At 75.7% G+C, this 56841-nt stretch carries 45 protein-coding genes and 2 pseudogenes (1 of these 47 running past the window's edge); 22 read left to right on the forward strand and 25 right to left on the reverse strand.

The window, feature by feature from the left end; translation table 11 throughout:
- A pseudogene (locus ACFSJS_RS07265) lies at nt 1-1104 on the reverse strand (hypothetical protein); the annotation flags it as partial.
- A 184-nt stretch (nt 1105-1288) separates the two neighbouring features.
- On the reverse strand, nt 1289-2278 hold the full coding sequence (locus tag ACFSJS_RS07270; RefSeq protein WP_380898020.1) for a LysR family transcriptional regulator: 990 nt from the start codon (nt 2276-2278) through the stop codon (nt 1289-1291).
- 274 nt (nt 2279-2552) lie between these two features.
- Here ACFSJS_RS07270 and ACFSJS_RS07275 point away from each other — a divergent pair, with 274 nt between their 5' ends.
- From ACFSJS_RS07275 to ACFSJS_RS07285, 3 genes are all read left to right on the forward strand, one after another.
- Nucleotides 2553-3158 carry a TetR/AcrR family transcriptional regulator gene (locus tag ACFSJS_RS07275; protein ID WP_380898022.1) on the forward strand — a complete coding sequence of 202 codons (606 nt, stop codon included), beginning with the start codon at nt 2553-2555 and terminating at the stop codon, nt 3156-3158.
- A 12-nt stretch (nt 3159-3170) separates the two neighbouring features.
- Entirely contained in the window at nt 3171-4052 is an 882-nt protein-coding gene (locus ACFSJS_RS07280; RefSeq protein WP_380898025.1) for an alpha/beta fold hydrolase, read from the forward strand.
- 230 nt (nt 4053-4282) lie between these two features.
- Complete coding sequence (locus ACFSJS_RS07285) at nt 4283-4657, forward strand: cupin domain-containing protein (protein ID WP_380898027.1); 375 nt, start codon at nt 4283-4285, stop codon at nt 4655-4657.
- Between the two features lie 78 nt (nt 4658-4735).
- Here ACFSJS_RS07285 and ACFSJS_RS07290 read toward each other — a convergent pair whose 3' ends face one another.
- Nucleotides 4736-5197 carry a cyclic nucleotide-binding domain-containing protein gene (locus tag ACFSJS_RS07290; protein ID WP_380898029.1) on the reverse strand — a complete coding sequence of 154 codons (462 nt, stop codon included), beginning with the start codon at nt 5195-5197 and terminating at the stop codon, nt 4736-4738.
- A gap of 248 nt (nt 5198-5445) precedes the next feature.
- Here ACFSJS_RS07290 and ACFSJS_RS07295 point away from each other — a divergent pair, with 248 nt between their 5' ends.
- Nucleotides 5446-6354, forward strand: a complete 909-nt coding sequence (locus ACFSJS_RS07295; RefSeq protein WP_380898031.1) for a universal stress protein — start codon at nt 5446-5448, stop codon at nt 6352-6354.
- A 64-nt stretch (nt 6355-6418) separates the two neighbouring features.
- Here the strand turns inward: ACFSJS_RS07295 and ACFSJS_RS07300 are convergent, their stop codons facing one another.
- The gene (locus ACFSJS_RS07300; RefSeq protein ID WP_380898033.1) at nt 6419-7486 is read right to left on the reverse strand and encodes an MBL fold metallo-hydrolase; all 1068 of its coding nucleotides are present in this window, start codon (nt 7484-7486) and stop codon (nt 6419-6421) included.
- Nucleotides 7487-7572: 86 nt separating this feature from the next.
- Between ACFSJS_RS07300 and ACFSJS_RS07305 the strand changes: the two genes are divergently transcribed.
- Nucleotides 7573-8559 (forward strand): LysR family transcriptional regulator, encoded by a 987-nt coding sequence (locus ACFSJS_RS07305; RefSeq protein WP_380898035.1) that lies wholly within the window; start codon nt 7573-7575, stop codon nt 8557-8559.
- On the opposite strand, the gene ACFSJS_RS07310 is transcribed toward ACFSJS_RS07305, so the two are convergent.
- The 5 genes and pseudogenes from ACFSJS_RS07310 to ACFSJS_RS07330 form a co-directional block, all read right to left on the reverse strand.
- Nucleotides 8520-9443, reverse strand: coding sequence for a serine hydrolase (locus ACFSJS_RS07310; protein WP_380898037.1), 924 nt, complete (start codon nt 9441-9443; stop codon nt 8520-8522). The two genes, ACFSJS_RS07305 and ACFSJS_RS07310, sit on opposite strands and share 40 nt — an antisense overlap.
- Nucleotides 9444-9524: 81 nt before the next feature.
- Nucleotides 9525-10214, reverse strand: a complete 690-nt coding sequence (locus tag ACFSJS_RS07315) for a DUF5825 family protein (protein WP_380898039.1) — start codon at nt 10212-10214, stop codon at nt 9525-9527.
- Between the two features lie 102 nt (nt 10215-10316).
- Nucleotides 10317-12241: pseudogene (locus ACFSJS_RS07320) on the reverse strand (RiPP maturation radical SAM C-methyltransferase).
- Nucleotides 12242-12490: 249 nt separating this feature from the next.
- The gene (locus ACFSJS_RS07325) at nt 12491-14338 is read right to left on the reverse strand and encodes a S9 family peptidase (protein WP_380898041.1); all 1848 of its coding nucleotides are present in this window, start codon (nt 14336-14338) and stop codon (nt 12491-12493) included.
- Nucleotides 14335-15624: an MFS transporter gene (locus ACFSJS_RS07330; RefSeq protein WP_380898043.1), complete on the reverse strand. Its 1290-nt coding sequence runs from the start codon at nt 15622-15624 to the stop codon at nt 14335-14337. Before ACFSJS_RS07330 ends, ACFSJS_RS07325 begins: the two co-directional genes overlap by 4 nt.
- An 803-nt stretch (nt 15625-16427) precedes the next feature.
- On the opposite strand from ACFSJS_RS07330, the gene ACFSJS_RS07335 reads away from it, so the two are divergent.
- A complete protein-coding gene (locus tag ACFSJS_RS07335; RefSeq protein WP_380898044.1) occupies nt 16428-17528 on the forward strand; it encodes a polysaccharide deacetylase family protein in 1101 nt (366 codons plus the stop codon).
- Nucleotides 17529-17661: 133 nt separating this feature from the next.
- Here ACFSJS_RS07335 and ACFSJS_RS07340 read toward each other — a convergent pair whose 3' ends face one another.
- The 3 genes from ACFSJS_RS07340 to ACFSJS_RS07350 form a co-directional block, all read right to left on the reverse strand.
- Nucleotides 17662-19425, reverse strand: coding sequence for an ATP-binding SpoIIE family protein phosphatase (locus tag ACFSJS_RS07340; RefSeq protein WP_380898045.1), 1764 nt, complete (start codon nt 19423-19425; stop codon nt 17662-17664).
- Nucleotides 19426-19613: 188 nt separating this feature from the next.
- Nucleotides 19614-21041 carry a sugar porter family MFS transporter gene (locus tag ACFSJS_RS07345; protein ID WP_380898047.1) on the reverse strand — a complete coding sequence of 476 codons (1428 nt, stop codon included), beginning with the start codon at nt 21039-21041 and terminating at the stop codon, nt 19614-19616.
- On the reverse strand, nt 21034-21894 hold the full coding sequence (locus ACFSJS_RS07350) for a phytanoyl-CoA dioxygenase family protein (protein ID WP_380898049.1): 861 nt from the start codon (nt 21892-21894) through the stop codon (nt 21034-21036). Before ACFSJS_RS07350 ends, ACFSJS_RS07345 begins: the two co-directional genes overlap by 8 nt.
- Nucleotides 21895-22028: 134 nt before the next feature.
- On the opposite strand from ACFSJS_RS07350, the gene ACFSJS_RS07355 reads away from it, so the two are divergent.
- Together ACFSJS_RS07355 and ACFSJS_RS07360 are read left to right on the forward strand one after the other, a co-directional pair.
- On the forward strand, nt 22029-23099 hold the full coding sequence (locus ACFSJS_RS07355; RefSeq protein ID WP_380898051.1) for a LacI family DNA-binding transcriptional regulator: 1071 nt from the start codon (nt 22029-22031) through the stop codon (nt 23097-23099).
- A gap of 69 nt (nt 23100-23168) precedes the next feature.
- Nucleotides 23169-24299 carry a GDSL-type esterase/lipase family protein gene (locus ACFSJS_RS07360; protein WP_380898054.1) on the forward strand — a complete coding sequence of 377 codons (1131 nt, stop codon included), beginning with the start codon at nt 23169-23171 and terminating at the stop codon, nt 24297-24299.
- Between the two features lie 50 nt (nt 24300-24349).
- Here the strand turns inward: ACFSJS_RS07360 and ACFSJS_RS07365 are convergent, their stop codons facing one another.
- Entirely contained in the window at nt 24350-24868 is a 519-nt protein-coding gene (locus ACFSJS_RS07365; RefSeq protein ID WP_380898056.1) for an ATP-binding protein, read from the reverse strand.
- Between the two features lie 236 nt (nt 24869-25104).
- Between ACFSJS_RS07365 and ACFSJS_RS07370 the strand changes: the two genes are divergently transcribed.
- Together ACFSJS_RS07370 and ACFSJS_RS07375 are read left to right on the forward strand one after the other, a co-directional pair.
- Nucleotides 25105-25341 (forward strand): DUF397 domain-containing protein, encoded by a 237-nt coding sequence (locus tag ACFSJS_RS07370; RefSeq protein ID WP_380898058.1) that lies wholly within the window; start codon nt 25105-25107, stop codon nt 25339-25341.
- 194 nt (nt 25342-25535) lie between these two features.
- Nucleotides 25536-26441 (forward strand): helix-turn-helix domain-containing protein, encoded by a 906-nt coding sequence (locus ACFSJS_RS07375; protein WP_380898060.1) that lies wholly within the window; start codon nt 25536-25538, stop codon nt 26439-26441.
- 82 nt (nt 26442-26523) lie between these two features.
- On the opposite strand, the gene ACFSJS_RS07380 is transcribed toward ACFSJS_RS07375, so the two are convergent.
- On the reverse strand, nt 26524-27339 hold the full coding sequence (locus ACFSJS_RS07380; protein ID WP_380898062.1) for an SAM-dependent methyltransferase: 816 nt from the start codon (nt 27337-27339) through the stop codon (nt 26524-26526).
- 274 nt (nt 27340-27613) lie between these two features.
- Nucleotides 27614-28630: a LacI family DNA-binding transcriptional regulator gene (locus ACFSJS_RS07385; protein ID WP_380898064.1), complete on the reverse strand. Its 1017-nt coding sequence runs from the start codon at nt 28628-28630 to the stop codon at nt 27614-27616.
- A 288-nt stretch (nt 28631-28918) separates the two neighbouring features.
- Here ACFSJS_RS07385 and ACFSJS_RS07390 point away from each other — a divergent pair, with 288 nt between their 5' ends.
- The 5 genes from ACFSJS_RS07390 to ACFSJS_RS07410 all read left to right on the forward strand — a co-directional run bounded on the left by ACFSJS_RS07390 (nt 28919) and on the right by ACFSJS_RS07410 (nt 35084).
- Nucleotides 28919-30220 (forward strand): ABC transporter substrate-binding protein, encoded by a 1302-nt coding sequence (locus tag ACFSJS_RS07390; protein WP_380898066.1) that lies wholly within the window; start codon nt 28919-28921, stop codon nt 30218-30220.
- 152 nt (nt 30221-30372) lie between these two features.
- Nucleotides 30373-31413 carry a carbohydrate ABC transporter permease gene (locus ACFSJS_RS07395; protein ID WP_380898068.1) on the forward strand — a complete coding sequence of 347 codons (1041 nt, stop codon included), beginning with the start codon at nt 30373-30375 and terminating at the stop codon, nt 31411-31413.
- Between the two features lie 17 nt (nt 31414-31430).
- A complete protein-coding gene (locus tag ACFSJS_RS07400) occupies nt 31431-32357 on the forward strand; it encodes a carbohydrate ABC transporter permease (RefSeq protein ID WP_380898070.1) in 927 nt (308 codons plus the stop codon).
- 104 nt (nt 32358-32461) lie between these two features.
- Complete coding sequence (locus ACFSJS_RS07405) at nt 32462-33916, forward strand: GH1 family beta-glucosidase (protein ID WP_380898072.1); 1455 nt, start codon at nt 32462-32464, stop codon at nt 33914-33916.
- Nucleotides 33917-34073: 157 nt separating this feature from the next.
- The gene (locus ACFSJS_RS07410; RefSeq protein WP_380898074.1) at nt 34074-35084 is read left to right on the forward strand and encodes a hypothetical protein; all 1011 of its coding nucleotides are present in this window, start codon (nt 34074-34076) and stop codon (nt 35082-35084) included.
- Between the two features lie 18 nt (nt 35085-35102).
- On the opposite strand, the gene ACFSJS_RS07415 is transcribed toward ACFSJS_RS07410, so the two are convergent.
- Both ACFSJS_RS07415 and ACFSJS_RS07420 read right to left on the reverse strand, forming a co-directional pair.
- Nucleotides 35103-35522, reverse strand: a complete 420-nt coding sequence (locus ACFSJS_RS07415; RefSeq protein ID WP_380898076.1) for a DnaJ family domain-containing protein — start codon at nt 35520-35522, stop codon at nt 35103-35105.
- An 83-nt stretch (nt 35523-35605) separates the two neighbouring features.
- Nucleotides 35606-37141 carry an ATP-dependent DNA ligase gene (locus tag ACFSJS_RS07420; RefSeq protein ID WP_380898078.1) on the reverse strand — a complete coding sequence of 512 codons (1536 nt, stop codon included), beginning with the start codon at nt 37139-37141 and terminating at the stop codon, nt 35606-35608.
- Nucleotides 37142-37308: 167 nt separating this feature from the next.
- Here ACFSJS_RS07420 and ACFSJS_RS07425 point away from each other — a divergent pair, with 167 nt between their 5' ends.
- From ACFSJS_RS07425 to ACFSJS_RS07435, 3 genes are all read left to right on the forward strand, one after another.
- Nucleotides 37309-37929 (forward strand): dihydrofolate reductase family protein, encoded by a 621-nt coding sequence (locus tag ACFSJS_RS07425; protein WP_380898080.1) that lies wholly within the window; start codon nt 37309-37311, stop codon nt 37927-37929.
- A gap of 395 nt (nt 37930-38324) precedes the next feature.
- On the forward strand, nt 38325-42380 hold the full coding sequence (locus ACFSJS_RS07430; protein ID WP_380898326.1) for a HAMP domain-containing protein: 4056 nt from the start codon (nt 38325-38327) through the stop codon (nt 42378-42380).
- 80 nt (nt 42381-42460) lie between these two features.
- On the forward strand, nt 42461-45031 hold the full coding sequence (locus ACFSJS_RS07435) for a SpoIIE family protein phosphatase (protein ID WP_380898083.1): 2571 nt from the start codon (nt 42461-42463) through the stop codon (nt 45029-45031).
- A gap of 115 nt (nt 45032-45146) precedes the next feature.
- Here ACFSJS_RS07435 and ACFSJS_RS07440 read toward each other — a convergent pair whose 3' ends face one another.
- Entirely contained in the window at nt 45147-45578 is a 432-nt protein-coding gene (locus tag ACFSJS_RS07440) for a DUF2000 family protein (protein WP_380898085.1), read from the reverse strand.
- A gap of 49 nt (nt 45579-45627) precedes the next feature.
- Between ACFSJS_RS07440 and ACFSJS_RS07445 the strand changes: the two genes are divergently transcribed.
- Entirely contained in the window at nt 45628-46578 is a 951-nt protein-coding gene (locus ACFSJS_RS07445) for an AraC family transcriptional regulator (RefSeq protein ID WP_380898087.1), read from the forward strand.
- A gap of 100 nt (nt 46579-46678) precedes the next feature.
- On the forward strand, nt 46679-46975 hold the full coding sequence (locus tag ACFSJS_RS07450) for a hypothetical protein (RefSeq protein ID WP_380898089.1): 297 nt from the start codon (nt 46679-46681) through the stop codon (nt 46973-46975).
- 32 nt (nt 46976-47007) lie between these two features.
- Here the strand turns inward: ACFSJS_RS07450 and ACFSJS_RS07455 are convergent, their stop codons facing one another.
- The 6 genes from ACFSJS_RS07455 to ACFSJS_RS07480 all read right to left on the reverse strand — a co-directional run bounded on the left by ACFSJS_RS07455 (nt 47008) and on the right by ACFSJS_RS07480 (nt 51422).
- Nucleotides 47008-47895, reverse strand: coding sequence for a 5-oxoprolinase subunit C family protein (locus ACFSJS_RS07455; RefSeq protein ID WP_380898091.1), 888 nt, complete (start codon nt 47893-47895; stop codon nt 47008-47010).
- Nucleotides 47892-48506 (reverse strand): 5-oxoprolinase subunit B family protein, encoded by a 615-nt coding sequence (locus ACFSJS_RS07460; RefSeq protein ID WP_380898093.1) that lies wholly within the window; start codon nt 48504-48506, stop codon nt 47892-47894. The genes ACFSJS_RS07455 and ACFSJS_RS07460 overlap by 4 nt, the downstream gene beginning before the upstream one ends.
- Nucleotides 48503-49255, reverse strand: a complete 753-nt coding sequence (locus ACFSJS_RS07465) for a LamB/YcsF family protein (RefSeq protein WP_380898328.1) — start codon at nt 49253-49255, stop codon at nt 48503-48505. Before ACFSJS_RS07465 ends, ACFSJS_RS07460 begins: the two co-directional genes overlap by 4 nt.
- Nucleotides 49256-49351: 96 nt before the next feature.
- Nucleotides 49352-49729 carry a YkvA family protein gene (locus tag ACFSJS_RS07470; RefSeq protein WP_380898094.1) on the reverse strand — a complete coding sequence of 126 codons (378 nt, stop codon included), beginning with the start codon at nt 49727-49729 and terminating at the stop codon, nt 49352-49354.
- A 109-nt stretch (nt 49730-49838) separates the two neighbouring features.
- Entirely contained in the window at nt 49839-50354 is a 516-nt protein-coding gene (locus ACFSJS_RS07475) for a metallophosphoesterase family protein (RefSeq protein ID WP_380898096.1), read from the reverse strand.
- A gap of 48 nt (nt 50355-50402) precedes the next feature.
- Nucleotides 50403-51422 carry a fibronectin type III domain-containing protein gene (locus ACFSJS_RS07480; RefSeq protein WP_380898098.1) on the reverse strand — a complete coding sequence of 340 codons (1020 nt, stop codon included), beginning with the start codon at nt 51420-51422 and terminating at the stop codon, nt 50403-50405.
- A 145-nt stretch (nt 51423-51567) separates the two neighbouring features.
- Between ACFSJS_RS07480 and ACFSJS_RS07485 the strand changes: the two genes are divergently transcribed.
- Both ACFSJS_RS07485 and ACFSJS_RS07490 read left to right on the forward strand, forming a co-directional pair.
- Entirely contained in the window at nt 51568-52566 is a 999-nt protein-coding gene (locus ACFSJS_RS07485) for a Gfo/Idh/MocA family protein (protein ID WP_380898100.1), read from the forward strand.
- A 291-nt stretch (nt 52567-52857) separates the two neighbouring features.
- Entirely contained in the window at nt 52858-56031 is a 3174-nt protein-coding gene (locus ACFSJS_RS07490; protein WP_380898102.1) for a glycoside hydrolase family 3 N-terminal domain-containing protein, read from the forward strand.
- Nucleotides 56032-56187: 156 nt separating this feature from the next.
- On the opposite strand, the gene ACFSJS_RS07495 is transcribed toward ACFSJS_RS07490, so the two are convergent.
- Nucleotides 56188-56841, reverse strand: the 3' portion of a protein-coding gene (locus ACFSJS_RS07495; RefSeq protein ID WP_380898104.1) for a hypothetical protein. Its footprint extends 213 nt past the window's final position; only the last 654 of its 867 coding nucleotides appear in the window; its start codon lies beyond the right edge, outside the window; the stop codon is at nt 56188-56190.

Consider the following 56841-nt stretch of genomic DNA (forward strand, 5'->3'; position numbering starts at 1 on the left):
TGCCGTGTCCGCCTCCCCGGTGGCCGTCTCGGGTTCGGGCTCGGGTGCGTCGGTGGCCGGGGTGGGTTCGGTGGCGGGTGTCTTGGGCGCGGGTGCGTCGTCGGCGGGTGCGGGCTCGGGCTCGGTGGCCGCAGCGGGGTCGGTGGCGGGCTCGGGCTCGGGCTTGGTGGCCGCAGCGGGGTCGGTGGCGGGCTCGGGCTCGGGTTCGGCGGCGGGTGCGTCGGTGGCCGGGGTGAGCGTGTCGGTGGAGGTTCCGGTTTCCGCGGCGGGTGCCGTGTCCGTCACCTCGGCGGGTGCGGGCTCGGGTTCGGCGGCGGGTGCCTCGGTGGCCGGGGTGAGCGCGTCGGTGGTGGGGGCTTCGGTTTCCGCGGCGGACGTCGTGTCCGCCTCCCCGGTGGCCGTCTCGGGTTCCGCGGCGAGTGTTCTGGCCGGCTCGGCCGGTGCGTCGTCCTCGGCCGCGGACACGGCGGACTCCGACGCTCCGGAGGCGTCGTCGCCGGTCCTCTCCCGGTTCGCCCCGGCGATGCCCGGGGCGGGGGTGCCGGGGGAGGGGATGAACAGCCCCCCGGCCGGCTGCCGTTCCCGGACGGGCTCCTCCACGGCGAGGTCCCCGGTGCCGGAACCCTCCGCGGGGGCGGGGGCCGGGTCGTCCTGCGCCCCGGGCCCGCGGCGCTCCGCCTCCGCCGCGGCCTGCGGCTCCGGCTCGGAGCGGGTGCCGGGCACCGTCTCGGCATCGGCCCCAGCCGGTGCCCCAGCCGGCGCACCGCCCTGTTCACCGGCCCGTTCCCGAGCGCCCCCGCGACGGGACGCCGGGGAGCGGCGGTACGCCAGGATCCCGGCCCCCGCGGCGACGGTGAGGACGGCGCCGCCCACCAGGAGCGGCAGGGAGCCGAGGACGGCTCCGAGCACGAGCAGGAGCAGGCCCACCGCCACCAGGGCCGCGGCCGGGCGCGGGACCGTCCTCGGCCGGGCGGCTCCCGGGACGTCCGCCCCGTCGGCCCGCGGGGTGCCTCCCCGCAGGGGATGCCACTCCACGGCCTTCCGGCCCGCTCCCCCGCAGCTCCGGCCGCCGGTCTCGTGGTGGTCGATGATCTCGTTGGTCACCGGCGCCCTGTGCTCGCAGACCGGGCATGTATCGCGACGCATTTCCGCCCCCTCGTGGCACTTCCCAGGTGGACGGACTGTAGCGGACGGGGGGACGGGCCGGTGGAGGCGGTCCACCGCCGGCCGGCTCCGCTCCCGACGGGGCCGGGCCGGCGGAAGCCGCAGGCCCGGCGGCTCCGCCGCGTCAGGCGCGGTCGCGGCACGGTGCGGCGGCCGGGGGCGTCACACCGAACCCGGGGTGCTCCGCCAGCCACCGGGTGTAGCTGACGCTCCGCGCGGCGGCCTCGGTGTGCGCGGCGCGGGTGTGCGCCACGACCGACGCGGCGACGCCGGCGGCGGACGATCCCGGGTGCCAGCCGACCAGGTGCCGCCAGCTCAGGGGTGCTCCGGCCAGGGGCCGGGTCACCAGGCCGGGGGTCGGCGGGAACGTCGCCCGGCACAGCCCGACCGCCCGGCCCACCTGCACCAGGTGGACGCACGAGGCGGTGTCCGTCTCGTAGACGCGGGAGGGGGTGAAGCCGGCGCGGGCGCAGGCGGCGGCGAAGCAGTCGGCGAAGCAGCCGTCCCCGGGCACGTCGGTCCATGCCTCCTCCGCCAACTGCGCCAGTTCCACCTCGCGTTGCCCGGCCAGCGGGTGGTCCCGGCCCAGCAGCACGAACACCGGGTCGACCGCGATCTCCCGCCACGCCAGCCGGTCCGCGGCGGGCGGCGGGCTCTCCCCGCAGGCACCGACCAGGGCGAAGTCCACCCGCCCCTCGACCACCTGCGCGGCGATCTCCCGCTCGGACCAGGAGGTCCGGGTGGTCACCGACGTCCCGGGGTGGGCCGTCGCCAACCGGTCCACCAGGGCTCCCAGCAGCGGTCCGTGCGTACCGCCGAGCCGGAAGCGGGGCATGCCGTCCCAGGCGCGTGCGAACCGCACGGCCTCCTCCTGGAGTTCGCGCACCGCGGGCAGCAGGACACCGGCCCGGTCCAGCACCAGCTCGCCGAGCGCGGTGGGCCGCACCCCGTACCGTCCCCGGGTGAACAGCGCGCCGCCCAGGGAGCGTTCGATCCTCTTCAACTGGGCGCTCAGCGCGGGCTGGGCCAGTCCCAGCGCCGTGGCAGCCCGGGTGAGGCTGCCCGCGTCGGCGATCGCCCGGATCGTCCTCAGGTGCCGCAGTTCCAGGTCCATGCCGGACAGCTTGGGACGGCCGGGCCCGCCCGGCAATACATCGGGAGCTGATTGGTACGGACCACGTACCGGATGCCCGGCGGCGAGGGGTGCGGGCTCCGGCCCCGGCGGTGCGGGACCGGACGGCCGGTTCGGGGCAGGGCGGGGACGCGCGGGCCGTCCTCCGTGATCGCGACGGTGTGCTCGGGGCGGGCCGCCCGGCCGCCGGCTGTGCCACAGGGCACCACCACAAGCGAGACGAGACGTATCGTCTCGCTCGTGGTACGGTCCTCCCATGTCCAAGGAACCGATGGCCGCCCGGCGCAGCGCGGCCTCCCGCGCGGCGATCCTGGAAGCGGCCTTCCACCTGGTCGGCGAGGTCGGGTACGGCAAGCTCAGCATCGAGGCGATCGCCGCACGCGCCGGCGTCGGCAAGCAGACGATCTACCGGTGGTGGCCCTCGAAGGGCGCGGTGCTGTTCGAGGCGGTCTTCGTGCGGAGCTTCGGGGACACCGAGAACCCGGCCCCGCTGCCCGACACCGGCGACCTGGAGGCCGATCTGCGCACCGTCCTGCGGGCCACCGCGCTGGAGCTCGCCGACCCGGAGGTGGACCGGCCGCTGCGGGCGCTGACGGTGGCGATGCTCGAGGACGAGGCCCTGGCCCGGGAGTACCGGACCCGGGTGGAGGAACCGACCCGGGAGGCCAAGCGGGCCCGGCTCCGCTCCGCGCAGCGCGCCGGCCAGCTCCCGGCCTCCCTGGACCTGGACGCCGCCGTCGACGCGATCTTCGCGCCGATGGCGCAGCGGTGGCTGCACCGGGCCGGACCGCTGACCGAGGAGTACGCCGACGCGCTGCTGGAGATCACGCTCGGTGGTCTGCGGCGCAGCGGCCCGAACTGAGGAGGGGGACGCATGGAGACCTTCGTCGACGCCGGAGACGGCTACCGGCTGTGGGTGGAGACCACGGGAGGGGAGGGGCTGCCGCCGCTGCTGCTCGTCATGGGCGCCGGTGCCAGCGGCATCGCCTGGCCCGGCGAACTCGTGGCCCGCCTGGCGCGGCACCACCGCGTCATCCGCTACGACCACCGCGACACCGGCCGCTCCACCCGCGCCTTCCACGAGCGGCCCTACGCGATCCGCGACCTCGCCGGCGACGCCGTGGCGGTGCTGGACGCGCTGTCGATCGAGCGGGCGCACGTGGCGGGGATGTCGCTGGGGGGCTACCTGGTGCAACTGCTGCTCCTGGACCACCCGGGGCGGCTGCTCAGCGCCGCGCTGTGGGGCACGTCCGTGCTGGGCGGCGCGCGCCCCGACCCGGAGATCCGCGACGAGGACCTGCCCGGCCCCGATCCGCGCGTACTGGCGATGTGGGAGCAGATGGGGCAGGAGCGCGACCAGGAGGCCGAACTGCGGTGGCGCGTGGAGCACTGGCGGATCCTCAACGGCGGTGTGCTGCCGTTCGACACCGGGGAGTTCGAGGACCTGGAGCGCCGTGTCGCCGCCCACAGCGGCGGCTGGACCGCATCGCTCGCCCACGCGCTCGCCGACCGGTCCGGCATGGAGCGGGGAGGGGAACTGGCGCGGGTGACCGTCCCGACCCTGGTGATCGACGCCCCCGAGGACCCGATCACCCCCCCGCCGCACGCGGCCCGGCTCGCCCGTGCCGTCCCCTCCGCGCGGCTCGTCACCATCCCCGGGCTCGGACACGCGCTCAGCCGCGCCACCGTCTCCCCGCTCGCCGACGCGCTCATCGCGCACACCCGGTCCGCAGGCGCCCCCGGCCGTACGCCCTGACCGGTCGCCCTGACCGGTCGCCGGGCCCGCGGCGCGCACCGGTTCGGTCGGCCGCGTTCCGCCGCCGCGCCCCGCCCGTGCGGTGTGGCGGCGGGCGGGAGGCCCTTCACTCCGGCGGCGCACATGCCGGCCCCGCCTCCGGGGTACCCCGTCCGTTCCTACGTCGTCTACCGCGGCCGGGACGAACGGCTGGGCGCGCGGGCGCCCCGGCGCGGAGGGAAGTGTGTCCGATGATCACTCCGCAGGGCGGTCCCGAGTCGCACCGCGAGGAACACCCGGCCGGTGAGGTCGTGGGCCTGCCGGCCCAGGGGGAGTGGCTGCTGGCCGAGGCGGGGGCGGCCGGGTCCGGGTGGGCGTCCCAGACCGTCGTGGAGGTCCCCGGCCTCCTCGTGACCCTGGTGGCGCTGAAGGAGGGCCGGGGGCGGGCCGAGCACCGCACCCCCGGCGCCGCGACCCTCCTGTGCCTGACCGGCCGGGTGGTGCTGAGCACCGTCGACCGGTCCTGGACGCTGGAGCCGCGGGAGCTGATGGCCCTCCCCGGGGAGCGGCACCGCCTGACGGCGGAGGCCGACGCGCTGGCCCTGCTCACCGTCCGGCTGGACTGACGCCGCCGGATCCGGGGCCGCCGGGGCGGCCCCGGATCCGGCGCCCCCGACTCGCGCGCCGAGCCGCGCGGCGTCCCGTCACAGCGACGGGCCGCTGCCGTAGGGCGCGTACAGGTCCAGCAGCCGGGTGCGGGCGTTCTGCAGCCGGTGCGCCACGATCTCGGCCACCCGCAGGGCGACCGCGCGGCCCAGGACCGCGTCGTCGTCACACAGCTCCCGCACCCTGGCGGCGTCGAACTCCAGCGCCCGCACCGGGCTGAGCGCCTCGGCGCCCAGATGCCAGGTGTAGGGCGGGAACAGCCAGGACCACCCCAGCAGGTCGCCGTGGGAGAGGGTCTCCACGACGACGGGCCGCCGGCCGGGGACCTTCATGTCGAGGGTGACCGACCCGGTGCGGATCACCCAGAACCGGTCGGTGCGGCGGCCCTCCTCGGAGATGCGCGCGCCGGCCGGGAAGGACGTCTCGCGGGCGAACTCCATCAGCCGCTCGCGTCCGCCGGGCGGCAGGGCGCTGAACAGGTCGGTGGGGGCGGCGATCATGGCGGTCCTCCCTGGGGACGGGTGCTGTGCGCGGAGGCGTCCGCGCCCGGCGGTGCCGTGGCGCCCGCCACCGCTCCTCTCTCCGTTGTACTCCTGCGCCCCGCAAGCGGGCGGCCCGGCGACGGCGGGCCGCCCGGCCCTCCGGGCCGGACCGGGACCGGGACCGGTGCCCGCACTGATCGCGGGTACCCGGTGGAGGCGTGGACACGTGCGGCGGCGAAGTGCCGCCCGAGCAGCGGAGGTGTGGGATGGTTCGTGCGGTCACCGTGGGCGTGGACGGCTCCGCCGAGAGCCTGGCCGCGGCCGGCTGGGCGGCCCGCGAGGCGCTGAGCCGGAAGGCGCCGCTGCGCCTGGTACACGTACGGGAGCCCGATCCGTTCGGCCGGCCGTACCCCTCCGCCGACTCCGACGCCCGACGGCACCGCGACCGGTGGACCCCTCGGGAGACCGCCGCCGAGCTGGGCCGCAGGCACCCGGAGCTGGAGATCACCGCCGACCGGCTCACCGGCCGCCCCGCCGAGGTGCTGGTCTCGGCCGCGGAAGACGCCGAGGCGCTGGCCGTCGGCTCCCGGGGACTGGGGCCCGTGGCCGGCTTCCTGATCGGCTCCGTCGGCCTGTCCACCGTCGCCCGCGTGGCCTGCCCGGTGGTGCTGGTCCGGGCCGGGACCGCGGAACGGGACACCGCGGTCCCCGGCGGGGACGGGGACGCCGGCGCCGGGCGGGTGGCGCGGCGCGAGGTCGTCCTGGGCCTGGAGCTGTACCGCGAGAGCGACGGGCTGCTGGAGTTCGCCTTCGACGCGGCGGCCCGCCACGGCGCCCCGCTGCGGGTCGTGCACGGCTGGAACCCGCCGCTGGTCTACGGCATCGACCCCGTGGCCGTCGATCCCCGGATGGCCGGCGAGCTGGCCGAGGAGAGCGCCCGGGTGCTGGGCGACACCCTGCGGCGGTGGCGGGAGAAGTACCCGGCCGTGGAGGTCAGGACGCGGATCGAGGCCGGCAGGCCCGCCCGGCTGCTGCTGGCGGCGGCCGAGGAGGCCGCCCTGGTGGTCGTCGGCCGCCGCAACCGCCGCTCCCCGCTGGGCTTCCACATCGGTCCGGTGGCGCACGCCGTCATGCACCACGCCACGGCGCCGGTCGCCGTCGTCCCCTTCGGCTGACAGGCCGCGCCGGCGGCCCGCCGCACGGCGGACCCCCGGCGCGGGGGGAGACGGGCGCCGGCCGTCAGGGGGTGAACGACTCCAGGTGGTCGACGACCACGAAGCGCGTCTCCGGGGCGGCGTCCCGCACCGCCCGGCGCAGCTCCTCCAGGCCGCCCCAGTCCACGGCCGGCTCGTCCAGCGGCTCGTCGAAGTCGTCCCAGTGGGTGGGGACGACGTAGGGCGGGTGGTCCAGGCAGGACAGCAGCCGCGGCACGTACCCGGGGACGCTCGCACCGCCCGGCTGGATCATCGCCAGGTCCGGGGCGAGGCCGTCGAGGTCGGCGGCGCTGAAGTTGGAGCCGCCGAAGTTCACCAGGGTGAACCCGGTGGCGTCGCTGGTGATCGCGTAGGCCAGGGTGCCGCCCTCGACGAGGTCGGCGATGGTCTGCGGACGCGGCGGGGGTCCGCCGGGCCGGGTGCCGGGGAAGGGCACCCGGGACCGCGGGCCGGTCATCGAGTGCAGCGAGCGCAGCACCCGGATCGAGTAGCCGTCCAGCTGCACGTGCTCACCGCCGGCCACCACCGACAGCTGGTCCCTCAGCGTGCCCTGCCGGTGCGGCGCGGCCAGCGCCAGCAGCATGTTGGCGTGGCTCTCGGTGCCCCAGACGGTCGCGCCGGTGGTCGACGCCAGGTGCGGCACGTCGGGCAGGTGGTCGTAGTGGCCGTGGGTGACCAGGATCTGGTCGGCGCGCAGCCGGTAGCGGTCGATGACGTGCTCGTGGACGACCAGCGGCGTCTGGGGGTCCGCGCCCTCCTCCGTGTAGGTGCCGGTGGGGAAACGGGTCAGCCAGGGGTCGATGAGCACGGTGGCGGGCTTGGCGCCGGGCCGGTCGATGCGGATCTCCCAGCCGTTGTTGCCCAGCCAGCGCAGCCGCATCCCGGACCGGCCCGGCTCGGTGCGCGCCGCGCGGGTCCGCCGGCGGGCGGCCGGGGAAGCCGCCTGTGCCGCACCGGCCCCGGCCAGTCCGGCGGTGGTCAGCCCGGCCGCGGAGGCGCCCAGCAGCCCGCGCCGGGACAGCGCGGGGGAGGACGAGGAGGTCCGGGAGGAGGGGGCGGAGGGGACAGAGGTGAACCGAAGAGGTGGTCGCATGCGGGGCATCAGAGCACGCCGGCCCGCGGCCCGTCCAAGATCGGAAAGTGCTCCCGGCGATACCGGAACCGATATCGTCCCTGCCCATGGACCTGCTGCGGCACCTTCGGTACTTCCGGGCCGTCGCCGAGGAACTCCACTTCGGCCGGGCGGCCGAGCGGCTCGGCATGGCGCAGCCGCCGCTGAGCCAGCGGATCCGCGGGCTGGAGGAGGAGCTCGGCGCCCGCCTGTTCGACCGCTCCTCGCGCGGGGTGCGGCTGACAGCCGCCGGCGAGGTGCTGCTGGCCGAGTCGGAGGAGCTGCTGGCCCGCGCCGAGCGCACCCGGACACTGGTCGCGCGCGCCCACCGCGGCGAGTACGGCGTGCTGCGCGTCGGCGTGCCGCCGGAGCTGTCCGGCCGTCTGCTCGCCCGCATCCTCACGGACTTCGCCCGCGAGGCCCCCGACGTGCAGGTGGAGCCCCGGGAGTCCGGAACCGCCGAGCAGGTGCGGCTGCTGGCCGACCGGGAGCTGGACGCCGGCTTCCTCCAGCACCCGGTGGAGGCGGCCGGACTGGTGGGCGGGCCGGTCACCGGGCTGCCGGTCGGAGTGGTCGTGCCCCGCGCCTCCCCGCTGGCCGGGGCCGGCCCGCTGTCCCTGGCCGCGCTCGGCGGGCAGCCCCTGGTCCTCTTCCCCCGGTCGGCCGCGCCGGGCCTGTACGACGCCACGCTCGCGGCCTGCCGCGCCCGGGGCTACCACCCGCCGCGGATGGTGCACGCGGGAAGTCCCGAGGTGGTGATGGGCCTGGTGATCGCAGGGCGCGGCGTCGCCCTGGCGCACGCGGCCGTGGCCCGCAAGGAGCCCCGCGTCCTGTGGCGGCCGCTGGAGGCGGACGAGCTCGTCTGGCCCGTCTCCTACGTCCACCCCGCCGACTCCCCGCACCCGGCCGCCCGCCGGCTGGCGGCCACCGCCACCGCGGCGCTGCGCGCCGAGGCCGGGGAGCGGCCCCCGGGGGCGCGGGACCCGGGCGGCGCGCCGCGCCCCTGGGACGTGGTCTACGCGGTGCCGCCGGAGGCGGACGGGGACGCCTGCTGAGAGCAGCAGCCGCGCAGCGCCTCCACCGCCTCCCGCCCCGCCGCGCCGATCGCGGCGTCCAGGTCCGGGCGGCGCTGGGCGAGGGAGCGCGTCTCGGTGAGGACGGCGACCGCGTACCGGCCTCCGCCGGGGAAGGAGGCCACCCCGATCTCGTTGCGCACGCCGGGCAAGGTGCCCGACTTGGCGGCGACGGCGACCTCCTCGGGGAACGCCGCCGCCAGCCGGTGCCAGCTCACCTGCCGGGACATCAACTCCCGGACCAGGCGGCACGCCTGCTCCGGACCGGCGCGGTCGGTCCAGAGCAGGACGAGCAGGCGGGTCATGTCCCGGGCCGTGCCGCTGTTGGTCCTGAGCGGGTCCAAGGTGGGCAGGGCGCGGATCCGCCGGGGGGAGAGCGTCGGGTAGAGGGCGGCGAACGACTCCGGCCCGTCGGCCCCGACCTCCGCCAGCACGCCCTCCAGCAGCGCGCGGGGCGAGCCGACGATCCGGGTGGCCGCCAGGCCCAGCTCCCGCACCAGCAGCCGCACGGTGTCCGTGCCCACCCGGCGGAACAGCACGTCGGCGGCGGTGTTGTCACTGACCGCCAGGGCGAACAGCGCCAGGTCCCGCAGGCTCATCTCCACGTCGTCCGCGCACCCGGCCGTTCCCGTCCCGCCCAGCCGGTCCGCCTGCCGCACCAGCACCCGCTCGGCCGGGTCGAGCTGGCCGAGCACCGCCTGCCGGGCGAACTCCAGCACCAGCGGCACCTTGACGACCGAGGCGAGCACCGCCGGCTCGTCCGGTCCGACACCCGTCTGCTCCCCGCAGTCCACGCAGCGCGCGTGCAGCCGCAGCCGCGCGCCCAGCGCCTCGAACTCCCGTTCCACGCCCCCCAGATCGGTCACCCGGCCATCCTGCCGCACCGCGGTGCGGCGGCGGCGCGGCAGGGGGACGGCGCCGGGCCGGAGGGGCGCCCGGAAGCACCGTCAGATGGCCATGGCCTCCTGGATCCACCGCCGCACCCGGTAGGGCAGCCACCACACCAGGGGACCCACCTCGGCCACGAGCCGCTCCTCGCGGAACTCGGCCAGGACGGCCGCGGGCACGGCGTCGGCCCGGGCGCCGTAGGCCAGCGCGGCGATCGCCCCGCCGTACTCGGACTCCTCGGCGGTGAAGCGGCGCAGGTCGCCCCAGCGGCGGTCGCGGATCTGCACGAAGCCCGGCCCCCGCCGCCACAGGAGCTTGCACAGGTAGTGCCCCTCGCGCCACCGGGCCAGCGCGCCGGCCGCGTCCGCCGGGCCGTCGAGCTCGGACGGCGGCTGGAGGTGGCTGAGGTCCCGCCAGCCGTCGGCGGGCTCCGGGGGCAGCCTCAGCCGCCACTCGACGAACACCGCGCGGGCGGTGAGGTCGCGCACCAGGCACAGGTCGCGGACGGCGCGGACCGCGCCGTCCGCGCCGTCCGCGGCTGCCGCGGCGAGGTCCACCGGCCGCGGCAGCCGCACCCGGCGGGCACCCAGCTCCCACAGCCGGTCCGCCCCGGCGGCGACCGGGCCGTCGATCCGCACGTCGCCCAGGCGCATGCCGGGCAGCGCGCACGCCCGGGGGTCGTAGTCGCGCCAGGCGGTGACGGTCAGCGGCTCCGGGCCGCCCGGGCGGTCCGTGGTGGTCGTGCTCATCGGCATCTCTCCCTCGCGTCGCCTGTGCTCTTCGAAGCGCCGCGGCACCCGCGGGCCCGCGGCTCCCGGGCCGGGGCGTCCACCGGCCCGGGGCGCCGGCCGTCAGACCGCGGCCGCCGCCCGCGCGGGCGCGGAGCCGTGCCGGGGCGGCGCGGCGTGGAGGTGGCGCATGAAGTCCAGCCGCAGCAGGTCCTCGTTGACCGCCGCGGGGGCCACGTGCACGCACTGGCCGCCCTCGGCGAAGACCAGGCCCAGCTCCCGCCACCGCCCCAGCAGCTCCGCCACGGCCTCCCCCGGCACGGCCTGCGGCAGCCGGGCGGTGAGCTTGCGGGCGAGGGCGGCGGGCGCGTGGGGCTGGTCCAGCAGCCGGAAGGCGGCGACCTCCAGCGGGTCGGTCAGCTCCAGGACCCCCCAGTCGAACAGCCGCCGGCGGCTGACCAGCACGATCCGGTCGCCCAGGTCGGCGTGGGTGAGCCTGCTGTCGGCGTGGGCCTTCTTCCAGGCGGCCAGCGCGTCGTTGAGCGATGCCACGGTCTCCTCGCCGATGCCGCGCTCGGGCGCCTCGAAGACGTAGGCCAGGTCGTACAGCTCCGCCTCGGGAAGGTCGTAGGTGAAGCGGTAGTGCTCCTCCGCCCGCAGCCCGGAGAAGCCCAGTTCGGGCCGGGTGAAGTACGGGCTGAACCGCTCGATGGCGATGCGCGCGGACAGGTCGACCGGCGGGTTGAGGTGCTCCAGCGCCGGAATCTGGGCGATGACCTCCTCGTAGTCGGCGGCCGTCTCGCCGGGGAAGCCGTGCAGGTAGTTCCAGGCGACCGACAGGCCGGTCTCGGCGCCGTCCCGCAGCATCCGGACGTTCTGGCAGCCGCTGACGCCCTTGTCCATCAGCCCCAGCACCCGGCTGTTGAGGCTCTCGATGCCCGGCTGGACGTAGATCAGGCCCGCGTCGGCGAGGGTGCGCAGTTGGGAGCGGCGCATGTTCGCCTTGATCTCGATGTGCAGCCGCAGGTCGTAGCCGCGTCGACGATGCGGGGCAGCACCGTGGTGAGGTAGCCCATGTCGAGGATGTTGTCGACGACGTACATGTCCAGCACCCGGTGGCGGCGGGCCAGCTCCATGATCTCCTCGTAGAAGGTCTCCGGGCTCTTGCTGCGGAACTGCATGAACGATCCGTTGAGCCCGCAGAAGGTGCAGTGGTGCTTCTCGCCCCACCAGCAGCCGCGGGCCCCCTCGACGACGAGCTTGGGCTCGACCCAGTTGCGGGCCACGGAGGCGGCCAGCCGCTCGAAGTAGCCGCTGTAGTCGGGCGGCAGGATGGCGGCCGGGGGCATCGGCGAGGTGCTCATCGGGTTGGCGGTGGCGGAGCCGTCCGCGCCGCGGTGGCACAGCCCCGGAACCTCCGACAGGTCCGAGCCCTCGGCCAGCGCCGTCAGCAGCCGGGGGAAGGCCACCTCGCCCTCGCCGCGCACCACGTGGTCCACGAAGGGGAAGTTGCGGTGGAGGGCGGCGCCCTGCTCGGCGTCGCAGTTGGCGCCGCCCAGGACGGTCACGATGTGCGGGGCCAGCGCCTTGACCTGCCGGGCGGCGGCCAGCGCGGCGGTGTTCTGCTGGAAGGTGGAGGTGAAGCCGACCACGTCCGGCCCGTACGCCGCGATGCGCTCGGCGGTCTCCCGCACGAACTCCGGGACGATGCGGTGCAGCGCGTGCGACATCCGCAGCCGGGAGGGGCGCAGCTTCCGGCTCATCGCCTCGGTGAACTCCTCGACCCGCCACTCGGGGTCGTCGTAGAGGGCGGAGGAGAAGACCCAGTCGCCGCAGCCCAGGAAGTAGGAGGAGAGCGCGTAGTACTCGTAGTCGTCGCCGGTGAACTCCGTGCGGCGGGTGATCCAGTCGGTGAACTCCAGGTTGGCGTGGAGGACTTCGGCCCGGCCGCCGGGGGTGCGCTCGTCCACGCTGCGCTTGAGGATGCCGAGCGCCAGGGACGGGAGGTCGATCGGTGACCAGGGCATGTTGACGAGCAGGACGCGCATGGCGACTCCTCGGGGCGGAAATGAGGACGGGCGGCGGGAGGACGGGGGCCGGTGGCCGCCCGGCCCGGCGGTGAGGGCCGGACCGGGCGGTGAGGAGTCACTCCTCCTCGGTGTCCTCCGCGTTGCGGAACGGGACGGTGACGGTGATGCCGACGCTCGGCTTGCGGTTCTCCTCGTCGCCCGCCAGCGGGTCGTTGTTGATGACGTCCTTCTGCACGGCTGCCTCCCTTCTCGGTCTCGTGGATCGCCTCATCGGTCCCCGGCCGCCGACTGCGGCGGCCGGTCCTTCCCCCGCCCCTGCCGGTGCGGGGAGTCGTGGTCGGCCGCCCGGCCGGGGCCGCGCAGCTCCCGGTCCAGGAAGCCCAGCGCCCGGCGCAGCACGGCCACGTGGTCGCTGCCGAGGTAGCCGTCGTGCCCGGAGTCCAGCCACATCTCCTCGTGGCGCACACCCGAGGCGCGCAGCGCGGCCAGGTACGTGCGCACCTGCTCGGGCGGGCACTTGACGTCGCGGGTCGCGGCGGCCATCAGCAGCGGAGCCCGCACCCGGTGCGCGTAGCGGACGGGCGAACTGCGCGCGTAGCGGTCGGGCACCTGCTCGGGCGTGCCGCCGAACAGCGCCTCGTCCAGCGCGCGCAGGGCCGGCGTGCCGGTGCGGTGGGCGGTGGCGCAGTCGGCCAGCGGCTTGACGGCGACGCCCGCCCGCCACAGGCCGGGCCGGGTGCCCAGGGCCAGCAGGACGAGGTAGCCGCCCCAGGAGGTGCCCCACAGGCCGACCGCGCCGGGGTCGGCCAGCCCGCGCGCCAGCACGTCGGCCCGCACCGCGGCGAGGTCGGCGACCTGGGTCAGGCCCACGCCCTCGCCGTACGCCGCGCGCCAGCGGGGCCCGTAGCCGGTGGAGCCGCGGTAGTTGACGCGCGCGACGGCGAAGCCCGAGGCGACCAGCGAGTGCACCACGGGGTCGTAGGCGTCCCGGTCGTGGTCGGCCGGACCGCCGTGGACCAGGAGGACCAGCGGCGGGCGCGCGGGGTGCTCGGGGAGGCTGAGCAGGGTGTGGACCTCGCCGTCCGGCCCGGGCGTCCACAGCTCGGTGTGCCGCCCCGGCACCCGCACCGGGGGCACGTCCACGGCGGGCAGGGCGGCGCCGGAGGCGGAGTACGCCCGGGGAGGGGTGGCGGTGTCGGTCCACAGGTAGTGCACCTCGCCGTCCGGCCGGGGTGCCGCGTCCAGGACGCTGCCCGGCGGCACGGGCACGGGGGCCAGGGTCCGCCGGTCCAGGTCCGCGGTGAACAGCCGGCTGCGGCCGTGGCGGTCCTGGCGCACCAGGATCCGGCGCCCCCGCGGGTACCAGCGGGCGGTGATCTCGGTGTCGAACGAGCACCACCGGTGGAGGCGCACGCCGCCGTCCGCCCGCCAGGTGGCCGGTACGTAGCGGTCGCCGTCCTGCCGGACCAGCAGCAGCTCCGCCTCCCCGGCGCCGGGGGCGAAGCCCAGCGCCCACAGCCCCCCGTCCCGCCCGGACAGCACCGCCGCCGCCTCCCCGCCGGCGGTGTGGACGGCGACGGCCCGTTCGGAGGCGGCCGTCCCGGTGACGGCCAGCAGCCGCGCGTCCGGCGAGACCCCGGCCAGCACCGCGTGCCCCTCGACCCGCAGGACCGGCCGCCCCTCCCCGCCGCGCCGGCCGAGGTGGACCGTCAGGCCGCGCCGGTCGCCGAGACCGACGGCGACCGTGCCGTCGCCGACCACGGCCAGCCCGCGGGGGGCACCGGGGGACGGCCCGGTCAGGCCGGGCCGCACGGGACCGCCGTGGAAGTCCTGGAAGCACCAGCGGCCCAGTCCGTCCTCGTCCTCCTCGAACCACCACACGGCGGCGTCGGCGTCGATCGCGCAGTGCAGGGTGCCGCGCGGGCGGTCGGTGACCTGCCGGGCGCGGCCGGTGCGGGCGTCGACGGCGAAGACCTCGCAGCGCCCGCCGGCGTCGCCGGTGAGGACCATCAGCGCCGGGTCGCGCGGGCAGACCTCCGGCAGCGCCGGGCGGTGGACGCGGTAACCGGGCGCGGGGCGCTCCTCGCCCGCGGCGGGGGCGGGGGCCGCGCTCACGCCGCCTCCCCCACCCGGTCGCCCGGCACCCGCAGGGCGCCGCGGGCCACCGCGAGCGTGGTGCCCGCGGCGAGCAGGCCCAGCAGCGCCGCGCACCCCGCGACGGCCGCCGCGGTGCCGGCCCCGGCCCCGGCGGCCCCGGCGGCAAGGGGCGCCAGGGCCGCCGCGCCTCCGGCGGCGCCGGCCAGCGCGGTGCCGGTGCGGGCCTGCAGTGCGGGCGGCGTCACCCGCAGCGCGCGGGTGTGGAGCACCACCACGGCGGCCGGGACCAGCAGGGAGACGGCGCCGAACAGCAGCCCGTACAGCCACGGTCCGCCGCCCGCCGCCAGTCCCGCGGCGGCCGGGACCAGCAGCCACGAGACGGCCACCAGCGTCCGTGCCGCGGTCAGCCGGCGCACCGCGGCGGGCGCGGCCAGCGCCCCGGCGAGGCCGGCCGCACCGGCGAAGGAGAACACCAGCCCCAGGGCGGCCGGGCCCCGGCCGTCCTCCTGGAGGGCGAAGACGGCCGTGTAGTGGAGCGCCACCAGCAGCCCGTTCGCGGCCGCGGTCCACACCAGCACCAGGCGCAGCACGGGGGAGCGCAGGGCCAGGGCGAGACCCGCGCCCGTCTCGGAGGCGAGGGCGGACCACCGGGCCCGGGAGGGCGGCGCGGCCCTTCCGCCCGCCGGTTCCGGCGCGAGGTCCGAGCGCATGCCGCGCACGCACAGCGCGGCGACGAGGTAGGACAGGGCGTCGGCGAGGAACGGCAGCCACCGGGAGCACTGGTAGAGCAGGCCGCCCAGCAGCGGCCCCAGGACCAGGGCGCCCTGTTCGCCGGCCTGGAGCCGGGAGACCGCCCCGGGAAGGCCCTCCGGAGGGCAGAGCAGGGCCACGGTGCCGCGGGACGCCGCTTCCTGGCAGGAGGTGGCGACGCGCTCGACGAGGACGGCGGCGAACAGGTGCGCCGGGTGCAGCACGTCCAGGGCCAGGGCCGCGGCGAGCGATCCCAGGGCGGCGGCCGACACCGCCGCCGACCGCACCATCACGCGCCGGCGGGCGCCCCGGTCGGCCAGGACGGCGGCGAACGGGCCCAGCAGCAGCCCCAGGGCGGTGGAGACGCCCGCGACCGCTCCGACGAGGGCGGGGGAGTGGCCGAGGCCCAGCAGGAGCAGGGGGAGGACCAGACCGGAGACCTGGGTGCCCAGGGCGTCGGTGCTGTTCGCCCACCACAGCAGCCGCAGGTCGCGGGCCGGTGCGGAGGGGGCGGGCCTGCCGCCCGCCGCCCCGGTGGCGGGGGCCCGTCTCATCGGCGGCACCGGGGGTGCGGAGCGGAGAGACGGATCAATACGGGTAAAACGCCCGCGTCCGATGTCGTAGAGCCTCGTTCCACGCGCAGCCCTTCCACTCCGTCCTCACGGAGGTCCGTGAAGGCCGGCCGATGGTCGACGTGCGAAGAAGACGTGCGAAGGAGACGTGCGGGGAAACCGTGTGCGAATCGTGACGGCCGGGAGTCTAGCCACGGAGTGACGCAGGCCACAAGGGCCGCGGCGCGGGACGGATCGGGGCCCGGCGGCGGAAGGGAGCCGTCCGCGCCCGTCAGGCCCTGGGGACGCCGAAGTAGCGGGCCGGCCCGGCGGCCAGGCCGAGGCCGCCGGCGATCCGGAGCCTGCGGGTCGTGAACATCGTCAGCGGACCAGGGCGTCGAGCGGGCCGGCGCGTTCGGGCCGGAACTGCCGCTCCGTGCGCCGGAAGACCTCGCCGAGGACGCGCCTGCGCCGGCCGCCCCGCCGCCGGCGCCGTCGTCCACGGAGCCCCCTCTTGCCCGTGAGGAGACCTACCCGTGGGTAAGGCTGCGCCGCGGTACCGGGCGGACAAGGGCGAAGCGGTGGGCGCGGACGCACCGCCGTACCCCCGACACCCTGCGGAGTGACCCGGCCGGGCCGGACCCCGGCCCCCGCCACCTGCGCGGACGGCCCCCGGAACCCGGCCGCCGGACGGGGCGCGGTCGGCCGTTCGGCCCAGCGCGGCGCGAGAAGAGCACGCCCCTGCCGGAGCCTGAGGGTGACGGCCCGGCCACCGCCGGTGCCCGCCCCGACACCCGGAGAGCACCATGCGTCGACGTCCCCGAGGCGACCGCGCGGCACTGGTCCTGGCCGCGATACTCATAGCCGGCTGCTCCGCGGCCGGCTCCCCGCACACCCGGCCGCCCGACGACGGCGAACCGCAGGACCGGAAGGAGGCGGGGCTCCGGGCGGTGCCGGAGGCCCCCGGGGGGAGGGCGGGCCCGGAACGGCCGGCCGAGGAGGGACGCAAGCCCGCCGGCACCGACCCGGCGGCGGTGGGGGCCAACGAACTGGGGGCGGTGCCGGTGCTGATGTACCACCGGGTCACCGAGGACGCCGCCGGGGTCGACGACCGCACCCCGCAGGACTTCCGCGCCGAACTGGAGCGGCTGGCGCGGGAGGGGTACGTGCCGGTCACCGCGCGGGAGTTCACCGGCGGCGGGATCGACATACCGGCCGGAACCCACCCGGTGGTCCTCACCTTCGACGACTCGGCCCCCAGCCAGTTCCGGCTGGACGAGCACGGCCGGCCCGACCCGGACACCGCCGTCGGCATCCTCCTGGAGGTGGCCCGGCGCCACCCCGGGTTCCGCCCGGTGGCGACCTTCTTCGTCAACGAGGACCCCTTCGGCGACCCCGGCGGCCGAAAGACCCTGCGCTGGCTCCACGACAACGGCTTCGAGATCGGCAACCACACCCTGCGGCACACCCTCCTGAGCGAGGCCGGCGAGGAGACGGTCCGGTGGGACATCGCCGCCGGGCAGTGGGCGGTCCACAAGGTCCTGCCCGGGGTGTCCGTGGTCTCGATGGCCCTTCCCTACGGCGCCGCGCCCCGCCCCGGGCGGCTCGCCGCCGCCGGCGAGTACGCCGGGGTGGCCTACCGGCACCAGGGCGTCTACCTGGCCGGCGCGGGCCCGGCCCCCTCGCCCCACTCCGCCGGCTTCGACCCCGGGGCCGTCCCCCGCATCCGCTCCCAGGCGACGGCGGGCCCGGACGCCTCCTACGGTTCGACGGCCTGGCTGGACAGGCTGAGCGACGGGAGGGCCGAGCGCTACACCTCCGACGGGGACCCGGAGCGGATCAGCTTCCCCCGCTCCCGGGAGCACCTCCTCGACCCCGCCCACCGGGACGCCGCACGGCCCTACTGACCGGCGCGGACGAGCCGTTCCCCCGCGCCCCCGCCCGGTCCCGCGCCCCCGCGGGACCGGGCGGGGGCGGGCACGGCCGCGGCGGGCGGCGGCGGTCCGGCGCCGCCGCGCGCGGACCCGCCGGGGAAGCGCCTCACAGGAGCGCCCGCGGAATGTCCTGCTCGGCCCAGACCACCTTTCCGTCCGGCGTCCGGCACGACCCCCAGCGGCGGCTGAGCATGTTGACCAGCTGCAGCCCCCGGCCGCCCTCGTCGCTGAGCCGCGCGTGCTGGATCTGCGGCAGGTCCGGCCCGGTGTCGGACACCTCCAGCGTCAGCCTGTCGTGCCGCATCAGCCGCAGCTGCCCGGGGCCGCCGCCGTACCGCAGGGCATTGCCGACCAGCTCGCTGACGACCAGTTCGGCGACGTCGGCCAGCTCCTCCAGGCCCCAGCGGGCGAGCTGCGCGGTGACCAGCGAACGGGCGGCGGACGCGGCGGTGCCGTCCGGGGGCAGGGGCCACACGCGCAGGTCGGTGCCCTCGGGCAGCTCCCCGCCGGCCGCCATCAGCAGGACGGACTCGTCCAGGCGGCTCCCCTCCCCCAGGGGGATCCCGGACGGGTCCTGCGCGTCCAGCAGCCGCTCCACCATCTCCGGGAGAGCGTCGGCCAGCCGCCGCAGCCAGGCGTCGACGTCGCCCTCGCGGGTCTTGACCAAACCGTCGGTGTACAGCACGAGCCGCTGCCCGGCCGCCACCGGCACGGTGACGGGGTCGTAGGGGATCACCCCGGCGCCCAGCGGCGCACCGACGGGCACCTCCACGCGGGAGACGGCCCCGGAGGCGTCCACCAGCAGGGGCGGCATGTGCCCCGCGCCGGCCAGGGTGCAGCTCGCGGTGGCCGGGTCGTAGACGGCGCACAGGCAGGTGGCGACCGGGTCGTCCTCCAGGTCGCGGACGACCAGGTCCAGGCGCGCCAGCACGCGGTCGGGGGCGGTGTCCATGCCCAGGAGCGTCCGGCTGACCGTGCGCAGCCGCCCCATCGTGGCCGCGGCGGCCACCCCGTGGCCCATCACGTCCCCCACCACCAGTGCGGTCCGGCCGCCGGGCAGGGCCATCACGTCGAACCAGTCGCCCCCCACCCCGCCGGGGTCGGGGCTCGGCGTGTAGTGGGTGAAGACCTCCAGGCCGGGGGTGTTCGGGGTGGCGCGGGGCAGCAGGCTGCGCTGGAGCGACAGGACGTGCTCCCGCTCGCGCCCGTAGAGGCGGGCGTTGTCGATGAAGACGGCGGCCTTGGAGGCGAGCTCCGTCGCCAGCTCCACGTCCGAGCGGGTGAACGGGGGGCTGCCGGGGCCGCGGACGAAGTCGGCGGCCCCGAGCAGGACGCCGCGGGCGGTCAGCGGCACCGCCATGTAGCTGTGCACCCCGGCCCGGCGCATCGCCTCCGCCGCACCCGCGGTCGGGGCCACCCGCCGGTAGTCGTCGCGCCGCATCCGGCTCAGGAGCACCGGCTCCCGGTTCCGCAGGCAGTGGACGGTGATCAGGGTCTGGGGGTGGACGGAGAGCTCGCCGGGCTCGTCCGGCTCCAGGGTCTCCAGTTCGGGTACGGCGGAGACCGCGACGGCCCGGGTGACGGGTGCCCCGGCGCCCCCCGCCCGGGCGCCGGCCTCGCCGCGCAGCACCGACTCCAGCAGGTCGACGGCCGCGCCGTCCGCCAGCCGGGGGACGACGAAGTCGGTCAGCTCCTGCGCGGTCCTGCCCAGGTCGAGGGTGGTGCCGATCGTGGTGCTCGCCCGGTTGAGCCATGCCAGGCGGCCCCGGGAGGTGCGCGGACGGCGCAGGACGGCGGCCGCGCGGCGCACGCTCCTGGGGATCCGGGTGCTCCACCGGTGCCGGTCGCCGTTGCTGCCGCTCGTTGCCACGACTCTCCCCGTCCGTGTCCCGACCACTGGTGACTCAAGAGTCTTTCAGGCTCGGGGCGGCGGCCCGCCGGGCGGGAGGCCGGTTGGGCCGAACGGGGCCCGGCCGGCCGGCGGGCGGCCGGGCCGGAACGGGGCGGGGGCGCCGCCGGCCGGAGGCGTCCGGCGGCGCCCCGGGGGGAGGGGAGCGGTCAGCGCGCGGTGGCCGGCCGGGCCCCGGGCCCGGCGAGGGACCGTTCGATCTCCTCCAGGCTCCGGCCCCGGGTCTCGGGGACCCGGCGCACCACGAAGACGATGCAGGCCACGTTCATCAGCGCGTAGAGGAAGAACGTCCCGCTGCGCCCGATGGTGTTGATGGCGGTCAGCGCGGTGACCGCGATCAGCAGGTCGAAGCCCCACACCGAGAGCGTCGCCAGGCTCGTCGCCGGGCCCCGCACGGACAGCGGCAGGATCTCCGGGCCGATGAGCCAGACCACCGCCTGCATCCCGATGCCGTTGAAGAGGATGTAGGCGAACAGGGACAGGATCACCGTCCAGCGCTGGAGGGCCGAGCCGTCGCCGCCGAGGAAGGCGGCCGCGAGGACGGCCATCGCCAGTCCGGAGCCGGGCAGGAACCACAGCATCGTGCGGCGCCGGCCCGCCTTGTCGACCAGGATCGCCCCCGCGACGCCGGCGACGACCAGCATCACTCCGATGCCGATGCCGGTCAGCAGCGCCACCGAGTCGCCGAAGCCCGCGTCGGCCAGGACCGTCGGGGCGTAGTAGACGATCGCGTTGATGCCGGTCAGCTGGGAGAACGCCGCGATGCCGATGGCCACGACCAGGGCCGGGCGGACCCACGGCCGGCGCAGCTCCCGCCAGCCCCCGCGGCCCTCGCCGCGGCTGACCGCCGCGATCTCCTCGATCTCGGCGTCGACGTCCTCGCCGGGCCCGCGCAGCCGCGCCAGGACGGCGCGCGCGGTCTCCCGGTGCCCGTGCTCGACGAGCCAGCGGGGGCTCTCGGGCAGCAGCGCCATGCCGACGACCAGGACGACCGCCGGGATCACGGCCAGCCCGAACATCGTCCGCCAGCCGCCGCTGCCGGCCAGCGCCCACCCGCACAGGTAGGAGATGAGCTGGCCGATGGCGACCATGAGCTGGAACAGCACCATCAGCCGGCCCCGGATCTCCGGGGGAGCCATCTCGGCGATGTAGACGGGCACCATGTTCGACGCGCCGCCCACCGCCAGCCCGAGTACGAAGCGGGCGGCGATCAGGGACGGGGTGTCGGGGGCGGCGGCCGCGGCCGCCGCCCCGACCCCGAAGACCACGGCGACGGCCATCACCACCTTGCGGCGGCCGTACCGCTGCGACATCCTCCCCGCCAGCAGGGCGCCGGCCATGGCGCCCACGAGGATGACGCTGACCACGACCTCCTGCTCGCGGGAGGAGAGCTGGAAGTCTTCCCGCAGGTACAGCAGCGCGCCGGAGATGATGCCGGTGTCGTAGCCGAACAGCAGCCCGCCGAGCGCGGAGACGGCCGCCACGGCGTACACCAGCAGGGGGCGTCCGCCGCCGGCCGGCGCGCCGGCGTCCCGTTCCGCGGTCCCGGGGCGCGCGCCCGCCGTCGCCTCAGGCATCGCCCATGACCAGACCCTCGATGGTGTGCTTCTGCGTGATGGGGGTCAGCTCCTCCACCACGGGGCAGGCCAGGTGGTCCCGCACGCGCTGGGGCAGCGACTCCCAGTAGGCCCGGGTGACGGCCATGTCGTGCCGCTCGTCGTTGTTCGCCTCCGGGCCGTCGACGCCGAGCACCAGGACCGGCCGGGACTTCGCGGACCGGTTGGCCGTCCCCCGGTGGATGGTCAGGGCCGAGCGCGCCGAGATGTCGCCGCGCCTGGGGTACTTGCGCACCGCCAGCTCCTCGTAGCGCGGGTAGTCCGACTTCGGCGGGAACATGCCGTGCGCGAAGGAGGGGCTGTCGTCCCACTGCGTGCCGGGGGCGATCTCGAACGGGCCCATGTCCTCCTCGGTGTCGACCGTGGTGACGTTGAAGGCCAGCGAGGTCAGGCGCCGTTCGGCGCGGGTCTCCTCGGGCATCGGGAAGTCCCGGTGCCAGGGCTGGTTGACCGCGCCCTCCAGCGGCACGTCGAAGCCCAGCTCGACGATCCGGTAGTCGGGGCCCAGGACCGCCGCGCACACCGAGCGCACCCAGGGGTGGTCGACCAGGCCGACGAAGTCGCGGATCTGCTCGGGGTGGATCTCCACGTAGTAGCGGTTGGGGCCGCGGCCGACCGCACCCCCGGGGCGGCTCAGGGCCTCCTCGAAGGCGGCGGCGACGTCCTCGCCGAGGCGGTCGGCCCACTCCGGGGCGAAGGCGCCCCTGCGTGCGGTGATGCCGTCCCGGTAGAGGGCCTCGACGTCCGCGGACACGTCCACCTCCACGCCCGCGGCCGGGCCCGGGGTCCGCGCGTGATCCGTCTCTGCCGTCATCTCTGCCTCCTCGCGGTGTCGGAACGCACGCCATATTCCGTGTTGCATGCAACGTTGCAAAGAGGGATGCGGAGTGATCCACGCCACATTCGGGCCGCCGCGGGGGGCCGGCGGGCCCGTGGGAGCATGGCCGCGTGAGAGCCAGCCTGAAGGACGTCGCCGCCCGCGCCGGGGTGTCCGTACGCACCGTGTCGAACGTCGTCAACGGCGCGGCCTCCGTGTCCGAGAAGACCCGCGAGCGCGTCCAGCGGGCCCTGGACGAGCTGGGCTACCGGCCCAACCTGGCGGCCCGCAGCCTGCGGGCCGGGCGCACGGGTCTGATCGGACTGGTGGTCCCCGAACTCCACTCGCCCTACTTCGGGGAGCTGGCGGGGCTGGTGGTGGAGGCCGCGCAGCGCCGCTCCTGGACGGTCATCATCGACCAGACGCACGGCCGCGCCGACGTGGAGCGCCGCCTGCTGGAGGGCACCCACGCCCCGATCGTCGACGGCCTGATCATCAGTCCCTGGGCCCTGGGCGCGGAGGAGCTGGCCGAGCGGGCGGGTGCCACGCCGATGGTGCTGCTGGGGGAGCGGGACCCCGGGCGGCTGGCGGACCACGTGGCCGTGGACAACGTCCTGGCGGCCGACGAGGCGACCCGCCACCTGCTGGAGGCCGGGCGCCGCCGGATCGCGGCGATCGGCCCGCAGCCCGGCCTGCGCAACGGCACCGCCGAACAGCGCCTGGCCGGCTACCGCCGGGCGCTGCGGCGGGCCGGCCTGGACCCCGACCCCGCGCTGGAGGTGCCCGTCGCCACGCTGCACCGCGCCGCCGGCGCCCGGGCGATGGCGCGGCTGCTCGACGCCGGCGGGCCGGCGCCCGACGCGGTCTTCGCCTTCAGCGACGAACTCGCCCTCGGCGTCCTGCTCGTGGCGCGGGAGCGGGGTCTGCAGGTCCCCGGGGACCTGGCCGTGGTCGGCTTCGACGACGTCGAGGACGGCCGGTACGCCAACCCGTCGCTCACCACCGTCAGCCCGGACAAGGCGCAGATCGCCGAGCGGGCCCTGCAGTGCCTGGCCGACCGCATATACAGCCCCGGCAGCGCAGTGCCCCCACAGCGCATCACCGTCCCGCACCGCCTGGTCGCCAGGGAGAGCACCGGCCATCCCCGGCCCCGCGTGGAGGAGGCCGCGGACCGGACGGACGGCCGCGGACCGGCTTCTTGACGCCGCGCCGGCGCGCTGGCTTGATGTCTTCTGATGGGAGCGCTCCCACTCCGTCGGAAGGAAACCTCGATGCCCAGACACCGCACCCGCCTCCTGCGGGGGGCCCTGGCCTCCCTCTCCCTCCTCGCGGGGCTGCTCGGCGCGGGGCCGTCCGCGGCCGCCGCGGCCGCGGACGGAGCCCCGGCCCAGGGCGCCCCGGCGGCCCGGAACGCCCCGGCCCCCCTGGCGGCCCCGGCCGCCGGTCCGGTGCGGATCATGCCGCTGGGTGACTCGATCACCGGCTCGCCGGGCTGCTGGCGTGCGCTGCTGTGGAACCGGCTCCAGGCCGCGGGCCACACGAACGTCGACTTCGTCGGGACGCTCGGCCCCCAGGGGTGCGGGCAGCCGCACGACGGCGACAACGAGGGGCACGGCGGCGCGCTGGTGACCACCGTGGCCGAACGGAACCAGTTGCCCGCCTGGCTCTCCGCGACCCGGCCGGACATCGTTGTCATGCACTTCGGCACCAACGACGTCTGGAGCAACCGCTCCCCGGACGCGATCCTCGCCGCCTACAGCACCCTGGTGGACCAGATGCGGGCGAGCAACCCGCGCATGAAGGTGCTCGTCGCGCAGATCATCCCCATGGATCCCGAGACCTGCGGCGAGTGCGCCCGGCGCGTCGTGGCCCTCAACGAGCGGATCCCGCAGTGGGCCCGCGCCGAGAGCACTGCCGAGTCCCCGGTGGTGGCGGTCGACCAGTGGACCGGCTTCAGCACCGCGGAGGACACCTACGACGGCGTCCACCCCGACGCCTCCGGGGACGAGAAGATCGCCGCCCGCTGGTTCCCCGCCCTGGCCGGCCTGCTCTCGGGGGGAGGCACCGGGGAGCCGGGCGGCCCCGGCGAGGACGGGGCCGCCTGCACGGCCTCGTTCCGGGCCGCGTCCGTCTGGCAGGGCGGGTACCAGGGGGAGGTGACGGTGCGGAACACCGGCGGCGTGCCGCTGGCCGGCTGGTCGGTCGGGATCACCCTGGACGGCGGGGCGCGGATCACCCAGGCGTGGAACGGCACCCTGGAGGCGGGGGCCGGCGGCACCGCCACGGTGCGCAACGCGGCCTGGAACGGGGCCCTCGCGGCCGGGGCGAGCACGTCCTTCGGGTTCGTCGCCACCGGGGGGAGCGCCTCGGCGACCGTCGACTGCACCGCCACGGCGGGCTGACACCGCGGGGCCCGTCGCGCCCGGCACGACGGGCCCCGCGGCCTCGTCCCCTACGGCGCGCCGTCCACGGGGACGGCGGCCCAGACCGTCTTGCCGGCACTGCCGGGCGGCGACCAGCCCCACCGCCGGCTGAGGGAGTCGACGATGTGCAGCCCCCGCCCCCGCTCGGCGAGGTGGTCGGGTTCCCTGACGACCGGCGGGACGGAACTGGGGTCGGAGACGGCGCACAGCACGGTGCCGTCCCGCCACAGCAGGCCCAGCCGTACGGGGCGTCCGGCGCGCGGGCGCCGCGGGGAGGCCGCCGTCCCGTGGCGCAGGGCGTTGCCCACGAGCTCCGACACCACGACCGCGATGTCACCGGCGAACGCGCCCAGCCTCCACCGCGCCAGTGCCCGGACCGCGAACTCCCGCGCCGCGGCCGCGCTCCGGGGGGCCGGGCCGATGCCGCACACCGCGAGCGCCCCGGCCGCCGGGACGGACCGCAGGCAGGTGCGGGGCGGCACGGGGCCGAGCTCCCGGGTGATGCCGGGCCAGTGGCCGGGAAGCTCCGCCAGCAGAACGTCACTCACCGAAGTCGTCGGACGAGCCGTCATCGCGAGCTCCCACCGTGCCTGCCGGGAATCGGTCCCTGAAACCGCCTTGCCGGGGCTACTATCCTCGACTGGCACATGCCGCTGCAAGCGCATCTGCACTTACAGATGTAATTGCAGCGGGCCGATCCCACACGCAGAGTGATGGAACGTCATGGACCGCGGCCCGGCCTGAGGGGTGGCAGCGCAGGGTTGCGGCCAGTGAAGGGACGACAATGCAGCAGATCGCCAACGGCGTACGGGCCACGGAGATCGAGGGCGCGGTGTGGCGCAAGAGCCGCCGCAGCAACCCCAACGGCAACTGCGTCGAGCTGGCGCCGCTGCCGGGCGGGGCGGTGGCCGTCCGCAACTCCCGCCACCCCGACGGACCCGCCCTCGTCTACACGCGCGACGAGATGGTGGCGTTCCTCCAGGGCGCCAAGGACGGCGACTTCGACGACATGGTCGGCTGAGGCGCGGCAGGGGCCCGGCGACCGGGGCCGTCCCGGCGCCGGCCCGGCGGAGTCGGCCCGGCCGCGGGCGGGCGAGGGCGGCCGCAGGGCCGTTCGGACGGGCGTCCGAACGGGGAGACGCGGAGAGGTCGCTGTACGCTGCGGCGCCCGCGGTGGCACACTGAGTGTCTGTCCCTTCACTCAGGAGAGCAAGCATGGCCGCCGAATCGAGCCGCTCCTTGTCGATAAAGCGCTACATCGAGCATCCCAAGGGAAGCCCGACGGTCCTGCGTCTGGTGGTCGGCTCCCAGCTGCGGCGGCTGCGCAAGGAGCGCGGCATCGACCTGGAGGAGGCGGCCAAGGCGATCCGCGGCTCCACCGCGAAGGTCAGCCGCCTGGAGCGCGGTCAGGGGGCCTGCAAGGAGCGCGACGTCGCGGACCTGCTCACCCTCTACGGGGTGCTGGACGAGGACGAGCGGGCGGACTTCCTCGCCCTGACCCGCCAGACCGGCACCCGCGGCTGGTGGCACCGGTACAGCGACGTCCTGCCGGGCTGGTTCGACCGGCACATCGGCCTGGAGGAGGCCGCGGCCGTCATCCGCACCTACGAGGTGCAGTTCGTCCCCGGCCTGCTCCAGACGGAGGACTACGCCCGCGCCGTGATCCTCCTGGGACACCCCCGCGCCTCCGCCCACGAGAACGACCGCCGCGTGCAGCTGCGCATGGAGCGGCAGAACCTGCTCACCCGCCCGGACGCGCCCCGGCTGTGGGCCGTGCTGGACGAGGCCGCGCTGCGCCGGCCGCTCGGGGGCGTCGAGGTGATGCGCGGCCAGCTCCGCCACCTGATCGAGACGGCCCGCAGACCCAACGTCACCCTCCAGGTGGCGCCGTTCAGCGTCGGCGGGCTGGCCGCCGCGGGCGGGCCGGTGACGATACTGCGGTTCCCCGAACCGGACCTGCCCGACGTGGTCTACCTCGAACAGCTCACCAGCGCCCTCTACCTGGACAAGGAGGAGGACGTCGACCACTACCTGTCCATCATGGACCGGCTGTGCGCGGTCGCCGAGACGCCCGCGAGCAGCACGGCGTTCCTGGAGGGGCTCCTGGCCGAACTCGGCTGACGTCCGACCCGGCCGGCGGACGGCCGCCGGACGCGGGCCGGGCCCGCACCGCCGGAGTGCGGGCCCGGCGGCCGCCGGCGCCTCAGGGCTTCCGGCCGACGCCCCCGTACTCCTTCCACTCCCAGGTGCGCTGCCGGGGGCCGACGTCGGAGTCGGGCCGCCAGGTGGAGACCTCCACCAGCCCCGGCTCCAGCACCTCCAGCCCCTCGAAGTAGGCGTCGACCTCGTGGGGTTCCCTGACCCGGCCCCAGTTCCCGCCCGTGCTGGTGTCCATGAACTCGGTCACCGCGCGGCGCGTCTCGGCGTCCTCGCTGACCAGCTGGCAGATCACCAGGAAGCTGCCCGGCGCCAGCCGGCCGGCGACCCGGCGTATGAGCCCGGCCGGGTCCTTGGAGTCGGGGATGCAGTGCAGCACCGAGTTGAACAGGGCGACGACGGGCCGGTCGAAGTCGATCAGCCGGCGGGTGTCCGGGTGGTCGAGGATGCTGCCGGTGTCGCACATGTCCGCCTGGATGACGGCGGTGTTCTCGTTCTCCGCCAGCAGGGCGCGGCCGTGGGCCAGGACGATGGGGTCGTTGTCCACGTAGACCACGCGGCAGTCCTCGTCCACCCGCTGCGCGACCTGGTGGACGTTGTCCTGGGTGGGCAGCCCCGACCCGTGGTCGATGAACTGCCGCATGCCGTACTCCCGGGCGAGGATGCGCACCACGCGCTGGAGGAAGCGGCGGTTGTTCAGGGCCAGTTCCTGGGTGCTGGGCACCACCTCCAGGAGCTTCTCGGCCGCCTCGCGGTCGACGGCGTAGTTGTTCTTGCCCCCCAGGTAGTAGTCGTACATCCGCGCCGCGGTGGGGACGTTGACGTCGACGACGCTGGAGAGCGGATCCCTGACCTGATTCATCCGGGCTTTCACAACCTTCCCGCCTGGCAGGCGTGTTGGGCGACAGGAGCGGCACTCGCCGGGTGGCCCATGCTGCCAGTCCACCAGAGGTTCCGCCGCCGAAACGGTCACTTCCCGGCCGCTTCGCGGAAGGGGGGTGCGCCCCGGGCCGCCACCGTGGACGCCGGCGGTGCGCAAGGCGGCGGCCATGGCGCACCGGAGGCGCTCGGCGCACCGCATCCGGCGCAGGCGGGCGGCGGAGCCGGACGCCGGGCGGCCACCGAACCGGTCCCCGTCAGGTGGAGGCGCGGACCGTCAGCGAGGTCGGCAGGACGACGTGGTGCCGGGCGCTCCCGGGCTCCTCGATCTCCTGCAGCAGCAGCTCGGTGATCATCCGGCCGATCTCCTCGACCGGCTGCCGCACGCTCGTCAGGGGCGGATCGGTGTGCCGGGCGACGATCGAGTCGTCGAAGCCGACCACCGCCACGTCGTCCGGAACGCGCCGCCCGTGCCGCCGCAGTTCGGCCAGCGCGCCGGCCGCCATCACGTCCGAGGCGGCGAAGACCGCGTCCAGGCCGGGCCGGCGCTCCAGCAGGGCGCGCATCGCCGAACGGCCGCCCTCCTCGGTGAAGTCCCCGGTCCCGACCAGCTCCCCGTCCACCGGCCGCCCGGCCTCGCCCAGCGCCTCCCGCCAGCCCTGCAGCCGGCTGCCACCGACGTCCATGTCCATCGGCCCGGTGATCGTTGCTATCTCCCCCCGGCCGCGTTCCAGCAGGTGGCGCACGGCCGCGCGGGCACCGCCCACGTTGTCGGAGTGCACGTGGTTGAGGGGCTCGTCGGCCCGGCGCCGCCCGGCCAGCACGGTCGGCAGGCCCAGCTCCTCCAGCAGCCCGGGCAGGGGGTCGTCGCGGTGCACCGAGACCAGCAGGACCCCGTCGACCCGGCGCGCGGTGAGGAAGCGGGTGAGCTGGTCCATCTCCCGCTGGTCGCGGACCAGGGTGAGCAGGAGCTGGATCTGGGTGCCCGCGAGCCCGGTGCTCACCCCGCGGATCACGGCGGAGAAGTAGGGCTCGGAACCCAGGCGGCTCTCCGACTCCGGTATCACCAGGGCGATGGAGTCGGTCCGGCTGGTGACCAGGCTGCGCGCCACGGAGTTGGGGACGTAGCCGAGCTCGGCGATCGCGGCCTGCACCGCCGCCCTGGCCTCGTCGCTCACCAGGGGGGAGCCGTTGAGTACCCGGGAGACGGTGGTGCGCCCCACGCCGGCCCGGGCCGCCACGGTCTTGATCGTCGGCCGCCGAGTGGCCCCCAAGGCTTTCCCGCCTTCCTCTGCTCCACCGCGCCGCGTACGGCGCTCACCAGCGCATTGTGCCAGACGGGCGGTCGCCGCCCGCTGCGGCGGCCGGGGCGCCCGGACCGCGTCCGCGGAAGGGAATCCGTTCCCGCTCCTTGACACCGGACGCCTCGGACGGGGAGTCTGCCACAACTCGGTGGGAACGATCCCACCGTCCAATGGGAACGTTCCCACCCGGCTCGGGTCCGGAACATTCCCCACCTTTTTCCGCACGCGGTGACGGACCGCGCCCGCAGGGAGGACGCCATGGGCAGAGCCCGCAAGCTGTTCGGTACAAGGGTCGCGGCCGCCGCCTCGGCCGCCGCGCTCGCACTCGTCGCGGGCTGCGGAGGCGACGGATCGGGCGACGGGAAGTCCGAGGACGGCAAGACCGTCGTCACCATGGGCCTGTACGGCGTGATGGGGATCAAGGAGACGGGCCTCATCGAGAAGTACATGGAGGAGAACCCGGACGTCCGCATCGAGGTCGAGGTCGCCGGCGACGAGCAGACGTACTACACGGCCCTGCAGACCCGGCTGGCGGCCGGCAGCGGCCTGAAGGACATCCAGGGCATCGAGGTCGCCCGCGCCAAGGAACTCGTCGACACCCGGGCGGACAGGTTCGCGGACCTCTCCGGCGCGGGCGACACCAGCCACTTCCTGCCGTGGAAGCTGAACCAGGTCGCCACCGGGGACGGCAAGGTCATCGGCCTGGGCACCGACATCGGCCCGATGGCGGTGTGCTACCGCAAGGACATGTTCGAGAAGGCGGGCCTGCCCACGGACCGCGAGGAGGTCGCCGCCCTCTGGGAGGGCGACTGGTCGAAGTACGTCGAGGTGGGCAAGGAGTTCAAGGCCGGCTTCGGGGACGACGGCGTCGCCTACATGGACGCCGCCAGCGGCCTGTTCAACGCCATGATCTACGGCCACTCCCAGCAGTTCTACGACAAGGAGGGCAACCTGGTCCACCAGGACAACCCGGTGATCCGGGAGGCCTGGGACCTGGCCGTGGAGGCCGCGCAGGACGGGCTGACCGCCAAGCTCCGCCAGTTCCAGCCCGGCTGGGACCCCGGACTGGCCAACAGCACCTTCGCCACCGCCGTCTGCCCGGCCTGGATGCTCGCCCACATCAGCGAGAAGGCCGGCCCGGCCAACAAGGGCAAGTGGGACGTCGCCCGGGCCCCCAAGGGCGCCAACTGGGGCGGCTCCTTCCTCGGGGTGATGGAGAACAGCCCCGTCAAGGAGGAGGCCAAGAAGCTGGTCGCCTGGCTGACCGCTCCCGAGCAGCAGGAGCACATCTTCAAGGAGATCGGCAACTTCCCCTCGTCCGCGAAGGCGCTGGAGTCCGCCACGGTGACCGGAGCGACGTCCGAGTACTTCAGCGACGCCCCGATCGGGGAGATCTTCGGAGCCGCCGCCAAGGAGATCCCCGACGAGCAGGTGCTCGGTCCCAAGGACGGCACGATCAAGGACACCTTCTCCCAGGGCCTCCAGCTCGTGGAGCAGGGCAAGAGCCCCGAGGAGGCGTGGAGCACCACCGACGAGCGCGTCCGCAAGGCCGTCGACTGACCCGCTTCGACTCCCGCCCTGCCCCGAGGTCCCCGGCGGCCCCCGCCTCCCCGCGAGGCCGCCGGGGACCTCACCCCGCGCGACCCCGGGACGCCCCAGCGGCCCGGAGGAGCCCCGACGCCCCAGGACCATCCCAGGAAGGAAAGCCCTCCGTGGCCACCTCCACCCCGGCACCCGGCACCGGCGGGCCGCACAGCGGCACACCGGAAGCCCCCTCCAAGGAAGGGCCGGCCGGTCCGCTCCCGCCGGCCCCCCGGCGGGGGGCGGGCCGCCCCCGCCAGGCGCGGAGCACCCTGCTCCACCGCTTCGACATCAAGGCCGCGCCCTACGCGTTCGTCGCCCCGTTCTTCGTCGTCTTCGCCGCCTTCAGCTTCTACCCGCTGCTGTACACCTCCTGGCTCTCCCTCCACGACGTGGAGCTGGCCACCCTGGACCTGATGGAGTGGAAGGGCTTCGGCAACTACACCGAGCTCTGGCAGGACGAGCAGTTCTGGAACGCCCTGCTGAACACCTTCACCATCGGGGTGATCTCCACCGTCCCGCAGCTGCTGATGGCCCTCGGCCTGGCGCACCTGCTCAACTACAAGCTGCGCGGCTCGGCCTTCTTCCGCGTCGCCGCCCTCACGCCCTACGCGACCTCCGTCGGCGCCGCCGCCCTGGTCTTCACCATGCTCTTCGAGCGCGACTTCGGAATGATCAACTGGGCGCTCGGCCACCTCGGGTTCGACAACATCGACTGGGAGGGCGAGAAGTGGCCGGCCCAGCTGGCCATCTCCTCCATCGTGATCTGGCGGTGGACCGGCTACAACGCCCTGCTGTACCTGGCCGCCATGCAGGCCATCCCCAAGGAGCGCTACGAGGCCGCCGCCATCGACGGCGCCTCCCGCTGGCAGCAGTTCACCCGGGTCACCATCCCCGGCATCCGCTCCACGATCGTCTTCACCATCGTGCTGTCCACCATCGGCGCCACCCAGCTCTTCGGTGAACCGCTGATCTTCGGACAGGGCCCCAACGGCGTCAGCGGCGGGGTGGACAACCAGTACCAGACCCTCGGCCTGCTCCTGTACGAGCAGGGCTGGAGGAACTACGAGATGGGCCGGGCCGCCACGGTCGCCTGGGCGATGTTCCTGCTGCTCGTCCTGATCTTCGTCCTGCAGCGCCTCGTCCGGCGCCTGATGACCCGCACGTCCTGACCAGGGAGCGGCAACCCATGACCACCGACACCGTCCCGCCCCGGGCGGACGCCCCCGAACCGGCGGCGGACCGCAACCCGCCCCGCGGCCGCGGGCCCCGCCTGAGCCTGCGCACGGGCGCGGGCCGCCAGCACCACGCCGGGCCGCTGGCCTACGTCCTGCTGATCGGGGCCTCCCTGCTCTCCCTCTTCCCGCTGTACTGGACGATGGTGGCGGCCTCCACCGACAACACCCGCGTCTCCCAGACGCCGCCGCCGTTCCTGCCCGGCCCGAACCTGCTGGACAACCTCGCCACGGCCTGGGAGGACGCGGCGATGGGCAAGGCGCTGGTCAACAGCACCATCGTCGCCGGGGCCATCGCCCTGTCCACCGTGCTCTTCGCCACCCTGGCGGGCTTCGCCTTCGCCAAGCTGCGCTTCCGCGGCCGCAACATCCTGCTGATGCTGGTCATCGGCACCATGATGATCCCGCCGCAGCTCGGCGTCGTACCGCTGTTCATGATGATGACCGAACTGGGCTGGGGCCAGAAGCTGCCCGCGGTCATCTTCCCCACGCTGGTGAGCGCCGTCGGCGTGTTCTTCATGCGGCAGTACCTCGGCGAGGCGCTGCCCGACGAACTCGTCGAGGCCGGCCGGGTCGACGGCGCGCACAGCCTGCGGATCTTCTGGAGCATCGTCCTGCCGGTCGCGCGGCCGGCGATGGCGGTGCTGTTCATGATCACCTTCGTGCACGCCTGGAACGACTTCTTCTGGCCCTTCATCGTGCTCGACATGACCAACCCCACCATCCCGGTCGCCCTCACCCAGCTCAGCGCGGGCTACATCCGCGACCAGTCGGTCATCATGGCCGGCGCGCTGCTGGGCACCCTCCCGCTGCTGGTGATGTTCGTCGTCTTCGGACGGCAGATCGTCGGCGGCATCATGCAGGGCGCGGTCAAGGGCTGACCCGGCCCGCGGCCGGCCCGGCTCACGGCCGGTCCGGCCCACGCGGCACCGGGCCCGTCCCCGCCCGGTCCCGTCCACACCACCACCTACCCGGAAGGACCTCAGTGGCCACCGCATCCCGTACCGCCGAACCCGCTCCGGCGACCCCGACCGTCCGCAGGTTCCCGCCCGGTTTCCTGTGGGGCACCGCGACCGCCGCCTACCAGATCGAGGGAGCCGCCCGCGAGGACGGCCGCACCCCCTCCATCTGGGACACCTACTCCCACACCCCCGGCAGGACCCGCAACGGCGACACCGGCGACATCGCCTGCGACCACTACCACCGCTGGCGCGAGGACGTGGCGATCATGTCCGAGCTGGGCGTGGGCGCCTACCGCTTCTCCGTCTCCTGGCCGCGCGTGCAGCCCACCGGCAGCGGCCCGGCCTCGCGCAAGGGCCTGGACTTCTACAGCCGCCTGGTCGACGAGCTGCTGGACAAGGGCATCCGGCCCGTGGTCACCCTCTACCACTGGGACCTGCCCCAGGAACTGGAGGACGCCGGCGGCTGGCCCGAGCGCGCCACCGCCGAGCGCTTCGCCGAGTACGCGGGAATCGTCGCCGGCGCCCTCGGCGACCGGGTGGCGACGTGGACGACGCTCAACGAGCCCTGGTGCTCGGCCTTCCTCGGCTACGGCTCGGGCGTCCACGCCCCCGGCCGCACCGACCAGGCCGACGCCCTGCGCGCCGCCCACCACCTCAACCTCGCCCACGGCCTGGGCGTCCAGGCGCTGCGGGCCGCGCTGCCCGCCGAGGCGCAGACGTCGGTCACCCTCAACCTCCACCACGTGCGGTCCCTGACCGACGGCGAGGCGGACCGGGACGCGGCCCGCCGCATCGACGGCACCGCCAACCGGATCTTCACCGGCCCCATGCTGCGCGGTGAGTACCCCGAGGACGTCCGGCGGGACACCGCCCACCTGACGGACTGGTCCTTCGTCCGCGACGGCGACCTCGCGCACATCCACCAGCCGCTGGACTTCCTCGGCGTCAACTACTACAGCCCCACGCTCGTCTCCGCCGCCACCGGCTCCGCCTCGCACAACGCCGACGGGCACGGCGCCAGCGAGCACAGCCCCTGGCCGGGCGGCGACGACGTCGCCTTCCACCGCACCCCGGGCCCCACCACGGCCATGGGGTGGACGGTGGACCCCGAGGGGATGTACGAGCTGCTGGTGCGGGTGGGGGAGGACTTCCCCGAACTGCCGGTGGTCATCACCGAGAACGGCGCGGCCTTCGACGACTACGTCGACCCCGAGGGCCGGGTCGTGGACCCCGACCGGATCTCCTACCTGCACGGCCACCTGACGGCGGTGCACCGCGCCATCGAGGCCGGCGTCGACGTCCGCGGCTACTTCCTGTGGTCCCTGCTGGACAACTTCGAGTGGGGGTACGGCTACAGCAAGCGGTTCGGCGCCGTCTACGTCGACTACGCCACCGGCCGGCGCATCCCCAAGGAGAGCTCCCGCTGGTACGCCCGCGTCGCCCGCGACGGCGCCCTGCCGCCCGGCCCGCGGGACTGACGGCACCGCACGCGGGCGGGGCCCGGCCACCGCGGTGGCCGGGCCCCGCCCGCTCGGGGAGAATGCGGGAGACGCCGGAGCCGGCCGCCGGACGCACCGCGGGCCGCGCGCCCGCGGGGGAGGGGACACAGCGGTGAAGGTCCGGCGGGCCCGGGAGGTGGCGGCTGAGTGGGCCGCCGAGCAGGTCGCGCGCGACGGCGCCCTCGTCGGCGCCTTCCTGAGCGGGTCGGTGCTCTGGCTGGACGACGACGCCGACCTGCCCGCCACCTCGGACGTGGACGTCACGGTCGTCACCGAGGGGGAGCAGGCACTGCCGGTGGCGGGCAAGTTCCCCCGCGACGGCGTCCTGCTGGAGGCCACCCCGCTGCCCTGGGCCGAACTCGTCCCCGCCGAGCGGGTGCTGTCCACCTACTACCTGGCCGGCAGCTTCCACCGCCCGCGCATCCTGGCCGACCGCGACGGCCGCCTGGCCGCGCTGCGGGACGCCGTCGCCCCGCGGTACCCCCGGCGCCCCTGGGTGCTCAGGCGCTGCGCGAGCGCCGAGCGCCGCATCACCGACGGGCTGGACGCGCACGACCCGGCGTCCCCCTGGCCCCGGCAGGTCATCTCCTGGCTCTTCCCCACCGGGGTGACCACGCACGTCCTGCTGACGGCCGGGCTGCGCAACCCCACCGTCCGGCTGCGCTACTGCGCGGTGCGGGACCTGCTCACCGGCCTGGGCAGGCCGGACGTCCACGAGGAACTGCTGGAGCTGCTGGGCTGCCGGGAGCTGACCCCCGACCGGGCCGAGCACCACCTGCGGGCCGTGGAGGAGGTCTTCGAGGCCACCGTGCCCGTCGCCGGGCGGGGCACCCCGTTCCCCTTCGGCTCCGACATCACCGCCGCGGCCCGGCCGGTCGCGATCGACGGCAGCCGGGAGCTGATCGAGCGCGGACTGCACCGCGAGGCGGCCTTCTGGATCACCGCCACGTACGCCCGCTGCCTGACGATCCTCCACCGCGACGCCCCGGACCGCCACGACGCCCTCGCGCCCGGATTCGCCGGCCTCCTGGCCGACCTGGGCATCGACTCCCGCGCCGACCTGCTGCGCAGGGCCGGCGAGACCCGCGCCTTCCTGCGCCGGCTGGCCCGGGAGGTGGCCGCCGCCACCCCGGAGGTCCGGGACTGAGCCGCGGCCCGGCCGCCGTCAGGCGGAGCGGTGCCCGTCCCGTCCGCGCCGCTCGCGCCACTCGCGCACGACGTCCTCGGCGTCCAGGGGCCGCAGGTTCAGCGGCGGGCCGGGGGGCGGCATCCGCAGCGCCGCCCGGATCCTCTCGTTGACCTCCGCCACGATCCGCCGTGCCTCCGGCTCGGAGGCGGCCCGGACCGCCGCGGCCCGGGCGTCCTCGGCCTCCTTGCGCAGGGCCAGGGCGGGCGGCAGGTACGACAGGCCCTCGCGCTTCATCTTCTTCCGCACCCACCACAGGTCGTCGTAGGGCGCGTCCAGGTCCGGCAGGGGCCTGCCCATGCCCGGCAGGCCGTCGAACGCACCGCGCTCGGCGGCCTCGCGGATCTGCCGGTCGGCCCAGGTCTCGGCATCGACACCGGGCGGCCTGCGCTCGGTCACGGTGGCTCCCTCCACTCCGCGGGGGCGCCCGGGGGCGCCCGTACCGACCAGGTTACGGGCAGAGCGGTGCCGGGGGCAGGGCGTCACCGGGCGAAGGCGAGCACCGTCTCCACGGTGTCCGCCTCGGCGGCCGTCTTGTCCTCCCGGTAGCGCACCACCCGCGCGAACCGCAGCGTCACCCCCTCCGGATAGCGGGGCGAGCGCTGCACGCCGTCGAAGGCGACCTCCACCACCAGCTCCGGCCGCACCGCCACCGTGCCCCCCTCACCGCCGGTGGACAGCTCCAGCAGCCGCTCGGTCTGCCAGGCCAGGAGCGTGTCCGTCAGCCCCTTGAAGGTCTTGCCGAGCATCGCGAAGGAGCCGTCCGCCCGCCGCGCGCCCAGATGGAGGTTCGACAGCCTTCCGGTGCGCCGCCCGTGCCCCCACTCGGCGGCCAGCACCACCAGGTCCAGGGTGTGCACCGGCTTGACCTTCACCCAGGAGGCGCCGCGCCGCCCCGCGGCGTAGGCGGAGCCCAGCGCCTTGAGCACGACGCCCTCGTGTCCGCGCTCCAGGGCCAGCGCGGCGAAGTCCCGCGCCCGGGCCCGGGCCGCCGCGTCCCCCGGGTCGGACACGACGGTCCGGCGCACGCGCATCGGCTCGGGCACCACGCGGGCCAGCTCCGCGTGCCGCTCGGCGACGGGCCGCTCCAGCAGGTCGCGACCGTCCACAGAGAGCAGGTCGAAGAAGACCGGGGAGAGCGGCAGCTCCGCACGGGCCCGCTCCACGTCCAGCCGCGACCCCACCCGCCCGGCGACCTCCTGGAACGGGCGCGGCCGGCCGTCCGGCCCCGGCGCGATCACCTCGCCGTCCAGCACGGCCCGCGCGGTGCCCAGGCCGCGGGCGGCCTCCACCAGCTCCGGCACCCGGTCGGTGATCTCCTCCAGGGTGCGGGTGAAGACCCGCACGTCCGCGCCGTCGACGTGCACCTGGACCCGGATGCCGTCGAGCTTCTCCTCCACCGCGCACGGACCGAGCCCGTCCACCGCCTCGTCCACGTCCTTGGCGGTGCGGGCCAGCATCGGCAGGACGGGGCGCCCCACGCCCAGCCGGAACTCCTCCAGCGCGCCGCCCCCGCGGGCCAGCAGCGCCTCGGCGACCGCGCCGAGCGAACCGCCCACCATCACCGCCCGCCGCACCCCGTCGGGGTCCGCGCCCACCGCGGCGGCCAGCCCCTCCACGGCGAACGCGTCCAGCGCGCCCTGGCGCAGCTCGCCCGCGAGCAGCCGCACCAGGAAGCGCTGCTCGGCGGCGGTGGCGGCACCCAGCAGGGCCTGCAGCCGCCGGACCCGCCCGGCCTGCGCGCCCTTGCCCGACACGGCGGCGATCCCGTCCAGGGCCCGGTGCACCTCCCGCACCGACAGCGAGGGCTCCGCGGCCGGCGGGACGGGCTGCGCCAGCGACCTCCAGCCGAGACCCGTCCTGCGCTGCGGGATCCTGCCCGCCAGGTAGGTGATCACGATCGGGGCGTCACCGGGCCCGGCGGTGCGGAACAGTCCGGCGAGCAGGGCGACCTTCTCGGTGCGCGAAGCGGTGCCCGCGACCCGCTCGGAGGTGCGGGCGACATCGGCCAGCAGCATGGATCCCTCCTCGTCCCGGGCGGCCCCCGCACGGCGTGTCGGCGCGCCGGGGAGAGCCGGGGCAACGGGCGGACCGGGGGCGATGAGTTCCCGGCCCGCCCAGGGTCCTACCCCGTGGGGCCCGGCGCATCCGGTCCCCCGCGCGAACCCCGAGGGAAGGCAGCACCATGGCGAAACTGACCCTGACCGCGTTCACCACTCTCGACGGCGTCGTCCAGGCACCGGGCGGGCCGGACGAGGACCGCGACGGCGGCTTCGAACACGGCGGCTGGCTGGTGCCGTACGCCGACGAGGACACGGGCCGGTTCATGGGGGAGGTCTTCCGGGCCGCGACCGGCTTCGTGCTCGGCCGCAGGACCTACCAGATCTTCGCCGCCTACTGGCCCCGCGTCACCGACGGGGACGACCCCATCGCGTCCGGTCTCAACACCCTGCCCAAGTACGTCGCCTCCAGGACGCTGGAGAAGGCCGACTGGGCGGGCAGCACCGTGCTCGCCGGCGACGCCCCGCGGGAGGTCGCCGCCCTCAAGGAGCGCCTGGAGGGGGAGCTGCAGGTCCACGGCAGCGGCACCCTGGCGCGCAGCCTGATGGCGCACGGCCTGATCGACGAGTACCGGCTGCTGGTCCACCCCGTCCTGCTGGGCACCGGAAAGCGCCTGTTCGCCGACGGCGCCGCGCCGACCGCGCTGGAGCTGACCGGCAGCCGGACGACCGGCGCCGGGGTGGCGATCCACACCTACCGGGCGGCGGGGCGGCCCGGCTACGGTGCGTTCGACTCGGAGGGGTGACCCGGACCGGCGGCGCGGGCCGGGCGGCGGCGCGGGCCCTCGGGAGCGCACCGCCCCCGGGCGCGTCCGTACGGGGCGAAGGGGCGGTCGCGGCGGGCGTCCCCGCCGCCGCGTCGCGGCCCGGTCCCGCCGAGGCGGGCCCGGCCCCTCCGGCCCCGGCCCGCCCGCCGTCCCGTGTGCACGGAATCTCCCCAAGTCCTGCCGAGGGGACGGATTCGGTGACCCGATCGTGGTGGGGTAACCTCGCCCTGTTTGCATGTTTGCCGCGCGGCGAACATGGCGGCCCTGTCGACGTGGAGCGTCCGCGCCCGCCGTCCGCCCCCCGCGTGACCGCGGGAGACGGTGGTCGTGTGCGTGGCGAGCCCTGGCGGCTTACGAGCGGAGCGATGGCGGACATGGTGGACACCTCGGTCGGCGAACCGCGTCCGGCGGGGCGTGGCAAGGCCCCCCGGCCCAGGAGCGCGGGCAGGGCGGGCGAGCAGGAGCTGCGGCAGCTCCTGGCGGGTCTGACGGCCGTGCGCGACGGGGACTTCGGCACCCGGCTGCCGGACGGCGCCGACGGACTCCTCGGTGAGATCGCCACGGTGTTCAACGGCATGGTCGACCAGCTGTCGCTGTTCACCTCCGAGGTGACCCGCGTCTCCCGGGAGGTCGGCAGCGAGGGCCGGCTCGGCGGCCAGGCGCAGGTGCCCGGGGTCGGCGGGGCCTGGCGGGACCTGACCGACTCGGTCAACTTCATGGCCGGCAACCTCACCACCCAGGTCCGCTCCATCGCCCAGGTCACCACCGCGGTCGCCAAGGGCGACCTGTCGCAGAAGATCACCGTCGACGCGCGCGGGGAGATCCTGGAGCTGAAGGAGACCATCAACACGATGGTCGACCAGCTCTCCGGCTTCGCCGACGAGGTCACGCGGGTGGCCCGTGAGGTGGGCACCGAGGGCAAGCTGGGCGGCCAGGCCGACGTCAAGGGCGTCTCCGGCACCTGGCGGGACCTGACCGACTCGGTCAACTTCATGGCCGGCAACCTCACCGGCCAGGTCCGCAACATCGCCCAGGTGGCCACGGCGGTCGCCAAGGGCGACCTCACCCAGAAGATCCGGGTGGACGCGCGCGGGGAGATCCTGGAGCTGAAGGAGACCATCAACACGATGGTCGACCAGCTCTCCGGCTTCGCCGACGAGGTCACGCGGGTGGCCCGTGAGGTGGGCACCGAGGGCAAGCTGGGCGGCCAGGCGACGGTGCGCGGGGCCTCGGGCACCTGGAAGGACCTGACCGACTCCGTCAACGTGATGGCGTCCAACCTCACCGGCCAGGTCCGCTCCATCGCCCAGGTCGCCACCGCCGTCGCCCGCGGCGACCTGTCGCAGAAGATCACCGTCGAGGCCAAGGGCGAGGTCGCGGCCCTCGCCGACGTGATCAACACCATGGTCGACACGCTCTCGGCGTTCGCCGACGAGGTGACCCGCGTGGCCCGCGAGGTGGGCACCGAGGGCATCCTCGGCGGCCAGGCCCGGGTGCCCAACGTGGCGGGCACCTGGAAGGACCTGACCGACAACGTCAACTCGATGGCGAACAACCTCACCGGCCAGGTCCGCAACATCGCCCAGGTGACCACCGCCGTCGCCCAGGGCGACCTCACCCGCAAGATCGACGTCGACGCGCGCGGGGAGATCCTGGAGCTGAAGACCACCATCAACACGATGGTCGACCAGCTCTCCGCGTTCGCCGCCGAGGTCACGCGCGTGGCCCGGGAGGTCGGCAGCGAGGGCCGGCTCGGCGGCCAGGCCGAGGTCGAGGGCGTCTCCGGCACCTGGAAGCGCCTGACGGAGAACGTCAACGAGCTCGCGGGCAACCTCACCCGCCAGGTCCGCGCCATCGCCGAGGTCACCAGCGCCGTCGCCGAGGGCGACCTGACCCGCTCCATCACCGTCGACGCCTCCGGCGAGGTGGCCGACCTCAAGGACAACATCAACTTCATGGTGCAGTCCCTGCGGGAGACCACCCGGGCCAACCAGGAGCAGGACTGGCTCAAGACCAACCTGGCCCGCATCTCCAGCCTGATGCAGGGCCGCCGCGACCTGGCGGTCGTCGCCGAGCTCGTCATGGACGAGCTGACCCCGCTGGTCGGCGCGCAGTACGGCGCCTTCTACCTCGCCGAGGAGGACGCCGGCGGCGAGACCGAGCTGCGCCTCATCGGCTCCTACGGCCACCCCGCCGTCGCCGAGGACGCCGAGGCGCCCCGCTTCCGGCTCGGCCAGTCCCTGGTCGGCCAGGCCGCCCGCAGCCGCCGCACCATCACCGTCGACGACCTGCCCGCCGGCTACGTCACCGTCTCCTCCGGCCTGGGCGCCACCGACCCCACCAGCCTGATCGTGCTGCCGATCCTCGCCGAGGACCAGGTGCTCGGCGTCATCGAGCTGGCCTCGGTCACCCCCTTCACCGCCGTCCACAGGGACTTCCTCGGCCAGCTGATGGAGACGGTGGGCGTCAACGTCAACACCATCGTCGCCAACGCCCGCACCGACGAGCTGCTGGAGGAGTCCCAGCGCCTGGCCGCCGAGCTCCAGTCCCGCTCCGAGGAGCTCCAGGTCCAGCAGGAGGAACTCCAGCGCTCCAACGCCGAGCTGGAGGAGAAGGCCGCCCTGCTGGTCTCCCAGAACCGGGACATCGAGACCAAGAACCTGGAGATCGAGCAGGCCCGGCAGGAGCTGGAGGAGCGCGCCCAGCAGCTGGCACTGGCCTCCAAGTACAAGTCGGAGTTCCTGGCCAACATGAGCCACGAACTGCGCACTCCGCTCAACAGCCTGCTGATCCTCGCCCAGCTCCTGGCCCAGAACCCCACCCGCAACCTCACCCCCAAGCAGGTCGAGTACGCGGGCATCATCCACTCCGCCGGTTCCGACCTGCTCCAGCTGATCAACGACATCCTGGACCTGTCCAAGGTCGAGGCCGGCAAGATGGACATCAACCCCGAGCGCGTCCCGCTGCGCCGCCTGCTGGACTACGTCGAGGCCACCTTCCGGCCGCTCACCACCCAGAAGAGCCTCGACTTCACCATCACCACCGCGCCGGGCGTCCCCGTGGACCTGTTCACCGACGACTCCCGGCTGCGGCAGGTGCTGCGCAACCTGCTCTCCAACGCGGTGAAGTTCACCGAGTCCGGCAGCGTCCGGCTGCGCATCGAGCCCGTCGCCCCCGACGAGCTGCCGCCCACCGTCCGGCTGCACGGCTCGGCCGTCGCCTTCCGGGTGGAGGACACCGGCATCGGCATCCCCGAGCAGCAGCTGGAGACCATCTTCGGGGCCTTCCAGCAGGCCGACGGGACCACCAGCCGCAAGTACGGCGGCACCGGCCTGGGCCTGTCCATCAGCCGTGAGATCGCCTACCTGCTGGGCGGCGCCGTCACCGCCGAGAGCGTCCCCGGCCAGGGCAGCACCTTCACCCTCTACCTGCCCGTGGCGCGGCCCGACTTCACCGCCGCGCCGCCCGCCGGGCAGGACGGCACCGCCTCCGCCGAGCAGGCCGCGCCGGCCGGCGGCGCGGCGGAGCCGGCCGGAGCCCCCGCGCCGCCCCCGCGCCCGCAGAAGCGGCGGCTGCTCGTCATCGAGGACCGCCCCCGCGGCCTGCTCTCCCTCGTCGCCGAGAACGCCGCCACGGACCTCGCCGAGGGCGCCCAGGGCCCGGACGACCCGCGCGGACCGGTGGAGATCGTCACCGCCGTCGGCGCGCAGGAGGCCGCCGCCGCGCTCGCCGCGGAGGCCTGCCACTGCGTGGTGCTCCAGCTCGACATGGCCGACGGGACGGCGCTGGGCTTCCTGGAGGCCATGGACGGCGACGCGGCCCTGCGCCGCGTCCCGGTCCTGGCCCACAACAACCGGCGCCTGGACCCGGAGCAGGAGCGGGCCCTGCAGTCCCGCGCCGGCAGCCGTCCGGTGGAGCTGCTCTCCAGCCTGGACGAGCTGCGCGAGCGCATCGCCCTGCACCTGACCGCCGAGGAGCCGGGGGACGTGCTCCCGCTGGTGCGCTCCGAGGAGGCGGCCGCCGAGCCGTTCGCGCCGCGCGAGTTCGACGGCGCGCTGGCGGGCCGCACCGTGCTCGTCGTCGACGACGACGCCCGCAACGTCTACGCGCTCACCGGCATCCTCGAACTCCACGGGATGCACGTGCTGCACGCCGACAACGGCCGCAGGGGCATCGAGACCCTCACCGCCCACCCCGGTGTGGACCTGGTGCTGATGGACGTGATGATGCCGGAGATGGACGGCTACGCCGCGACCGCGGCGATCCGCGCCATGCCCGAGCACGCGGGGCTGCCCATCATCGCGGTGACGGCCAAGGCGATGCCCGGGGACCGGGAGAAGACCATCGCGGCCGGCGCCAACGACTACGTCACCAAGCCGCTGGACGCCCGCGACCTCATCGCCTGCATCCGGCGCTGCCTCGACGTGTAGCCGCGCACCCGCACACCCCGCGGTCCCGCGGCAGCCCGCAGGACCGGCCCCCGCCGAACACCGCCTTGAGGAGCAGCGCAGTGGACACCCAGCGACCGGACGAGCCCGTCCGCGGGGACGGGACGCCGAGCGCTGCCCCGGAGGCGGCCGCCGCCGGGACGGACACCGCCGCCGGGGCCGCCGCGCCGGGCGGCGGGGGCCTGGTGCCCGGCGGGCGGCGGCCCTACGAGGGGTACGTGTACGAGAGCCGGCCGCGGCAGGAGTCCGAGGACGCCGCCGAGGAGAACCTCGGCAGACTGGCGGCCACGGTCGAGCGGCTCCGCCGGGAGGTGCGCGAGGCCCACGCGGCGGCCGAGGGCCGCGCCCTGATCGAGATGGCCAAGGGCATCCTCGTCGAGCGGCTGGGCTGCGGCCCCGCGCAGGCGGCCCGGCAGCTGGACACCCTCGCCGACCAGGCCGGCGTCTCCCGGCTGGAGCTGGCCGCCGACCTGATCAACCAGGCGGCGCGCGACCGGCTCACCGAGGCCGCCCAGGAGTTCCTGGCCCGGGCCCGCCAGGGGGAGCGCGGGAGCCGGGGAACCGACGGGGAGGGGCAAGGCGGCGGGGACGGCGGGGACTCCCCCTCGCTGTCGGTGCGGCTGCGCACCGCGGAGAGCGGCGCGCTGGCCGCCGACGACACCCAGGCCGTCGCCGAGTCCCTGCTGGAGCACGCGCTCACCCCGCTGGGCGCCATGGCCGTGGCCATCTGGGCCGCCGGCACGGACGCCTCCCTCACCCTGGCCGGCTCCGCCGGGTTCGCCGCCGAGGAGGCCGCCCGCTGGCACTACGTCCCCCCCGGCGTGGCGACGCTCGCCCGGCGGGCCCTCACCGAGCGCCGCGCCGTGTGGTTCCACTCCCCGGCCGACTCCCAGCTGCCCACCCTGGGGCGCAGGCAGGCCCCCGACGGCTGCCGGGTGACGGTCCCCGCCGACAACGGCGGCCGCATCCTGGGGGTGCTGGAGATCTGCTGGCCCGGTCCGCTGGAGCCGCAGCCCCCGCAGGTCCAGCGGCAGCTGGAGGCCCTGGCGGAGCTGTGCGCCCACACCCTCGACAGCCGCCCCCCGGCCCCCGCGGACCCCGCCGGCGTCGTGCGGGACCAGGGCGTCTCGGAGCTGGTGGACTTCGCCGACGGCCTGCTGGACCCGGCGCTGGTCCTGGTGCCCCACCGGGACGCCGAGGGACGGCTCGCCGACTTCCGCGTCCACCACGTCAGCAGCAACTTCGTCGACCCCGCCGGACGTCCGCGCGCCGCCGTGGCGGGGGCGCTGGTGACGGAGGCGTACCCGCTGGCGATGGGCGAGAGCGGACTGTTCCAGAAGATCGAGCACGTCCACGCCACCGGCGAGTCCTTCCGCGCCGAGCGGATGGTGCTGCGCGCCCTGGTCGGCCAGGTGCCGCTCACCGTGGAGGCGGCCGTCAGCATCAGCCGCCACGGCGAGAACGTGCTGCTCATCTGGCGGGTCCAGGACGAGGCCGCACGGCTGGCGAGCGTCCTGCAGCACGCCCAGCGGCTGGGCCGCATCGGCGGTTTCGAGGAGAACCTCGTCACCGGCGAGATCCTCTGGAACAGCCAGCTCTTCGCCCTCCACGGACTGCCGCCCACCGCCGCGCCGATCCCCCTGGAGCAGCTGCCCGCCCACACCCACGCCGACGACGAGGCCGCCATAGGGCGCTTCCTGCGCACCCTGCTGCACCACCGCCGGCCCGCCTCCACGGCCTTCCGCCTCCGGCGGACCGACGGGATCGTGCGGCACATCCGCGTGGTCGCCGAGCCCGTCGCGGACTCCGCGGGACGCCTGGTCGCGGTGCGCGGCGCCTACCAGGACGTCTCCGCCCAGCACTGGACCGAGGTCGCGCTGGGCGCCACCCGCGACCAGCTCGCCCAGACCGAGCAGCAGGCCGCCGAACGCAACCGCATGGCGCTCCAGCTCCAGCGCGCCATCATGCCGCCCACCCGCGGTCCCATCGACGCGGGCGGCCTCCACATCGCCGTCCGCTACCGCCCCGCCGAGAAGGACCACCTCGTCGGAGGCGACTGGTACGACGCCGTCGTGCTGCCCTCCGGCCAGGTGCTGCTCTCCGTCGGCGACGTGGCGGGCCACGGCATCGAGGCCGCCACCGGCATGGTCGTCCTGCGCAACGCCCTGCGCGGCCTGGCCACCACCGGCGCCGGCCCCGCCCAGATCCTGTCCTGGCTCAACACCGTCGCCCACCACCTCACCGAGAACGTCACCGCGACCGCCGTCTGCGGCCTGTACGACCCCGCCACCCGCACGCTGCGCTGGGCACGGGCCGGGCACCCGCCGCCGGTGCTGGTGCGCGGGGAGCGGGCCGGCGCCCTGCCGCTGGTCGGCGGACTGCTCCTCGGCGCGGTCCCGGAGGCGGTGTACGAGGAGGAGCGGCTGACGCTGGAGGGCGGCGACATGCTGCTGATGTACACCGACGGCCTGATCGAGCGCAGGGACCGCTCCCTGCAGGAGTCCCTGGACCAGCTGCTGGCCGTCGCCCGGGACGCCGACGCCACCTTGGAGAAGCAGCTCGACCGCCTGCTGACCTACAGCAACGCCGACACCGACGACGACACCTGCATCGTCGGCGTCCGGATGAGCTGAGAGGCAGGCGCCGACCGCCGCGGCGATCCGGTTCCGGCCCCACCGCACCGGGCCGCCCGGGAACAGCGGGCCCCGGCCGGGCGCCGGCCTGCGCCGCCCGGCCGGAAGCCGGTGCTCAGGGGTGCATGCGGGCGCCCTTGAGCACCTTGTCGACCGCGTTGCGCGGCCCGTACACGGCCAGCCCCACCAGGTCCAGCCGGTCCCCCGGCACGGCCCGTACCGCCGCGCGGTTGTCCCGGTCGTTGCCGGTGGCGAACAGGTCGGAGGTGAACACCGACCGGGGCAGCGAGCGGGACAGGGCACGGCGGTGCGCGGCGGCCAGCGTCTCCGCCGCCCCCTCGAGGACCAGGACGGGCTGGCGGAACATGGGCAGGTACGGGGTGCCGTCGGCGTCGGCGTACGGCTCCCCGATCACTTCGGGGACTTCCGTGCCCAGACCGCTGACCAGGAACGCGGTCACATTCAGCCGCTGCCAGGACTCCAGGTCCTCGCGCAGCAGGACGGCGATCTTGGTGTCGAACCGCACGGGGGTGTTCTCGGTCGTCATGCCCCGAGGCTTCCAGCCGCCCCGCGGCACCTTCTTGTACGTTCTTGGCATGCCGGCACGGTACGAGGTCTCCGCGTGGCGCCCGCAGGTCCCGGGGGTCGTGGAGGTCCTCCACGCCCGTTTCACCGACCACGCGTACCCGATGCACGTCCACGACGTGTGGACCCTGCTGATCGTGGACGACGGTGCGGTCCGCTACGACCTGGACCGCCGCGAGCGCGGCACCCTGCGCGACACGGTGTCCCTGCTCCCCCCGCGGGTGCCGCACAACGGCTCGCCCGCCACCCCGCAGGGCTTCCGCAAGCGGGTGCTCTACCTGGCCCCGGACCACCTGGGCGAGAGCTTCGTCGGTCCGGCGGCGGACGGCCCCGACCTGGTCGACCCCCTGCTGCGCCGGCGGGTCGGGCAGTTGCACTCGGCCCTGTCGCGCCGGGGCGACGAGCTGGAGGCGGAGAGCCGTCTCGCCCTGATCGGGGAACGGCTGCGCAGCCATCTGCGGCCCCGGCTCGCCGCCCGGCCGCCCGGGACCGACCGCGGCGTGGCCCACAGCCTGCGCGAGCTCCTCGACGAGCGGCTGCTTTGCGGCGTGAGCCTGGACGAGGCCGCGAAGCTGGTCCACGCCCACCCCACGCACCTGGTGCGGGCGTTCACCGCGGCCTTCGGCATCGCCCCGCACCAGTACCTGGTGGCCCGCCGGGTCGACCGGGCCCGACGGCTGCTCCTCGACGGCAGGCCCCCCGCAGAGGCGGCCGCCGCGGCCGGCTTCTACGACCAGTCGCACCTGACCCGGCACTTCACCCGGCTCGTGGGCGTCACCCCCGGCCGCTACGCCCGCGGGGCCCGCGCCCCGGGGCGGCGGCGGTCCGGGGCGCAGCCGCCGACCGCGCGAGGGGGAGGAGCGCGGGAGGAGCCGGCGGGCGGGACCCGGGGGCCGTCCGGCCCGGCCCCCGCGCGCCGGAGGGACCCGCCGCCTCCGCCGGTGCCCGCACCGCGGGAATGAGGCGCCTGCGCGGTGCCCGCCGTTTTCGGGCGCGGTCACCGGGTACCTGCGCGGTGCGTCAGAACGCGACACACTGCGACACACTGCGAGGACCACGGCCATGGGCGAAGCGAACAGGCACCCGGAGCAGGGCGAGGGCGAGCGGGGCCGGGAGGCGGAGCACCGCACCGACCCGGCCGACCGCGGCCCCGGGGCCCACTCCGGCAGCGAGAGGCAGATGGAGCACCGCGCCGTCCCCGGCACGGCGTCCGCCGCCGAGGGGTTCTCCGGGGGCGGCACCGTCGAGGGGGAGCCGCTCAAGGGCGTCGAGCTGGAGGGCACCGGCGGCACGCGGGAGGGCGACCAGGAGGTGGGCCCCGGGGAGGAGTCCCACGGCAGGAACACCCAGGGGGACTGAGCCGGCCCCGGGGCGGGGCCGCCCCGCCCCGGTCAGCGGTGCAGGGGGACGAACCGCACGGGCAGACCCGGCGGCGCCTGCGCCGCGGCCGCCAGCGCCTCCCCGGGCACCACGCCGACGACCGGGTAGCCGCCCGTGGTCGGGTGGTCGGCGAGGAAGACCACCGGGCGGCCGTCCGGCGGCACCTGCACCGCACCCGTGACCATGCCCTCGCTGGGCAGCTCGCCGCCCCGGGCCCGTTCCAGGGCCGGCCCCTCGGTGCGCAGGCCCACCCGGTTGCTCGCGGCCGACACCCGCCAGGTGTCCTCGGCCAGCAAGCGCGAGGCGTCCGGGGTGAACCAGTCGTCGCGCGGGCCGGGCACCAGCGGCAGCACCAACCGCCCCGCCGGCGGTCCCGGCGCCGGGGCGGTGTCGACGGGCGGCGCCTCCCCGCGGGCCCCGCCGACGGGCAGCAGGGCCCCGTCCGACAGCGGTTCGGGGCCGAGCCCGGAGAGCAGGTCGGTGGAGCGGCTGCCGAGCACCGGTTCGACCGCGATGCCGCCGGCCACGGCCAGGTAGCAGCGCACCCCGGCCCGTACGGTCCCCGCCTCCAGCACGGCACCGTCCGGGACCCGCACCGCCGCGCCCCACGGGGCCGGGCGGCCGTCGATCCGCACCGGGCACGGGGCGCCGGTCACCGCGGCGGTCACCGGCCGCCCGGCGCGCACCCGCACCGCGCAGCCGGTGACGGTGGTCTCCAGGGAGGCCGCCCCGGGCGGGTTGCCCACCAGGCGGTTGGCGAGCCGGTGGGCGGGCAGGTCCAGCGCCCCGGAGCGCGGCACCCCCAGGTGGGCCAGGCCCGCCCGGCCCAGGTCCTGCACGGTGGTCAGCGCCCCGGCCCGCACCACCTCCAGCACGCCTCCCGCCGCGGTCCCCCTCATCCGACCGCCTCGAAACGCACCCGGGTGCCGGGGGAGAGCAGCGCGACGGGCTCGCGCGCCACGTCCCACAGCACGGCGTCGGTCCGCCCGATGAGCCGCCAGCCGCCGGGCGAGGTGCGCGGGTAGACACCGGTGTACGGCCCGGCCAGCGCCACCGAGCCGGCCGGCACGGCCGTGCGGGGCGTCGCCAGCCGGGGGACGTGGAAGCGCTCGGGCAGCCCGGTGAGGTAGCCGAAGCCGGGAGCGAACCCGCAGAAGGCGACCCGGAACCCGGTCCCGCTGTGGATCGCGGCGACCTCCTCCTCGGCCACGCCCCACAGCGAGGCGACCTCGGCGAGGTCGGGGCCGTCGTAGCGCACCGGCAGCACCACCGGTGCGGCGTCCGCCGGGACGGTCCGCGGCACGCGCAGGTGCCGCAGCCGCTCCGCCAGCGCCGCCGGGTCGGCCACCCCGTCCAGCAGGACGGTGACCGCGGCCGGGACGATCTCCTCCACCGGGGGCAGCCCGCCCGCCTCCCGCAGCCGCACCAGCTCGGCGTGGAGCGCCTGGGCCCGCCCGGTGTCCTCCACCTCCACCAGCAGGGCCCGCCGGCCCACGGGCAGCACCCTCACGCGAACGCCCCGATCCGCACCCCGGCCTCCTCCAGGGCGCGCCGCACCCGCAGGGCGAGCTCCGCCGCGCCCGGGGTGTCGCCGTGCACGCACAGGGAGCGGGCGGCGACGGCCACGCGCGTGCCGTCGGCCGCGGTGGCCTCCTTGCGCAGGGCGATGTCCAGGGCCCGGGCCACCACGGCACCGGGGTCGTGGAGCACCGAGCCCGGCTCCCGCCGCGGCACCAGCGTGCCCCCGGGGGTGTAGGCGCGGTCCGCGAAGGCCTCGGCGACCACGGGCAGTCCGGCCTCCCGGGCGGCCGCCAGCAGCAGTGAACCGGGCAGTCCCAGCACCGGCAGTCCGCCGCCCGCCAGCAGCGTCCCGGCCACGACCGCCCGCGCCTGGGCCTCGTCGTGCACCGTGCGGTTGTAGAGCGCGCCGTGCGGTTTGACGTACGCCACCCGTGCCCCGGCCGCCTCGGCGAACACCCGCAGGGCGCCGATCTGGTAGGCGACCTCGTCGGCCAGCTCGTCCGCGGGGACGTCCATCGCCCGCCGCCCGAAACCGCTCAGGTCGCGGTAGGAGACCTGGGCGCCGATCGCCACGCCGCGTTCGGCGGCTCCCGCGCACACCCGCCGCATGGTGGACGGGTCCCCGGCGTGGAAGCCGCACGCGACGTTGGCGCTGCTGACGGCGGAGAGCAGCGCCTCGTCGTCGGTCAGCCGCCACCGCCCGAACCCCTCGCCCAGATCGGCGTTGAGGTCGATCACCGCATCCGTGTGTTCCACAGCCCCTCTTCCTCGTCGGCGACGGGACGAGCGTAGTGGCGGGCGGGGCGCCGCGGGGTGCGGCCGGCGGCGGTGGCGTCAGCGGCCGGGGGGCCGGTGCGGCGCGCGGCCGCCGCCCCCGGCGGAACCCGCCGGCGCCTCCGTGCCGCCGGTCCGTGCGGAGGGCTCCCGCGGGTCCTTTCCGGTCCGCTCGCGCACGGCCCCCCCGACGTACCGCAGGGCGAGCAGCAGCAGGCCGACGTCGTCCAGGTACACCGGGTCGGGGACGAGGTCGAGGGGGGAGACCGTGTAGACGAGCGCCCCCCAGAACGCGGCCCTGGCACCGGCGGGGACGTCCTCGCCGCGCAGCAGCCGGTAGGTGCGCACGAGCCGTGTCAGCAGGACGACCGCGACGGCCAACAGCGCGGCCGCCACCGCCGCGCCGACGGCGAGCAGCGCGGTCTGCCAGGTCTCCACGGGCGTCTCCTTCCGTCCGCCGCCCGGCCGCGGAACCGGCCGCCGGTCCTCTACCCGGACGGCCGCCCCGCATCCGTGTTCCGCGCCGGCCGGTTCCGCGGCCGGGGGTTCAGCGGCGCGGCGGCAGCCGGTGCAGCTCCACCCCGCGCAGCTCGCCGGCCACCACGGAGGCGGTCATGTAGGTGCAGTGCGGCTGGGCGCGGCGATCGGTGGGCGAGCCGGGGTTGAGCAGGCGCAGCACCCCGCCGCCGGGCCTGGCGGCCGTGGTGTCCCAGGGGATGTGGCTGTGCCCGAAGACCAGCACGTCCAGGTCGGGGAAGCGCTCCGCGCACCGCTTCTCCCGCCCCTGCTTCGGGCCCGTCTCGTGGACGACGCCCAGGCGCAGGCCGTCCAGCTCCGCGCGGGCCACCTCGGGCAGCCGGGCCCGCAGGCCGGGGCCGTCGTTGTTGCCGTACACGCCGACCAGGTGCCGCGACCGCTCCTGGAGCAGGTCGAGGGTGTCGGTGTCCACCCAGTCCCCGGCGTGGACCACCACGTCCGCCTCCGCGATCCGGGCCAGCAGTTCCCCGGGCAGCCGGCGGGCGCGCTTGGGCAGGTGGGTGTCGGACGTCAGCAGCAGGCGCACCCGCCCACCGTAGCCCCGGCGGTGCGGCCGCCGCCGTCGCCCCCGCCGTCACTCCCCGCGGGCGGTGACGGTCCGGAGGGCGGTGAAGGCGCCCCAGGTGCCGTCGGGGAGCCGGGCGCGCAGCCGCACGGTGTGGGAGGCGTCCCGCTCCCGGCCGAGGTAGAGGCTGTGCTCGACCCTCCGCCCGGGGTCCTCGGAGGCCCCCGTGCTCCAGTTGAGGGTGGTGGCGGGCCTCCCGTCGAGGTGGATCTCGTACTGGGTGATCCTCCCGCCCGTGTCCGGCGGCACCCAGGACAGGTCCAGGTGCGTGCCGTCCCCGGCGGTGCGGAGGGCGGCCCGGAAGCCGGTGGGCGCGGTGCCGGGCCCGCCGCCCGGTTCCGCGGCGGTGGTCAGCTCCACGGTGCGGCTCGCGGGGGAGGTGTTGCCGGCCGCGTCGCGCGCGACGACGGAGAAGGCGTAGCGCACACCGGGCCGCAACCCCGTCACCAGGGACCGGGTCTCCTCGCCGGAGACGCTGTGGATCCGGACGCCGCCCTGGTGGATCTCGTAGGAGGACACGCCCCGCTCGTCCTTCGACGCCTCCCAGTCCAAGGTGGCGGCACGGGCGCCCTCGGCGCGGCCCCGCAGCCCCTCCGGCCGGGTGGGCGGGGTGCGGTCGTCGGGGGCGGCGGCCGGGGTGGTGACGGACACCTCGGCGCTGAGCGGCGAGAGGTTGCCCGCCTCGTCGCGGGCCCGGACGGTGAAGGTGTGGGCGGTGGACGGCTCCAGTCCGTCGACGTCCACCATGTGCCGGTCCCCGGGGACGTCCGCCGCCTTCTCGCCGGAGCGCAGGACCTCGTAGCCGGCCACCCCGGTGTCGTCGGTGGATCCGTTCCACATCACGTGCACGGAGGTGGCGCTGCCGGCCTGGGCGGTCACCCCGGTCGGCGCGGTGGGCGCCCGGTCGTCACCGCCGCCCGGGAGGCAGCCCGCCAGCGGCAGGCAGAGGGCGAGCAGCACGGCCGCCGCGGCGGTCGTGGGGGTCCGTACCAAGGCGAGCTCCCGGATGGCGGCGATTGGTCCAGACATATATGACACAGCGGGGGTCCGGCGGCAAGGGCCGTGCCGGAAACCGGAACCGGCGGGACGGCGGGGGGACGGCACTCGGCACGGCGGCGCGCCCACCGTAGGGTGAGCGCGGCACGCCGACGACACCCGAGGAGTGGGGGAGCGCATGACACGCAGGGACGACACCATCAGATGGGGCATCCTCGCCACCGGCGGGATAGCCGGGGCCTTCGCGCGGGACCTGGCCGGGGTGCCCGGCGCCGAACTCGCGGCGGTGGGCTCCCGCTCCGAGGCCTCCGCCCGCCGGTTCGCCGACGAGCACGGCGCCCCCCGCGCGTACGGGAGCTGGGCGGAGCTGGCCGCCGACCCGGACGTCGACGTCGTCTACGTCGCCACGCCCCACTCGGCCCACCTGGAAGCCGCCCGCGTGTGCCTGGAGGCGGGCAAGGCGGTGCTGTGCGAGAAGCCGCTCACGCTCAACCTGGCGCAGGCGCGGGAACTGGTCGGCCTGGCCCGCCGCAAGGGCGTCTTCCTGATGGAGGCCATGTGGACCTACTGCAACCCGGTGGTCCGGCGCATGCTCGACATCGTCGCCGCCGGGGAGATCGGCGAGGTCCGCTCGGTCCACGCGGACTTCGGCATCGTCGCGCCCGTCGACGCCTCGCACCGGCTGCGCGACCCCCGGCTGGGCGGCGGCGCCCTGCTGGACCTGGGGGTCTACCCGGTGTCGTTCGCGCACCTGGTCCTGGGCGAGCCCGCCTCGGTCGCGGCGTGGGCCCATCTGACGCCCGAGGGCGTGGACGAGACCACCGGCGTGCTGCTCGGCTACGACAGCGGCGCCGTCGCCACCCTGTCGTGCTCCATCGCCGCGGCCAGCCCCACCGTGGCGGCCGTCAGCGGCACCCGGGGGCGCATCGAACTGCCCCACGGCTTCTTCATGCCCCACTCCTTCGTGCTGCACCGCGAGGGGCGCGAGGCGGAGGAGGTCCGGGTGCCGGAGGCGCCCGGCGGCGCGGGGTACGGGCCCGAGGCGGCCGAGGTGATGCGCTGCCTGCGGGAGAAGGAGACCGAGTCCCCGCTGGTGCCGCTGGACGGGACGCTCGCGGTGATGGCGACCCTGGACGCCGCCCGGGAGCGCATCGGGGTCCGCTACCCGCAGGAGTGACCGCGGCCGTCCGCCGCGCGCCGCGGGGCGTCCGGCCGGGGTCCTGCCGCACGGCGGGCCCCCGGCCGGACGCCTCCCTCCGGGCCGCTCACCTGCGACGGCGCCGAGAGCGCTCTCATTTCCGCGCCCGGACGGCGGCGCCACGCCGCGTCCTTCCAAGAAATGTACTGATCAAGGGGGTTGACGGTGCACCGGGCCGGATACAGGATCGGCGCCGTGCGCATGACAGTGCCGTAGCACCTCCGTGCGTTCACCTACTGAACAAGCGATCCGTGTCCGACGGGAGCCGCCATGGGACAGCTGATGCACGGAAGACCCGACCACAGACGCCGACGGGCACGGACGGCGCTGGGAACGCTCGGCGCCCTCCTCGCCCTCCTCGCCACCGGGCTGACCCCCACCGCGGCGGCCGCCGACCCCACCCGCACCGTCGACGACTTCGACGGGGCCTTCCCCGGGCCGATCGGCACCTACGGCAGCAACGCCGGGGACACCCCGAAGATCAGCCAGGTCGCCGCCGAGGCCCGCCCCGGGGCGAACGCCTTCAACCAGGCGATGCGCGTGGAGTACGGCATCTCCGCCTGGGGCGGCTTCGACCACTCCCTGACCGCCGCCGAGGACTGGAGCGGCTTTGCGGGCCTCTCCTTCTGGGTGAAGGGCACCGGGAGCGGGCAGCGCGTCCAGTTCGAGGTCAAGGACGGCGGCCCGAACGCCGGGCAGGCCGAGCTGTGGGCCGGGTACTTCACCGACGACACCGACGGCTGGAAGCAGGTCCGCACCCCCTTCGAGGACTTCGTCCGCCGCCCCGACTACCAGCCCGCCGGCGCCCCCGCCGACGGCGTACTGGAACTGACCGGCATGTGGGGCTACGCCGTCAACCTGCCCGCCGCCGCCGGCACCCTGGAGTTCGACCAGGTCGAGCTGTACGGCGTGGGCGGGGTGCGGGCCCGCGTCGCCACCGACAGCCCCGTCTACACCGTGGACCACGGCGGAACCGCCACCGTGAAGGTCTCGGTGGGCACCACCGGGGACGCGCCGCTGGCCGAACCCGTCACCGTCACCTACGGCACCGGCGAGGGCACCGCGCGCCCCGGCCGGGACTACACCCCCGTCGAGGGCACCCTCACGTTCCCCGCGGGCACCCCCTCGGGCACGGTGAAGACCTTCGCCGTCCCGACCAGGCGCAGTGCCGGGGCCGCCACCGCCAAGACCATCCCCCTCACCCTCTCCGCCGACGGCGCCCGCGTCCCCGACGACCTGCCGACCGTCGTCATCGACGCGCACGGCCTGCCGTACCTCGACCCCCGGCTCCCGGTGGGGAAGCGGGTCGAGGACCTGCTGTCCCGGATGACCCTGGACGAGAAGATCGGCCAGATGACCCAGGCCGAGCGCGGTGCGCTGGAGGCCCAGGACGACATCGCCGGCTACGAACTGGGCTCCCTGCTCTCCGGCGGCGGCTCCAACCCGGCGCCCAACACCCCCGAGGCGTGGGCCGACATGGTCGACGGCTTCCAGCTGCGCGCCCGGCAGACCCGGCTCCAGATCCCGCTGATCTACGGCGTCGACGCCGTCCACGGCCACAACAACGTGGTCGGCGCCACGATCTTCCCGCACAACACCGGCCTCGGCGCCGCCCGCGACCCGGAGCTGGTGAGGGACACGGCGCACGTCACCGCCACCGAGGTCCGCGCCACCGGCATCCCGTGGAACTTCAGCCCCTGCCTGTGCGTCAGCCGCGACGAGCGCTGGGGCCGGGCGTACGAGGCGTACAGCGAGGACCCGGCGCTGGTCACCCGGCTCGCCACGGCCGTCGAGGGCCACCAGGGGCACGCCGACGGCCGGGACCTGAAGGACGCCGACCGGGTGCTGGCCACCGCCAAGCACTACGTCGGCGACGGCGGCACCGAGTTCGGCTCCTCCACCACCGGCACCTACACCATCGACCAGGGCGTCACCCGCACGACGCGGCAGGAGCTGGAGGCCGTCCACATCGCCCCGTTCGTCGAGGCGGTGGACGAGGGCGTCGGCACCGTGATGCCCTCCTTCTCCAGCGTCGACTTCCTCGGCGACGACGAGGGCCCGGTCAAGATGCACGCCCACGCCGACCTGATCACCGACGTCCTCAAGGGCGAGCTCGGCTTCGACGGCTTCGTGATCAGCGACTGGCAGGCCATCGACCAGATCCCCGGCGACTACGCCTCCGACGTGCGGACCTCGGTCAACGCCGGCCTGGACATGATCATGGTTCCGTACGACTACAAGGCGTTCACCTCCACCCTGAGGGAGCAGGTCGACTCCGGCGCGGTCCCGATGTCCCGGATCGACGACGCGGTCACCCGCATCCTGACCAAGAAGTTCCAGCTGGGCCTGTTCGAGAAGCCCTACGCCGACCGCACCCACCTGGACGACGTCGGCTCCGCGAAGCACCGCGGGCTCGCCCGCGAGGCCGCCGCCGACTCCCAGGTGCTGCTGAAGAACGAGGGGGGCCTGCTGCCCCTGAAGGGCGACGAGAAGCTCTACGTCGCCGGCTCCAACGCCGACGACCTGGGCAACCAGGCGGGCGGCTGGACCATCACCTGGCAGGGCACCCCCGGTGACATCACCGAGGGCACCACGATCCTGGAGGGTCTCCGCGAGGTCGCGCCCGACGCCGAGGTCACCTTCAGCGAGGACGCCTCCGCGCCCACCGGCGGCCACGAGGTGGGAGTCGTCGTGGTCGGCGAGACCCCGTACGCCGAGGGCGTCGGCGACGTCGGCAACGGCCACGACCTGGAGCTGTCCGAGGCCGACCGGAAGGCGATCGACACCGTCTGCGGCGCCATGGACTGCGCGGTGCTGATCGTCTCCGGCCGCCCGCAGATCGTCACCGACCAGCTCGGCGACATCGACGCCCTGGTGGCCTCCTGGCTGCCGGGCAGCCAGGGCGAGGGCGTCGCCGACACCCTCTTCGGCGAGCGCCCCTTCACCGGACGGCTGCCGGTGAGCTGGCCGCGCTCGGCCGGGCAGGTGCCGGTCAACGTCGGCGACGAGCAGTACGCCCCGCTCTTCCCCTACGGCTGGGGCCTGCGCACCGACAACGCCCGCGACCGCCTGGCGGACGTCCGCGACGAACTGCTGGAGCGGCGCCGCGACGGCGCGGCCCGCGCGGCAGCCGCCCATCTGCACCACGCCCTCAAGCGCTCCCACTGGCGCGCCGACGGCACGGTGCGCGACGCGGACGCGGTGCTCGGGGCGCTGGGCAAGGCGGCCGGGAAGCTGGAGCGGGCCGGGGGCGACCTCTACCTCCCGGCCGACGACCTGGTCTCCGTCGCCCGTGACATCGCCCAGGGCGCCCTGGTGAGGGCGGGCGGCGACGCACCGGAGCGGGCCGCGGCCCGCACCGCGGACGCCGACCACGCCCTGGCGTCCGGCGCGTACGCGGCGGCGGTGCGCCACCTGGCGGAGGCCCACCGCCTGGCCCGCTGACCCGCCGGCCGTCCGCGGAGCACCACCGCACCACCGGTCCGCCGGGCGCCCCGCCGCGGGGCGCCCGGCGGCGTGCCGTCCGGCCGGAACCGGCCGCGGCGGGCGCGCCGCAGGTCCCCGGCCCGCTCCCCGGGATCCCCCCGGGGAGCGCGGTGCTCAGCGGCCGCAGCCGACGCGCTCGGCGGACAGGGCCAGGTCGTCCAGGAGCAGGTCGTAGGAGCCGGGGACCGGGTCGCCCTGGTAGAGCTGCCAGCCGATGCGGACGGTGTCGAACTCGGGCAGGACGAAGTCGACGGGGTTGCCGCCGTGCCGGGTGGTGGTGACGGTCAGCTCGGGCTTGTGCTCGCCGTCGATCCACACCGAGACGCGGTTGTCGTCCGCGTCCGCCTCCCACTCCAGGCACGTCCACTCGCCAGCCCGGGCGGGGGCGGAGGCGTGCCAGTCGGTCCAGTCGCCCGTCGGGCCGCCGTCGGAGCCGACGCCCCACAGCGGGGTGCCGCCGCCCACGGTCGGCACGTACTGGCCGCCGATCGGCCGCACCACACTGCCGTCACCGCGGCCGGTGGCCTCCACCAGCGTGAAGTGGGCCCAGTCCGGGGCGGTGGGGAAGGCGTCGACGCGGACCCGCATCCGCCCGAAGAAGCCGTTGCCGGGCGCGCGGAAGTCGTCCACCTCCAAGAAGGCGTGCCCGTTGCCCTCGGTGCGCAGGTGCAGCACCCGGTTCCGCCGGTGCTCGCGCTTCCCGCGGGGCCCGCGCTCGTCCTCGACGGCCAGCGCCCCGTGCCGGGTGTCCACTCCCCAGTCCAGACT

The organism is Streptomyces desertarenae, from assembly GCF_042681365.1.
Classification (GTDB): Bacteria; Actinomycetota; Actinomycetes; order Streptomycetales; family Streptomycetaceae; genus Streptomyces; species Streptomyces desertarenae.

What these genes read in the sequence shown, in the direction of transcription:
- ACFSJS_RS07270 (WP_380898020.1), bottom strand. Translation starts at nt 2,278, where the DNA reads ATGGACCTGGAACTGCGGCACCTGAGGACGATCCGGGCGATCGCCGAC.
- ACFSJS_RS07275 (WP_380898022.1), top strand. Translation starts at nt 2,553, where the DNA reads ATGTCCAAGGAACCGATGGCCGCCCGGCGCAGCGCGGCCTCCCGCGCG.
- ACFSJS_RS07280 (WP_380898025.1), top strand. Translation starts at nt 3,171, where the DNA reads ATGGAGACCTTCGTCGACGCCGGAGACGGCTACCGGCTGTGGGTGGAG.
- ACFSJS_RS07285 (WP_380898027.1), top strand. Translation starts at nt 4,283, where the DNA reads ATGATCACTCCGCAGGGCGGTCCCGAGTCGCACCGCGAGGAACACCCG.
- ACFSJS_RS07290 (WP_380898029.1), bottom strand. Translation starts at nt 5,197, where the DNA reads ATGATCGCCGCCCCCACCGACCTGTTCAGCGCCCTGCCGCCCGGCGGA.
- ACFSJS_RS07295 (WP_380898031.1), top strand. Translation starts at nt 5,446, where the DNA reads ATGGTTCGTGCGGTCACCGTGGGCGTGGACGGCTCCGCCGAGAGCCTG.
- ACFSJS_RS07300 (WP_380898033.1), bottom strand. Translation starts at nt 7,486, where the DNA reads ATGCGACCACCTCTTCGGTTCACCTCTGTCCCCTCCGCCCCCTCCTCC.
- ACFSJS_RS07305 (WP_380898035.1), top strand. Translation starts at nt 7,573, where the DNA reads ATGGACCTGCTGCGGCACCTTCGGTACTTCCGGGCCGTCGCCGAGGAA.
- ACFSJS_RS07315 (WP_380898039.1), bottom strand. Translation starts at nt 10,214, where the DNA reads ATGAGCACGACCACCACGGACCGCCCGGGCGGCCCGGAGCCGCTGACC.
- ACFSJS_RS07330 (WP_380898043.1), bottom strand. Translation starts at nt 15,624, where the DNA reads ATGAGACGGGCCCCCGCCACCGGGGCGGCGGGCGGCAGGCCCGCCCCC.
- ACFSJS_RS07335 (WP_380898044.1), top strand. Translation starts at nt 16,428, where the DNA reads ATGCGTCGACGTCCCCGAGGCGACCGCGCGGCACTGGTCCTGGCCGCG.
- ACFSJS_RS07345 (WP_380898047.1), bottom strand. Translation starts at nt 21,041, where the DNA reads ATGCCTGAGGCGACGGCGGGCGCGCGCCCCGGGACCGCGGAACGGGAC.
- ACFSJS_RS07350 (WP_380898049.1), bottom strand. Translation starts at nt 21,894, where the DNA reads ATGACGGCAGAGACGGATCACGCGCGGACCCCGGGCCCGGCCGCGGGC.
- ACFSJS_RS07360 (WP_380898054.1), top strand. Translation starts at nt 23,169, where the DNA reads ATGCCCAGACACCGCACCCGCCTCCTGCGGGGGGCCCTGGCCTCCCTC.
- ACFSJS_RS07370 (WP_380898058.1), top strand. Translation starts at nt 25,105, where the DNA reads ATGCAGCAGATCGCCAACGGCGTACGGGCCACGGAGATCGAGGGCGCG.
- ACFSJS_RS07375 (WP_380898060.1), top strand. Translation starts at nt 25,536, where the DNA reads ATGGCCGCCGAATCGAGCCGCTCCTTGTCGATAAAGCGCTACATCGAG.
- ACFSJS_RS07380 (WP_380898062.1), bottom strand. Translation starts at nt 27,339, where the DNA reads ATGAATCAGGTCAGGGATCCGCTCTCCAGCGTCGTCGACGTCAACGTC.
- ACFSJS_RS07390 (WP_380898066.1), top strand. Translation starts at nt 28,919, where the DNA reads ATGGGCAGAGCCCGCAAGCTGTTCGGTACAAGGGTCGCGGCCGCCGCC.
- ACFSJS_RS07400 (WP_380898070.1), top strand. Translation starts at nt 31,431, where the DNA reads ATGACCACCGACACCGTCCCGCCCCGGGCGGACGCCCCCGAACCGGCG.
- ACFSJS_RS07420 (WP_380898078.1), bottom strand. Translation starts at nt 37,141, where the DNA reads ATGCTGCTGGCCGATGTCGCCCGCACCTCCGAGCGGGTCGCGGGCACC.
- ACFSJS_RS07425 (WP_380898080.1), top strand. Translation starts at nt 37,309, where the DNA reads ATGGCGAAACTGACCCTGACCGCGTTCACCACTCTCGACGGCGTCGTC.
- ACFSJS_RS07430 (WP_380898326.1), top strand. Translation starts at nt 38,325, where the DNA reads ATGGTGGACACCTCGGTCGGCGAACCGCGTCCGGCGGGGCGTGGCAAG.
- ACFSJS_RS07440 (WP_380898085.1), bottom strand. Translation starts at nt 45,578, where the DNA reads ATGACGACCGAGAACACCCCCGTGCGGTTCGACACCAAGATCGCCGTC.
- ACFSJS_RS07445 (WP_380898087.1), top strand. Translation starts at nt 45,628, where the DNA reads ATGCCGGCACGGTACGAGGTCTCCGCGTGGCGCCCGCAGGTCCCGGGG.
- ACFSJS_RS07450 (WP_380898089.1), top strand. Translation starts at nt 46,679, where the DNA reads ATGGGCGAAGCGAACAGGCACCCGGAGCAGGGCGAGGGCGAGCGGGGC.
- ACFSJS_RS07455 (WP_380898091.1), bottom strand. Translation starts at nt 47,895, where the DNA reads ATGAGGGGGACCGCGGCGGGAGGCGTGCTGGAGGTGGTGCGGGCCGGG.
- ACFSJS_RS07480 (WP_380898098.1), bottom strand. Translation starts at nt 51,422, where the DNA reads ATGTCTGGACCAATCGCCGCCATCCGGGAGCTCGCCTTGGTACGGACC.
- ACFSJS_RS07485 (WP_380898100.1), top strand. Translation starts at nt 51,568, where the DNA reads ATGACACGCAGGGACGACACCATCAGATGGGGCATCCTCGCCACCGGC.
- ACFSJS_RS07490 (WP_380898102.1), top strand. Translation starts at nt 52,858, where the DNA reads ATGGGACAGCTGATGCACGGAAGACCCGACCACAGACGCCGACGGGCA.